Consider the following 52,990-nt stretch of genomic DNA (forward strand, 5'->3'; position numbering starts at 1 on the left):
AGGCCGGTTATCCGACCATGCTTCGCCCACCCCTTGCTTGGGCTCAGATTTGGCCTTCTCCAAACCCGATCCATGGCCTTCTCTCGAGTCGGGAACGCTGTTGGGAACAGGTGGACGTGTCACGTCTGGATCGTTGCTTTCGATTGCCATGATCATTCTCCCGTTGGTGGCACAGGAAGCCTGTGCCTAAAACTGAGAATGATCGGTGCGCATAGAGTGCCCCGCGTTAGACGAGTGGCTTCAACCACGTTCGGTCCCACGGATGACTGTGCAGGCACCTAATATTGTCGTGGGGCCAACGTGTCGCATCTGGCGGTACACCGTATTGGGTTGCCCGGCGACCGCCCGACGACCGCGTTACCCTCGGATCGCCTGCAGCCGCTCCCGGCCAGCCTCTGTAATCGCATGCTCCCCTTCATCGCTGATGCGATAACGACCGGACACCATCTTGGTAATGGAGAACCGGACCAGCCCGCTCTTGGAAAGCGCTTGCCCCGCTTCGAAGCTCATCGCCTGCTCTAGATCGAAGATCTTTATTTCTCCAATCTTGTATCGGGCAAACGCTACCAGGGCAGCATCCAATTCTGTTTGATTGATCTTTCGAGCGACTTCCATTCGACCCTCCAGGTCATGAGCGCCCCGGTCCATGGGCGTGAACGCAACGAACCGGGTGGTTTGTTGAAGGCGGACCGTACTACGGCCCGGCGGAGGTCGCTACTGGCTTTCCATCCATGCTGGATGGGCGGGCAGGTTGTCAGAGCGCCCTGCCGCATGAGCTCAGCAAAAGCGGTGCATGGTCGCGCTGAGGTGATTGAAGAATGCTGTTGCCAAGCAGCACGGTTTCGAAATCAGAGATCGCTAGGAAAGCGCAACGGTCGACGGCGTGACCGGCTCCGCCCATCAGGGCCACGTCCACTGGTCAGCCTCGGGGCAAACGTCATGCAATTAGGCGTTTACTGGTGATCAAGCCCTCTGGCTCACCAATAAAACGCCTATAGAGGGAGGCCCATCATGAGACCTCTGAACAAACTGGCGCAGCAGCGGCGCCACCAACTGCATGTCCACATGCCGCCCAGTGGATTGAAGGAGGATGCTCATGGCAATGGATCGGACGCCCCATTACCGCCCATAACGCGAGAACTCGACCAAGCTGGTGGAAGAAAACCCACGTGGCTGGCAAGACCAAGGCAGTGATGCTTGAGAGAGGAATCGCCTTGTCTGATGAACGACGGCGCTTTGCTGCGAACTCGCCAGCGGTTATGCGAAGCGCCTTAGGTCACCAGGCATCAGTCGGGCCGATTTGTACAACAACCGACTGAAGTACAACAAAAAAAGCCATGACCGGCATTTTCACTGCCTGATTTGTCAAATTCACCCCCATTAAATGTGAAAATATCTATACACTTGACTTCCTTTTGTATAGGTATTGGCGCAATACTGCCGACACTGAGAAGCGCTTTTGAGCTCTCCAAGATGCCGGCATGGAGCCCTACCACCCCGTTCCCCTACCTGTGAGGCTCCAAAGATGTCTATACAACTCATATCTATCGAACCTCAAAGGCCCCATGGTTGCCGCAGCTGCCGGGATAAATCACCCATCGGTTTCGACTTCACGATGGCGTTCCAACCCATTGTCGATACGAGTAACAACAGCGTTTTTGCTTATGAATCATTGGTGCGGGGCGAGAATGGGGCGGGTGCAAACGCCGTCATGCAGCAGATAAATGACTCAAACAGATACAAATTTGATCAGGCGTGTCGGGTTAAAGCTGTCGAGCTCGCGGCCAAAACACGCATATCCGAACACTTGAGCATAAATTTTCTGCCCAATGCAGTTTATCAGGCAGAGGCCTGCATACGCACAACACTGATAGCCGCGGAAAAGTACAACTTTCCCATCGAAAAAATAATATTTGAAGTCACAGAGAACGAAAACATAACCGATAAAGCCCACATTAAAAAAATCATGGAATCTTACAAAAAACAAGGCTTCAAAACTGCAATTGATGATTTCGGCGCTGGATATTCGGGCTTGAACCTACTCGCCGACTTCCAACCAGACATCATCAAAATCGACATGGAATTGATTAGAAACATTCACAGAAACCGAGCCAAGCAAGCGATAACCAGGAGCATAGTAACGCTGTGCAAGGACCTAAACATACAGGTGATAGCCGAAGGGATCGAGCACATTGAAGAACTGCAAACTCTACAGGAAGCCGGAATACACCTATTTCAAGGCTACCTGTTTGCGAAGCCGGAGCTCGAAACGCTCCCTCCGATAGCATGGCCTTAGGTCGAATATGGACGGCACTATAGGCTTCAATGCAGCACTCGAACTGACATCAGGCTAATTGAACTGCCACTCCTTATTCGTAATGAAAAGAAACGCCATAAGCGCAACTCTACGATTGAGCGCATTTGAGAACACCGCTTTACGTTCGACCACCCAACGGCCTGATTTAGCCATCCACATAACGGTGCGCCATGTTCAACAAACGTTTAAAACGCGAACTCGAAGAAGCCTTGTCAACGCTCTACGCACAAGACGCGAGAATGTCAGCAGTGAACCGATCCACTGCAATCATTGAATTTACGCCAGCGGGACTCGTAACCACCGCCAATCAAAATTTTTTAGACGCGCTGGGCTATCACCTCGAAGAGGTCATCGGAAAACATCACAGTATATTCTGTCTAGAACGTCACACCACAAGCTCTGAATACAGAGACTTCTGGAGAAGGCTTGCCGAAGGAGCGTCGATCCGCGACCGCGTCGTCAGAAAAAACAAGCTAGGGGAAGCGGTATGGCTGGAGGCAAGCTACAACCCAATCAGAGACAGCAACGGACGCATTATAAGCATTTTAAAATGTGCCACCCTCGTCACAGATCAAGTGAAAAACGAACAGGAACAGCGAAGCACAATCGAAGCCATAAGCCGATCGATGGCAATGGTTTCGTTCACCCCGGAAGGATATGTATTGGACGCCAATGAGAACTTTCTACGCACACTAGGCTATAGCCTGCATGAGGTTCTAGGCCAGCATCATCGACTGTTTTGCCCTCAGCAAGAGGTCGCGTCGCCCGAGTACAAAGAATTCTGGAGAAACCTGAACAAAGGCGAGTTTTTCTCGGGTCGCTTCCAACGCGTCAACCGATCCGGTAATACGGTATGGCTGAGCGCCACTTACAACCCTGTATTTGATGCCAGCAACAAACTTTACAAGATCGTGAAATTTGCTCGCGACATTACCGCACAGGTTGAACAACAAACCATCGAATCCGACGCAGCCAAACTTGCCTACGAAATATCTTTAAAAACCGACCACAGTGCACAGCATGGTGCATTGGTCATCAATGAAACCGTTGCCGTGGTACGCGGTATCGCTGATGAAATCACGAAAGCAGCAGACAATATAGCAGCGGTGAGCAAGCAGTCCGACATGATTACTGGCATTATCCAGACCATACGTGAAATCGCTGATCAAACAAATCTTCTGGCATTAAATGCAGCCATCGAAGCAGCGAGAGCCGGAGAGCAAGGTAGAGGGTTTGCTGTCGTAGCGGACGAGGTTCGTCATCTAGCAGTGCGCACCGCCCAGGCCACCGTAGAAATCAGGGACGTAGTAAAGCGCAATCATGAGTTATCGCAAGAAGCCGTGAAAGGTATGCAAACCAGTCAGCACAAGGTTGATGTCGGCGTAGGTTTGGTCGGTGAAGCGGGAGAAATAATTGAGAGAATCCAAAGCGGTGCACGTCAAGTCGTGGAAACAGTTAAGCAGTTTAGCGAAACCATGAATAAAACCTGAAAATGTATTGCGATCTATGGCGCGGACCTCGGCGTCTAATATCTGCATCAATTAAAGCAATTGCCAATGATCGTCACTCACCCGCCCGCCAAGCGTGTCATGAAGTGCTTGCTGAGCGGAGTATGTGCGCCCGACTGGCGTGGATTCATGGGCTGTTCATCCGCGGCTTGGCCACATCGCGCGATCACGGGGAGAGCAGCGGCGGCGAGGACCGAGGAGGCGGATGTTTGGTAGACAGGCTGTCGTTCAGACGCAGTAAAGGGGACGGCCCCGTATAACTGCCGTCACACCTATGCGACAATAGGCGCAATGTCTGGTCTGAACCCCACATTTATCGCCCAACAGCTCGGGCAAAGCGTGCAGATGCGCTCATCGACATGCACGCTGGATTAATTCGGCCAACGCCTGGCAGGAGCTCGAAAAGCTCTCGATTGGTCCGAAACGCGTCCGCAGCTGCGAAGAAGCCACGTAAGTTATTGATAGGTAAGCTCCTTGATCTCCACCGCTAATATCACCATGCAATTCGGCGCCAAGCCGCTCTTCGAAAACGTCTCGGTCAAATTCAACAACGGCAACCGCTACGGCCTGATCGGCGCCAACGGCTGCGGCAAATCGACCTTCATGAAGATCCTTGGCGGTGACCTGGAGCCGTCCGCTGGCCAGGTGATGCTCGAGCAGAACACCCGCCTGGGTAAACTGCGCCAGGACCAGTTCGCCTACGAGGCCTTCAGCGTGATCGACACCGTGATCATGGGCCACGAGCAGCTCTGGAAGGTCAAGGCCGAGCGTGACCGCATCTATTCCCTGCCAGAAATGACCGAAGAAGACGGCATGGCCGTCGCTGAACTGGAAACCGAATTCGCCGAGATGGACGGCTACACCGCCGAGTCGCGCGCCGGCGAACTGCTGCTGGGCCTGGGCATTCCGTTGGAGCAGCACTTCGGGCCGATGAGTGAAGTGGCACCCGGCTGGAAGCTGCGCGTGCTGTTGGCCCAGGCGCTGTTCTCCGATCCGGACGTGCTGTTGCTGGACGAACCGACCAACCACCTGGACATCAACACCATCCGCTGGCTGGAAAACATTCTGACCGCGCGTAACAGCACCATGGTCATCATTTCCCACGACCGCCACTTCCTCAACAGCGTCTGCACCCACATGGCTGACCTGGACTACGGTGAGCTGCGCCTGTTCCCAGGCAACTACGACGAGTACATGACCGCCGCCACCCAGGCGCGCGAGCAGTTGCTGGCCGACAACGCCAAGAAGAAAGCGCAGATCGCCGAACTGCAGACCTTCGTCAGCCGCTTCTCGGCCAACGCCTCCAAGGCCAAGCAAGCGACCTCCCGTGCCAAGCAGATCGACAAGATCCAGCTGGCCGAGGTCAAGCCGTCGAGCCGGGTCAGCCCGTTCATCCGCTTCGAACAGACCAAGAAGCTGCACCGCCAGGCGGTGACCGTGGAGAAGGTATCCAAGGGCTTCGAGGGCAAGACCCTGTTCAAGGACTTCAGTTTCGTGGTCGAGGCTGGCGAGCGCGTAGCGATCATCGGCCCCAACGGTATCGGCAAGACCACCCTGCTGCGTACCTTGGTCGGCGAGATGGCACCGGATACCGGCTCCGTGAAATGGACCGACAGCGCCGAGGTGGGCTATTACGCCCAGGACCACGCCCACGACTTCGAGGACGACCTGAGCCTGTTCGACTGGATGGGCCAGTGGACTCAAGGCGAGCAGCTGATCCGCGGTACCCTGGGCCGCATGCTGTTCTCCAACGACGAGATCCTCAAGTCGGTGAAGGTGATTTCCGGTGGTGAGCAAGGCCGCATGCTGTTCGGCAAGTTGATCCTGCAAAAGCCCAACGTGCTGGTGATGGACGAACCGACCAACCACTTGGACATGGAGTCGATCGAGGCGCTGAACCTGGCGCTGGAGAACTACCCGGGAACGCTGGTGTTCGTCAGCCATGACCGCGAGTTCGTGTCGTCGCTGGCCACGCGCATCATCGAGCTGACCCCGGATGGCGTGGTGGACTTCAGCGGCACTTACGACGACTACCTGCGTAGCCAGGGTGTTGTGGTCTGACAGCCTCGGCCTGAGCGCTTGATCCGATTCGCGGCTAAAGCAGCTCCTTCAGGTACCGCGCCGTTCTAAAGGACGGCACGGTACCTGCGGCTAACGAACAACTCGTTAGCCTGCTTTCTTTTATCCCGCGCAGACGCCATGATGGGCGACGCCCCACCGCCTGCCCGCGAACGTGCCCATGACCGCGCAACAACCTGCCTCCAGCGTCACCCTGCAGATCCTCTCGATCGTCTTCTATACCTTCATCGCCTTTCTGTGCATCGGTCTGCCGATCGCGGTGCTGCCCAGCTATGTCCATGATCAGTTAGGCTTTGGCGCAGTAATCGCCGGCCTGACCATTGGCCTTCAGTACCTGTCCACGCTCCTGAGTCGGCCATTCGCCGGACGGGTGGCCGATGGCCTGGGTGGCAAGCGAGCGATTCGCTATGGGCTTTACGGCATCGCCGGCTGCGGCGTGCTGACCTTGTTTTCGGCCTGGACCCTCGCCCTGCCTTGGCTGAGCCTGCTCCTGCTACTCGCCGGCCGAGTGCTGCTGGGCATCGCCCAAGGGTTAATCGGGGTCGCCACCTTGAGCTGGGGTATCGGTCAAGTCGGTAGCGAGCACACCGCAAAGGTGATTTCCTGGAACGGCATCGCCTCCTACGGCGCCATCGCCATTGGCGCGCCGGCCGGCGTGCTGCTGGTGGACGGGATCGATTTCAGCGTACTAGGCCCTGCATTGCTGGTGCTGGCACTGCTTGCCCTAATGGCGTTGCGCACACGCCCGGATGCCGTGGTGGTGCGGGGTGAACGCCTGCCGTTCTGGTCCGCCTTCGGGCGGGTAGCGCCTTTTGGCCTGGGGCTGACCCTGGCCTCGATCGGCTACGGCACCCTCACCACCTTCATCACCCTCTTTTACCTGGAGCGCGGCTGGATCGGCGCGGCCTGGTGCCTGAGCGCCTTCGGTCTGTGCTTCATCGTGTCCCGGCTGTTGTTCGTCAATGCGGTCAACCGCTTTGGCGGCTACAACGTGGCGATCGCATGCATGGCCACCGAAGTGCTGGGGCTGACCCTGCTCTGGCTGGCGCCCTCGCCTGCCTGGGCCCTGGTCGGCGCGGGCCTGACGGGGTTCGGGTTGTCTCTGGTGTACCCGGCGCTCGGGGTTGAGGCGATCCAGCAGGTACCGAGCAGCAGTCGTGGCGCGGGCCTGGGTGCCTATGCGGTGTTCTTCGACTTGGCCTTGGCCATCGCTGGGCCAGTGATGGGTACGGTGGCTGCGCACCAGGGCTATGCGTCGATCTTCTGCGTGGCCGCCTTGCTGGCACTGTCAGGGGTGGGTCTTGTGCTACTGCTCGCCCGCCGCGCCCATCGCGGCTGAGCGCTCGGCCGGCTGCGGCACCCCTAGGGCTTGGCTGAAAAACAGCGCGGCCTCACGCTGCAACGAATGGTGAATATGGCGACGGTCGACGCCATCAGCGTCCTTGCACAGCGCAGGCATACGGGCATGTTGCTCCTCGTCGCAGGGCGCCATGAACACGAAATGGCCGGCACCGGCCAGCAGGCGATAGTCAGGCGTTACCGGCAGTTTGCGCGCCAAGGCTTCGGCGTTGCGGTCCAGGGCCAGCAACTGGTCGCGGTCGCCGCTGTAGATCAATGCGGGGACCCTCACTCCGGCCAAGGCATGACGGCCGAACATCAGGCTCAGGGGCGCCATCAACATCACGGCCCCCACACGGGCGTCGGCCTGTGGCGTGAGCTCGGCGCGGTCGGCGATCAGCACCCCATGGGTCTTGCAGGCATCGGCATCGCTGGGGCGCTCCAGGCAATACCGGTGCAGACGGTCCAGGTCCGGTTGTGCTCCAGAAAGGATCAACGCGGTTTCCCCTCCTGCCGAGTAACCGATCACCCCAACCTTGCCCTCGTTCAGGTAAGGGCCAAGCAGGGCGTCGCCACGGGCTGCGCTGATCGCCGCGCTCAGTTGCAAGGGGCGTCCGTAGAGGTTGCTCAGGGTACCCAGGCGGCTGTGGTCACGGTTGTTGTCGCCGGGATGGATCACGGCCACGACGATAAAACCCCGGCGCGCCAGGGCGGTGGCCAGGTCGTGCAGTGCCAGGGGGCTGCCGGTATTGCCGTGGGACAACACCAGCAAAGGGAACTGCCCCATGGCGACTGGAGCCTCCTCTGCCACGGTCAGTGGGTAGCCTTCCAGGCGCAAGGCGCGTGTCGGGCCATTGGCCGGGTAGAACGCCAGCGCCTGCATGGGTCGAGCATCCAGCGGATCGGCCAGTTGCATCCGGTGCAGGCCACTGACCCAAGATGCTGCCTCGGCGCGGGCCATCAAGCTGCCGAGCAACACCAAGGCCAACAGGGCATAGGTTCGCTTCATGGGCGGGGAGCTCCGCACAAGGCCGAAGGACAGCGCCAGCATAAAGCCAGCCAAACGGCAGGCAGATGAAACCTGAATGAAAAAAAACCGGCTGGCGCCCAGGGCGTCAGCCGGTTTTTTTCAGGCACCGATCAGGCAGCTGCGAACAGCTCGTTGGCGATCTGGGCCTGAGCGGCGTCGATGGCCTTGCTGCGGTGTTCCGGGCCGTAGGCCAGGCCGTGGGCGCGGACGATCTCGAGGTCGGTGATCCCGATGAAGCCAAGGAACACCTTGAGGAAGTCCTCATGCCCGACGCCAGTCGGCTGGCCGTGGTGCAGACCACCGGCGGTGGACACCAGAATCACTTTCTTGTCGCCGCACAGACCTTCAGGGCCGGCTTCGGTGTAGCGGAAAGTCTTGCCGGCGACGGCGACGCGGTCGATCCAGGCCTTGAGCTGAGTCGGCACGGAGAAGTTGTACATCGGCGCGCCGATCACCACTGCATCGGCAGCCAGGAACTCTTCCAGGGTCTCGGCGCTGAGCTTGGCTTCGTGGGCTTGAGCGGCGTCGCGCATTTCATCCGGGGTGCCAGCAGCAACCAGGGTCGCGGCGGAGAAGTGGCTGATCGCATCGGCGGCCAGGTCGCGGTACACCACCTCGATGCTCGGATCTGCAGCTTTCCAGACTTGGACGACTTCACGGCTCAGTTGGCGGGAGGCGGAATTGTCGCCCAGGATGCTCGAATCGATATGCAACAGTTTCATGGGACTCTCCTGTGAGTGAAGACCGCATCAAGGGGCGATCGCGATGGAGAGAATCCTATAGAACCATCGAATGACCGATAAGCGGGCAAAAATGCGTTAGTTTGTCCTACAGATGGAACAATGAGACGTTAACCATGCAAGACCTCAATGACCTCTTCTATTTCGCCCGCGTGGTCGAAGCAGGCGGTTTCGCCGCGGCGGGCCGCCAGTTGGGCATTCCCAAGTCGCGTCTGTCGCGGCGCATCGCCGAGCTGGAAGAACGCTTGGGCACGCGCCTTCTGCAGCGCACCACCCGACAACTGAAGCTCACCGCCGTGGGCGAGCGCTACCTGCAGCATTGCCAGGCCATGCTGCTGGAGGCCGAGGCCGCGGACGAAGCGGTGGCGAGCATGAGCAGCGAACCGCGCGGGCGTCTGCGGGTGTCGTGCCCGGTGGCGCTGGCCCATGCGTTCCTGCCGGATGTGGTCAGCCGGTTTCTTGAGCAGTATCCGTTGGTGCAATTGGATTTGGTCCTGCTCAATCGGCGGGTCGATCTGATTTCCGAAGGGGTCGACGTGGCCCTGCGCGTGCGTGACCTAGGTGATGAGGACCCGGCCTTGGTCACTCGCCGCCTGCGCCCGGCGCAAACTCACCTGGTGGCCGCGCCGGGCTTTGCCGACCACTTGCGCGAGCCGTCGGAACTGGCCGGTTTGCCTGTGCTTGGTGCGGCGGAGGCAGATCGGTTGGTGCATCTGCGCCTGATCGGCCCTGGCGGACAGCAACAGGAGCTCGCCCTGGAACCGCGCCTGGCGGTGGACGATTTCTTGGTGCGCAAGGCGGCCGTGCGTGCAGGCCTGGGGTTTACCGCCCTGCCGAGCATGTTCTGCGAAGAGGAACTCGAACGCGGCGAACTGGTACGCCTGTTGCCGGATTGGTCGCTGCCTGGCGGTTGGCTGCAGGCGGTCTACCCTCATCGCCGGGGCCTGCTCCCGGCGGTGCGAGTATGGATCGATCATCTGGCGGCTTCGTTCGAAGCCTGTGGAGAGCGGTATGTCTGAGCGGCGGATGACGCCAGAACAGGTGGCAGCGTTCTGCCTGAACCTGCCCGGTGCCCGGGAGGACTATAAATGGGGCGGCGTACGGGTGTTTTCGGTCGCGGGCAACAAGATGTTCGCGGTACTCGACCTCGCGGGCGCGGGGTTGTCTTTCAAAGTGGCCGATGAGCTGTTCCTGGGCTATTGCGACCGCCCCGGCATCCGTCCGGCGCCTTATCTTGCAAGGGCGCGCTGGATCAGCATGGCCCCACCCTACCCCATGGGGCGCGCGGAATTGTGCGACCTGCTGCAACGCTCACACCAGTTGGTAGTGAAGCGGCTGCCCAAACGGCTGCAGGTTGGGCTGTTGCAAGGATGAAAAGACACGTCGGGGCAGTCATTGCCGCCTCGACATCAATGACCGGTCAGGACGCCGAGCGCACCACCCAGCCAGCGGCCGCCCAGCAGCAAATGGTCGGCCCAGAACGCCTGGTGCAACATCACGATGACCCAGAACGTCGCCTGGTAGGACACCTTGCGCGTCTTGTGTCGAAACAACTGCTGCGCCACCAGCGCGCCGGGCCAACCACCGCACAGCTCGCTGGCGTGCAGGACCTTCTCGGGCGTCCGCCAGGCCTGGGTGCGGGCTTGCTGTTTGTCCTGCCAGTAGAGCAACAGGCTGACCAGACTCGCCAGCGGATACACCACCAATGGCGCCCAGGACTGACCGCTGAAGGCCATTTGCGCGGCACCCACTGCCGGCAGCAGGCACAGCCCGGCCAGGGCCAGCAACTTCAGGTGCACGTTGCGTACGCCCTCCTGGGCGCGGCTGCCGCCACGCCGAGGTACAGTGTGCGAACGGGCCATCTCAGCCGTGCGCCGTGGCCCAGTTGACCCAGCCAAATTGCCAGGTCGCCAGGATCAGCAAGCCGAAAACGATGCGATACCAGGCAAATGCCGCATAGCTGTGGTTAGCGATGAACTTCAGCAGACCCCTTACGGCGATCATGGCGAAGATGAACGAGACCACGAAACCGATGGCGAACACCGGTAGATCGCCAGGCTGGAACAGGTCACGGTACTTGTAGCCCGAATAGACTGCGGCGCCGACCATGGTCGGCATGGCCAGGAAAAACGAGAACTCGGTCGCGGCTTTGCGCGACAGGCCGAACAGCAGGCCGCCGATGATGGTCGAGCCTGAGCGCGACGTCCCCGGAATCATCGCCAGGCACTGGACAAGGCCGATCTTCAACGCGTGACTCCAGCGCATGTCATCGACATGGTCGACCTCGATGCGGTGGTCGCGTCGCTCCGCCCAGAGCATGATCACCCCGCCAACCACCAGGGCTGCAGCCACGGTGACCGGGTTGAACAGGTATTCATGGATCAGATCGGCGAACAGCACGCCCAGCACCACCGCCGGGAAGAAGGCGATCAGCAGGTTGGCAGTGAAACGACGCGCCTGGGGTTGGCTCTGCAAGCCGAGGACCACATCGAAGATCTTGCGCCGAAACTCCCAGACCACGGCCAGGATCGCGCCAAGCTGGATGATGATGTTGAACGCCATGGCGCGCTCGCCGCCGAAGTCGATCAGATCGGCGACGATAATCTGGTGCCCCGTGCTGGAGATCGGCAGGAATTCTGTCAAACCCTCGACCACGCCTAAGATGATTGCCTGCAAGGCACTCCAAAAATCCATCATTCCCCCGATGGAGCGCAGCTCCTGGCTGGCCCCTTGTACTTGATTTGCTTAGTGATTGCCGCGAAAGGCCCGGCCGTTTTACAGCGACTGCCGGCCGCATTGCCAGTGGAAATACGCCGATGCCTAAAGGTTTCATCTTGCGCGGCCGAAATCCTATCAGAGGTGCTTGTCAATCGCTCGCACGGCATGCGACACGAAATGCCTCTTCCGGCACTTAGCCCTTGGTCGAGTGTGTCGCGATGCGTAAAGCATGCTTGGATGCGCCTGATAACAAGAACAATGCGGGAGTACCTTTCATGAAGACCTTGAGGTCGATGTCGATCAGCCGTCGCCTGTCGCTGATCCTGCTGGTGGCGGTGGCCATGCTGGTGATCCTGGGCCTGTTGATGCTGCGCCAGCTCCACGGCGACCTGTATCAGGCCAAGGCCCAGAAAACCCAGCACGTGGTACAGACCGCTGCCGGAGTGCTGGCCTACTACCAAGGCTTGGAGGCCGCCGGCACACTCAGCCGTGAGGCAGCCCAACAACAGGCGTTGCAGGTGGTACGTGGCCTGCGCTACGACAAAGATGACTATTTCTGGATCAACGACCTGGGGCCGAAGATGATCATGCATCCGACCAACCCCAAGCTCGACGGCCAGGACCTGTCCGCCATCCGCGACCCTGACGGCTTTGCCGTTTTCAACGAAATGGTCGCCCTCGCCCGCAGCCAGGACGCAGGCTCGGTCAACTACCGCTGGCCCAAACCCGGCGCCAGCGAACCGGTGGCCAAGACTTCCTACATCCAGCTGTTCAAACCCTGGGGCTGGATTATCGGCTCGGGTGTCTATATCGACGACGTTCAGGCCGAATTCGCCCGCCAAGTGCGCGATGCCTCCCTGCTCGGCCTGGGTATCGCCGTGCTGATGGCCCTGCTGGTGCTGTTGATCGCCCGCAGCATCGCTCGCCCGTTGCAGGATGCCGTGCAGGCCATGGGCAACATCGCCAGCGGCGAAAGCGACTTGACCCGGCGCCTGGATACCCATGGTAGAGACGAGCTCACGCATTTGGGCGAGCACTTCAACCGCTTCAACGGCAAGCTGCAGGGTGTGGTCGGCCAACTGCAAGGCGCGGCCCATGCCCTGGCCCAGTCCGCCAGCCACGTCGGCGACAACGCGGGCCAAGCCCAGGCGCGCAGCGTTCAGCAATCGCTGCAGATGGACCAGGTGGCCACTGCCGTCAACGAAGTCACCTATGCGGTTCAAGACGTCGCCAAGACCGCCGAACAGGCAGCCAACGAGATGCACACGGCCCAAGTGCAGGTCGATCATGGCCAGCAGGCCATCCAAAGTAGCCTGCAGCAGATCGACCGGCTGTCGAGCACCATCGACCAGGCGGTGCAGGTGATCCGCGAACTGGCCGGGCACAGCACTCGGATCGGTGGCGTGCTGGAAGTGATCCGCTCTATCGCCGAACAGACCAACCTGCTGGCCCTCAATGCCGCGATCGAGGCGGCCCGGGCGGGTGAACAGGGCCGAGGTTTTGCCGTGGTCGCCGATGAAGTGCGGTTGCTGGCTCAGCGCACCGCCCAGTCGACCGCCGAGATCCAGACCATGATCGAGCACCTGCAAAGCCAGTCGGAAGCAGCCGTCAAGGCCATCGACACCAGCAGCGAAGCCTCGCGCCAGACCGTCCATCAAGCCCGCGAGGCCGGCACCAGCCTGGATGCTATCAGCCAGGCATTGAACAACCTCACCGCGCTCAACGCGTCAATCGCCAGTGCCACCTTGCAGCAAGCCCATGTGGTCGAAGAGATCAATCGCAATGTCCTCGACACCGCCGGACTGTCTCAGCAGACCGCCGAGGCGGCCCGCCAGTCCAGCGATGCGGGTGCCTCCCTGGCGCGCCTGAGCGAAGACTTGGAACAGTTGCTGCGCCAGTTCAAGGTCTGACAGCTTATCGATTTGTTCACGGGTGAACCCGCTCCTACCTTAGGAGCGGGGTTGCCCGCGAACAGGCCGCCATCAGCCACTACAGCTTCCCCGCCCCACAGGCTACAATCGCGACCTTCCCCACTCCCAAGGATCGCCGATGTCCGGCCTCGAACTCTTCGCCGCCGTGCTCGGCGTCATCGCCGTGTGGCTCACGGTCAAGCAGAACCCGTGGTGCTGGCCGATCGGCTTGGTGATGGTGCTGCTCTACAGCTGGATCTTCTATGAGGTGAAGCTGTACTCCGACATGCTCCTGCAACTGGTCTATGCCGTACTGCAGTTGTACGGCTGGTGGCAATGGACACGCCCGGAGCGTGTCGAGTACGCCCGTCAGGTGTCCAGCCTGGCCACAGGGCCGATGCTTACAGGGCTTGGGGTCGGCCTGCTGGCAAGTCTTGCTCTCGGCGCGGCGATGGCACACTGGACTGACGCCGCCCAGCCCTGGCTGGACGCCGCACTGACGGGGTTCAGCCTGGTGGCGCAGTGGTGGATGGCGCAAAAGCGCCTGCAGTGCTGGGCACTGTGGATGGTTCTGGACGTGATCTTCGTTGGCCTGTTCCTCTACAAAGGCCTGTACCTGACCGCCGCACTCTACGCATTGTTCACCCTGATCGCCGTACGTGGCTGGCTGCAATGGCGGCGCGACCCGGCGCTGGTGGCGGCATGAAAGTCGTGGTGCTGTGCGGCCCGGAGTCCAGCGGCAAGAGCTGGCTCAGTGGGGAGATCCAGGCACATTTCGGTGGCGTGGTCGTCAGCGAATACGTACGCCATTTCATCGACCAGGAACAGCGTGACACCTGTTACGCCGACATCCCGACCATCGCCCAGGGTCAACTGGCCTGGGAGGACCAGGCCCGTCAGCTGACGCCAGAGCTCTTGATCCTCGACACCCATCTGCTCAGCAACATGCTGTGGAGCCATGCCCTGTTCGATGACTGCCCGCCCTGGCTGGAACAGGCCTTGCTTGCACGTCACTATGACCTGCACCTGCTGCTCAGCCCCCAAGGCGTCGGCTGGGTGGACGATGGCCAGCGCAGCCAGCCCGACCTCAATGACCGCCAACGGTTCTTCGACGACAGTCTGGCGTGGCTGGCACGGCATCGCCAATCGGTGCAGATCATCGGCGGAGAATGGCCGCAAAGAAGCGCGGCAGCCCTGAACGCGGTGCAACGCCTGCTAGAAGGCAAATCTCCCACCTGCCCAACCGAGTGTTAAGGACCTGACACACACTCAAGGGCGCCAGTCCCCGAATTCATGGGCTTTTCACCAGTTTTGGGGGTGGTGTAAGGCGCATGAAACACTTGTGAAAAAAGCCTCGTCAAGCAACACCGATGCAGGATCAGGCCACGCGCGAATGGATATCCGTCTCACGGCTGATACAACAAAATCCAAACATCCGTAGCTAGATTCTCCAACGCCTTGATTTAACGGGTAAATCCAAAAACGGCACACCTTCTGCTCTCATCAGGGCAACGCTGACCCAGGCCAGCGCTCAAGAGAAGGAATTGCCGTCGTGAGGACATTCGATAAAGGCCTGATTCACCACCTGCTGGTCGGTTGCGTATTCGGCTCATGCCTCAGCCTGCCCGCCCAAGCCGACAACGGCATCATCGTGATCACCCGCGATGTCCAGCCCCGCATGGCCATCCGTGCTCCTGTGGCCCCAGACCCCAATCCCACCACCGCCAATGCCAACCCGTCTGCGCACATTCTCAGGCAGACCAACGAACTCAGTGACGGTGACTTCGCCAGCATCACCAGCGGTACGGGCATTTCTTCGATGGTGACCCAGCAGACCACCAACCTGGGCGGCGCCATCGGCAACCAGAACCAACTCCCCAACATGGCCGCTGGCCGCGGCACCGGCTCGGGCAACGGCATTTCCAACATGGTCAACTCAAGCGTCCAACGCGGCCTGGCACCGCTGCAGATTCTGACCGGAGGCAAATGAGATGAGGCAGACGCTGTTAATCCTTACCGCGTTTTGCAGTGCATCGGCCTTGGCCCAACCTCCTGTGATCAACGACGCCACCATCGACAATTCCGGCGCGCAGTACCAGGGCAACTTCAGCCTCAACCAGGCAGCGGGCGACCTGCAGCAGCAGGCCAACGCACGGGCCTTCGCCTATGGCCACGAGGCCAGCGCAACCACGCAGATCCGTCAGGGCCTGCAGTCAGTGGTCGATCCCAACATGGGGGCCCGAGCCAGCATCCAGGGTAGCGCCTTCAGCCATGGCAGCGGCGCACTGGGCGTGAACCAGAGCGCAGGCGCCAGTACCCAACAAGCCAACGCACTGCGGATCAGCATCAGTGCGCATCCACAAGCCATCGACGACAGCGTCCTGCTGCAGCAGAACGTTGCGTTGATCAACAGCTCCGATCCAACCGATGCCTCTCCCGGCTATCGCCAGGTCACCACCGGTGACCAGGCCTTCACCGGTAGCCGTGGGGTCATTCAGTTGAATCAGAGCGCCGGGGTGGGAAACCAGACGGCAAACACCCTGAGCGTCCGGGTCGCTAACTGACCCAAACAGGTGGAACAACACTTAACCTAAAAAAGATGGAGAAACACCATGAAACCCTCGATGGCACTCAAGCCTCTGGTTTTCGCAATTGCTGCGGTCATGGCTGTTGCTGCACAAGCGGATCAGAACGATCGGCGTGGACATGGCCACAATGGCCACCACAATCCTCCACCAAAACCTATCTACACCAGCGCCACTGCCAATGCTGAGGACACTCAACGAAGTACCAACAACTTCATCCTCAATGAAGGCACCATCAACGAAGCCGAAATGAGCAGCTCCGCCGGCGGCGCGAGCGGCAACGTCGGGATCAACGTGGCGGCCGGTAACGGCAACCAACAAGATAACGCGGCGGCCATCGCCAACACCGCGTCCGACAACTCCGCGCTCGACAACAGCTTCGTCTTCGGCGAGTCCGTGGCAACCGCCAGCGTCGATCAGCGCAGCAACAACAACACCGTCAAGAACTGGTCCACTCAAAGCTCCGCAGTCATGAGCGGCTCGGCAGACGGCAGCAGCGGCAACGTGGGTATCAACATCGCTGGTGGCGATCTGAATCAGCAAAAAAACACCATGGCCATTGCCAACAACAGTGCGCCTATGGGTAACTCCACCGCCACCGCTACCGCCAACCAGAACGGCCCAGGCCTGACTGTCATCAACAAGGCAGACCGCACCTATCGGGTGGATACGCTGACCTACACCACCTCCAAGAGCGGTTCGTCCTCCAGTAGCGGCACGTTCGATTCCTCCATCGACAAGAGCTCCAGCTCGAGCTTCAGCGAGTCTGGGTCCAACAGCAGCAGTGCCAGCGGCTCCCACAGCAGCAGCGCCAGTGGCTCGAGCAGCATGACTGCCAGTGGCTCCCACAGCAGCAGTGCCAGCGGCTCCAACAACATGGCAGCCAACGGCTCCAACAGCTGGAATGCCAGTGGTTCGCACAACTCGAGCTCCAGCTCCTCGTCGAGTGCTTCGTTGAACGCGTCGCTGGATGCTTCGGCCAGTGCTGACGCCACCAGCACCAGCACGTTCGGTCCATTCGTACGGACTCGTAGCGAAAGCTTCGACGGTTCGCTTAACGCCAACCTCGACGTGAACGTCGACACCTCGCACGACCAGTCGCATGAGTCGGCGTTCGACAAGTCGTTCGATTCGTCGTTCGACAAGTCGTTCAGCTCCTCGTATGACCGCACCCGCGACTCTTCCTACGAGAAAGCTCGCGACTCTTCGTACGACAAGTCGCGCGAATCGGCGTGGGAAAAAGCGAACGCTTCGGCCTACGAGAAAGCCGGCGAAAAAGCCTCGCAATCTTCGGACACCATCTCGAAGAGCTACAGCGAGTCTAGCGAGTACGCGCTGAGCAACACCGTGTCGTTCCAAGTGCTGACCCCGACCGGCTGGGCCAACCCTGTGACCAACACCGCAACCCTCAGTGGTTCGGTCAATGGCGGCAGCGGCAACCTGGGCGTCAACGTGGCAGCCGGTGTGGGCAACCAGCAAAGCAACTCGCTGGCCATCTCCAACACCTCGATGTAACTGCGACCTGGAGGCCCCCTACGGGGGGCCTCTTCCTAACCAGAAATGCAAAGGGGGCGTGGGACATGCGTATTTTCGCCTTGGCGTTGTTGCTGTGCGTGACCAGCGTGGGTGAGGCTGCCCAGATGCCGCTGTCGGTCCTGCCAGGCGGCGCAGTGATCTACAAACCCATCCAAAGCATTCGCGAACGCAAGTTCGCCGACCTGGTGCAACAGAAAACCGACTTCAGTTGCGGCGCCGCGGCGCTGGCGACCATCCTGCGTCAGGCCTACTGGCTGGACGTCGATGAACAACAGATCATCGAGGGCATGCTCGCCCACGCCGACCAGGACCTGGTCCGGGTGCAGGGCTTCTCGATGCTCGACATGAAGCGCTACGTGGAAAGCCTCGGCATGCGCGCCCGCGGCTACCGAGTGGCCCCCGACACCCTGAACAGCATCCGCATTCCGGTGGTCGTGTTGATGGACATCCGGGGCTACAAGCACTTCGTGGTCATGCAGAAGGTCGACAGGGGTTGGGTCTACATCGGCGACCCGGTACTGGGCCACAAACGCTTCACGGTCGAAGATTTCCTTAAGGGCTGGAACGGCATCATCTTCGCCGTCATCGGCCAGGGGTATGACAAGAACAACATCCTGCTCGACCCGCCGCTGCCGCTGAGCGCCAAGAATCGCGTCAGCAATTTCACCCCTGTGCAGGACGCGGAGTTGATGGACTTTGGCTTTATCCAAAGCGACTTCTTCTAAATCAGAATGGGCATGACGCTCCGGGAGCTCCCATGAAGACTTCAACCTGGCTGGTCGCCGCTTGCCTGGCGGCCGCCCTGCCGACCCAAGCCGAGACGTTCAAACCTATCGAGCTCAAGGACCAGGAACTGGCCAACCTGCGAGGTCGGTACGTGATGCCGGGGCGGATCGTCAGCTTCGGCATCGTCATGACCAGCACCTGGCAGAACGCCAACGGCGAGGTGATCGGCGCGACCTCCGCGATGCAGATCCAGCAATCGACCATCAAGCCGCAGTTCTACGTGTCACTGATCAACGAAAAAGGCACCGGTACCTCCCAGCCCAAGAGCAATGGCACAGGCACAGTCACCGGTGGCAGCGGGCTCAACACCACCGAAGGCGTGACCCAGGTGGTGCGGGCCGCCGGTGACTTCAACACCGCCCACAACAATGTCGCCATCAACGTGACCAGGGGCGACAAGGCCCCCAGCGGCACACCCCAGGGGCAGGCCCTTGCCAATGGCTCCACGCTGCTCGGCAGCAACGGCGCGGGAACGCTGAATGTCTCCTCCTCCGGCAGCGGCGTGCAGATGAACATCGTCGCCAACAACAACCAGGGCAACACCTTCCAACGCATTGGCCAGGGCGGCCTGATGCAGAACACCACGTTGCTCGGCTCAAGCAACCGCGTCAGCAACCTGACCTCGTTCAATGTCGTGCTGCGAGAGGCCCCTGCGGCCGGCTCGATGAACGTCAATCTGGACCAACTTAAAGGCCTCCGTGGTCTTGGATACTGATCTACGCTCAGTCTCATCGAATGCAGTCAGAAGGGACGGCTAACCCATGCACCGTTTGTTGACGCTAAGAGCTATCGTTTGTTTGAGTACCCTGACCCCGGCCACCCTGCTGCAGGCAGCAACCGATCCTCAGGTCGAAGCACTGAAACAGGAGCTGATGGCGCTCAAGGAGCGCTACGAAGCACAACAGCACGCATTGATGGTGCTGGAGCAACGGCTGCGTCAGGTCGAAGAGGCACCACCGGCCCCGGCCCCGCGGCGCCTGACCAAGTCGCCCGCCGAGGGCGTCAAGGGCAGCCAGACCGTCGCCTCCGGCGCGCCTGGCACCACCGGCAGCTCCTACGGGCAATCGCTACAGGACAACTCCGAGCCTGCGCAGAGTGTTTCCAACCTGTATGACGAGGCCAGCGGCTTCTTCGGCGGAGGCAAGTTCAGCTTCGAGACGGGCATCACCTATACCCACTACGACACGCGGGCCCTGACCCTCAACGGGTTCCTGGCGCTGGACTCGATCTTCCTGGGCAACATCAACATCGACCGCATCAAGGCGGACAACTGGACCTTGGACCTGACCGGCCGCTACAACCTGGATCAACGCTGGCAGTTCGACATAAACGTGCCCATTGTCTATCGCGAGTCCACTTACTCCTCCGGTGGCGCTGGCGGCGCCGCCGGGGTCACCTCGGACGATTCGGTAACCCGCGACCCGACCATCGGCGACGTCAACTTCGGCATCGCCTACAAGTTCCTCGACGAGTCGGAAACCTGGCCCGACGCCGTCGCAACCCTGCGGGTGAAGGCCCCGACCGGCAAGGACCCATACGGCATCAAGCTGATCCAGAGCCCGGGCAACGACAACCTGGCGGTGCCCGAGGATCTGCCGACCGGCAATGGTGTCTGGTCGATCTCGCCTGGCATATCGTTGGTCAAGACCTTCGACCCGGCGGTGCTGTTCGCCAGCTTGCAATACACCTACAACATGCAGGACTCGTTCAGCGACATCAGCCCGCAGGTGGGCACAAAGGTCAAAGGCGATGTGAAACTCGGTGATTCGTGGCAGATCGGCGGTGGTATCGCGTTTGCCCTGAACGAAAAGATGAGCATGTCGTTCTCGTTCACCGATCAGTTCTCCAGTAAAAGCAAGATCAAGCCCGATGGCGGCGATTGGCAGTCGATCTCAAACAGCGACTACAACGCCGCGAACTTCAACATCGGCATGACCTTCGCGGCCACCAACAACCTGACCATTGTCCCGAACCTTGCCATCGGCCTGACCGACGATGCACCGGACTTCTCGTTCAGCCTCAAGTTTCCCTATTACTTCTGATGACAGCCGGGGTGCCCAGCACCCCAATGCCATCCTTTATGCAATCTTTTGTAATGAGTCTGCAGGCCGCGCCACGCCTTGCCCTCTGTCCGCAAGCCCTGTCCAGCGCCGAACGCCTGTTATCATGGAGCACACTTGAGTGACTGTTTCATGACAAGAAGGAAGTCTTTGTGAAGAACATACTCGGTCATCCCCGTGCCCGACTGCTCGCCTTGGCAGTCCTGGTGCTGGTGATCCCACTGGGTACAAGGGCCTTGCTCGGCTGGTCCAACCCCTTCGGCTACCTGTCCGATATCGCGGTCGCAAGCCTGTTGGTGCTATTCCTGCATCGTCGCGCCTGGTGGCTGGCGCTGCCCGTACTGCTGATCTGGGGCGCCTTGTTGGTGGCTTCGGCAGAGCTGGTGAGCGCAGTCGGTCGACTACCCAACAGCGCAGACCTCACCTACCTGTTCGATCCGCAGTTCATGGAAAATTCAACCGGCGGCGCCCTGGCCCACGCCTGGCTGCCCTGGCTGTTGCTCGCCGGGTTGCTGGTCTGGTTGATCAGCGCCTGGCGCAGCCGTGGCCTGCGGGGCACGCCCCTGCCGCGCAAGGCCTGGGCCATTCCCGTCGTGCTGCTGGGCCTGCATTGGGCCGGCCAGCATCTGATCCCCTCCGACGCCGACCAATGGCGCCAGTACAACCTACCCCACCAGCTATTGACCGCCGCAGTGGGCAACGTGCAGCGCGCCACCTCCAGCGCCTTGGGCAACGAGCAACCCGTGCCCGTGCTGCCCATCGCCGGCCTGACCCAGTCGGACCTCAACGGGCGCAAGCTGCTGGACGCGCCGGGCAAGGCCCGCAACGTGCTGGTGATTGCCCTGGAAGGCATCCCTGGCGCCTATGTACGGGCCAACCGTCAAGCCCTGCACAGCCATTTTGACGAAGAGCTCATGCCCAACCTCAGCCGCTGGGCGGAGCGAGGCATGAACACGCCCGATTATGTCCTGCATACCCACCAGACGATCCGCGGCCTGTACGCCCTGCTCTGCGGCGATTACGACAAGCTCGCCAACGGCACGCCCAAAGGCATGGAGCTGCTGACCCAGGACCTGCGCAACCAGGCATGCCTGCCGGCGCAGCTGCGCCAGGCCGGCTTCAGCACCCATTACCTGCAAGGTGCTGGCCTGCGCTTCATGGCCAAGGACCGGATCATGCCGCACATCGGCTTCGGGTCAGTGCATGGCCAGGAGTGGTTCACCAACAAGAACTACCTGCATTTCCCTTGGGGCAAGGACGATCGCGCCTTCTTCGAAGGTGCCCAGAAGTACGTCGCCAAGCTGCGCAAGCAAAAGCAGCCCTGGATGCTCACCCTGCTGACCGTCGGCACCCATCAGCCCTATTCAGCGCCGGAGCGCTACCTGCAGCGCTACGACACCGCCAAGCAGGCGGCAGTGGCCTACCTGGATGATGCCCTGGGCGCTTTCCTCGACAACCTCGAGCGCCAGGGCGTGCTCAAGGACACCCTGGTGGTCATCACCTCCGATGAGTCCCACGGTATCGATGGCGTACGCCTGGCCTCTTCATGGGGGTTCAATCTGACGTTGGCACCGGAACAGGCCCAACTGCCGCGCCTCAAGCAAGGCACCTACGGCCATGTGGACCTCGCCACGTCCCTGCTCGACTACTTCGCCTTGCCCATCCCGGCCGCCTTGAGCGGACGCTCGCTGTTCCGCGATTACGACACGGGGCGCGAAATGATCTCCTACACCAACGGCATGCTCCGCTATCACGACGGTCACGGCACCCTGACCGAGTGCGACTTCCAGGAGCGTTGCCGCCGTTACGCAAGCCAAGGTTTCATTGCCGACCATGCCCAGTACCTGGGCCGGGGCAACGAGATCGCAGGCCAGCAGCTCACTGCCCTGGCCAACACGCTGGACCAATCGCTGCTGCAAACCCCGCTCAATCTGCGCTACCAGTTTGGTGGCCCGGCAGCCATCACCTTGCACAAGCGCATCCGCGATGACTGGGCCGACAACCTCATCGGTGCTCAGTACCTGGAAATGCCCCAGGGCACCCATACCCGTGTACGCGTGAAGGTGCGCTCGCTCGACCCGAAACACGACGCCTACATCCAACTCAAGGCCAAGGAATTCGAGCAGGATGTGCCGTTGGGATTGCCCGAGGAAATCATCGTTACAGCCGATCAGCCGCTGGAGCTGGAATTCGGTTTCGACAACCCGTCGGTGCGAAAGGCGTTTTCGTTCCACCTGTTGGGTTATGGCGGGGGCAAGGTCGAGGTCAGTGACTTCAGTGTGGTCACCGGCTTTGCCGGTGGCGGTTGAATCACCTCCAAGAAGCCCCCACCCCGTCGGTGGGAGCAGTCTCAGATCGTGATGGGGCTGCTGGACAGCCCCGCTGTCCATCAGGCGATTGCCGAATCCACCAACACCTGCGCTTCCTGCACCAGGCGCTGAAGGTGCGCTTCATCGATGAAGCTCTCAGCGTAGATCTTGTAGATGTCTTCGGTACCGGACGGCCGCGCTGCAAACCAACCGTTGGCCGTCATCACCTTCAGACCGCCAATGGCCTGGCCATTGCCTGGCGCATGGCTGAGGATCTGTTCGATCGGCTCGCCGGCGAGCTCGGTGGAGGTCACCTGCTCGGGCGCCAGCTTGCTCAACAGTGCCTTCTGCCGGGCATCGGCCTTGGCTTCCACACGCGTCGCGTACGGCTTGCCCAAGGCCTCGGTCAAGTCGGCATAGGCCTGGCTTGGATTACGGCCGGTACGGGCGGTCATTTCCGCAGCCAGCAACGCCGGAATCAGACCATCCTTGTCGGTGGCCCAGACCGTGCCGTCCTTGCGCAGGAACGAAGCACCGGCACTCTCCTCACCACCAAAGCCGAGCGAACCGTCGAACAGGCCCTGGGCAAAGAACTTGAAGCCCACCGGCACTTCGTACAGCTCACGGCCCAAACGAGCGGTCACGCGGTCGATCAGGCCGCTGCTGACGACAGTCTTGCCCACCGCCGCATCGCTGCGCCACAGCGGGCGATGACGGAACAGGTAATCGATGGCCACGGCCAGGTAATTGTTCGGTTGCAGCAAGCCATCGGGAGTGACGATGCCATGGCGGTCATGGTCCGGGTCGCAGGCGAAGGCCACGTCGAAGCGCTCGCGCAGACCGATCAGGCCTTGCATGGCATGGGGCGAAGAGGGGTCCATGCGGATCTGGCCATCCCAGTCGACGGTCATGAAACGGAACGTTGGGTCGACCTCGGTGTTGACCACGTCCAGATCCAGACGGTAGTGCTCGGCGATCGCCTGCCAGTAGCGCACCCCTGCCCCGCCTAGCGGGTCGACAGCCAGGCGCAGCTTGGCAGCGCGGATGACGTCGAAGTCGATGACGTTCTCAAGATCCGCCACATAGCGGCCTACATAGTCGTAACGCTGAGTGGTGGCGGCCTGCAGGGCCTGGGCATGGTCCATGCGCTTGACGCCGGCAAGACCTGCGGCCAACAGTTCGTTGGCCTTGGCTTCGATCCACTTGGTCACGTCGCTGTCGGCCGGGCCGCCATTGGGCGGGTTGTACTTGAAACCACCGCTTTGCGGCGGGTTGTGCGACGGCGTGATGACCACGCCATCGGCAAGACCCTGCTGGCGGCCACGGTTATGGCAGAGAATGGCATGGGACACGGCCGGAGTCGGTGTGTACTCATCGTCCTTGGACAGCATCACCTGCACGCCGTTGGCGGCGAGTACTTCCAAGGCGCTGGCTGCGGCCGGAGCCGACAGCGCATGGGTATCGGCGCCGACGAACAACGGGCCATCGATGCCTTTTTCCTGGCGATACAGGCAGATGGCCTGTGTGATGGCCAGTACGTGATCTTCATTGAAGCTCAGTTCCAGCGACGTGCCCCGGTGCCCTGAGGTGCCGAAGGCCACACGCTGAGCCGCCACCGCGGCATCGGGACGTCCGGTGTAGTAGGCGGTGAGCAGGCGGGGGATATCGACCAGCACGCTGGCCGGAGCCGGCTTGCCTGCCAAAGGACTGAGCGTCATGCAAGAACCTCGAGTTCAACAGGATGTTGGTGTTGGAACACGCAGTGTACTGGGAGTTGCAACGCCGTGCGATGGGGCCTGCGCGGTTTATTCGCCACCGGTCTGCCACCAGGCAGGGAACATCTGCTGCACCCGTGGTTCGGCGAAGCGTTCGTCGATCAACAGCAGCACCCCACGGTCCTGATCGCCTCGAATGACCCTGCCTGCAGCCTGGATCACCTTGCGCACGCCAGGGTAGAGATAGGCGTAGTCGAAGCCCGCGCCGAACTGGCGCCCCAGGCGCTGCTTGAACTGCTCGTTGACCGGGTTGACCTGGGGTAGCCCCAGGGTGGCGACGAACGCACCGATCAAACGACTGCCAGGCAGGTCGACTCCCTCGCCGAAGGCACCGCCCAGCACGGCAAAACCGACACCTTTGCCGTCGGGCACGAAACGCTTCAGAAACGCCTCCCGCGCGCCTTCGTCCATGCCTGGCGCCTGCTCCCACCGAGGGATTGCCGGATAACGTTCGGCCAGCAAGGTGGCCACCTGCCCTAGATATTCGAAGCTGCTGAAGAACGCCAGGTAATTGCCCGGCCGGGCGCGGTACTGCTCGGCGATCAGTTCGACGATCGGTTCCAGCGACGCCTGGCGCTCCCGGTAGCGGGTGGACACCTCGCTGACGATGCGCACCGCCAGTTGTTCGGCGCGAAACGGTGCCGCCACCTCCAGCCAGGCCGTGTCGGTCGGCATACCCAGCAGGTCGGCGTAGTAATGCCGTGGGCTTAAGGTGGCAGAGAACAGCGTGACGCTACGCGCCGCCTGCATGCGCGGCCCCAGCAGCCGCGCCGGCACCACGTTGCGCAGACATAAGGTCGACAAGCGACGCTTGCGCGGGCCCGTGCGCAATGTCACGTCGAATATGAAGTGATCGTCGAACAGCTCAGCGACCCGGGTGAACTGCAGGGCCTGGAAGAAGAACTGCAACAGCGCCGGGTCGACCTCGCCAGGCGCCTGCTCCAGACGTTCCTGGATCAGGCCGATGCACTGCGCAAGCGTGCGCAGAAAGTCTTCAGGCAGCCGATCGAGCGTCTGATAAGGGGCTTGTTGCGCCTTGTACAAGGCGTTCCACTGCCGGTTCAAACGCTCGAGGGCACTGCCCACGCCAGGGGGTTTGCTCTGGCGCAGGCTGGCCAACTGGCCTTGGTCCAAGCTTGCGCTGTACATCCCCCGCCCCCGCTCGACCAGGTTGTGCGCCTCGTCCACCAGCACCGCCACACGCCACTGGTTGGCTTGGGTAAGGGCATGCAGCAAGGCGTGGGCGTCGAAATAATAGTTGTAGTCGGCCACCAGCACATCGGCCCAACGCGCCATTTCCTGCCCCAGGTAATAAGGACAAACTTGGTGCGTCAACGCCACCTCGCGGAGCACCGCCTTGTCGAGCAGCGGCCGGCGCGCCGCCTCCTCGCGCGCTGCATGCAGCCGGTCGTAGAAGCCTCGGGCCAACGGACAGGACTCGCCGTGACAGGCGTTTGCGGGGTATTCGCAGGCTTTGTCCCGCGCGATCAGTTCCAGAGTGCGCAAAGCCGGCTGCGGGGTGGCAGCGGTGATCTGGCGCAAGGCATCCAGCGCCAGGGCCCGGCCTGGAGTCTTGGCGGTCAGGAAGAACACTTTGTCCAGTTGCTGGGGTGCCATGGCCTTGAGCAATGGGAACAAAGTCCCTAGGGTCTTGCCGATGCCCGTGCTGGCCTGGGCCATCAGACAGCGGCCAGTGCTCACCGCCTTGTACAGCGTCTCGGCCAACTGGCGCTGGCCTTGGCGAAATTGCGGGTAGGGAAACCCCAAAGCCTTGAGATCCCTGTCACGTTCTACCAGGCGCTGCTGCTGGACTTCGGCCCAGACCAGAAATCGCTGGCACTGGGCCTCGAAAAAGCGTTGCAGGTCCGAAGCGCTGTGCTCTTCGCTGATCAGTGTCTGGCGGTCGCTGTCCACGTCCAGGTAGACCAACGCGACGTCGATCGTCTCCAGCCCCCGGGCCTGGCACAGCAGCCAGGCATAGACCTTGGCCTGCGCCCAGTGCAACTGACGATGGTTGTGCGGCTGACGGGCAAGGTCGCCGCGGTGGGTCTTGATCTCTTCCAGACGATTGCGCACCGGGTCATATCCATCGGCTCGGCCACGCACGCACAAGCTCTGGTATTGGCCTTGCAGCGCTACCTCCGCCTCGTAGTCTGCGCCGCGCCGCGCCACAACCCGACGATGACCGGCGATCCCTTCCTGGGCCGTGGGCGATGGCGTGAAGCGCAGGTCCAAGTCGCCTACCTTAGCGCTGAACTCGCACAACGCACGGACTGCCACGGTGTAGGTCATGTCGGCGTCTCGGTCCAGCGTACATGGCACACCGCCACCGGCAAGTCGTGCTCACGGCAGAAAGCGAGCCAACGCAACTGGTTGTCCTGCAGTCGGTCTCCAGGCCCCTTGACCTCGATCATGCGGTAACGGCCTTCGGCAGGCCAGAACTGGATCAGGTCAGGCATGCCCGCGCGATTGCTGCGGATGTCCTGCAAAAGACGGATGAAACACTGTTTGAGGTGAGCCGCCGGTATGCACGCCAGGGCTTGCTCGAGCAGCTCGGGAGTGAGCATCGGCCAGAATACGAACGGGGATTGCAGCCCATGCTTGGCGGTGAAACAGTCGCGCATGGCCTGACGGTAGCTGCCATCGTCGAGCCGACTCAGGCAGGCCTGGAACAACGCCGCGCGTCGTTGCTGGAAGTCACTGTCGTGCAGATCCTGCGGGCCGGCCTGGAAAGGGTGGAAGAACGCGCCTGGTACCGGGGCGAAGATTGCCTCCCAGCACAAAAGACCGAACAGGCTGTTGAACAGGGTGTTCTCGACGTAGTGACAGGTGCTTGCGCCCTCAGCCAGGTGCAGGCGTACCGCCTCTTCGACACCAAGGGCGGAACGTTCGATCGGTAGCTGCAACTCGATCAACGCCAGGTCCGCCGGGCGGCGGCGCGCTTGCGGCGGACCACCGAGCTTGCGCGCCAGGCGTGGCAACATGCGCGCCAACGCTTGTTGTTCCTGCGCATTGGCAGGCGAGGCGGCCAACTCCAGCGCCAGTGCCTGCGCCCGGTCCCACTGCTCACTGCGCTCCAGCACCCGCACCTGGCGTACACGCGCTTCGGGATGATCACTGCGGGCATATACCACCAAGGCCTGGTCCCAGTCCCCCCGGCGCTCGCACTGCTGACCGATGCTGTACATCAATCGCCCGCGTCGCCGTACCAACCACGGGTTGTCGCTGTGCAGTCCCTCCAGGGTGGCCAGCAGCGAGTCGGCGTCCTCCCCTTGCTCCAGCCGGTCGGCGCACTGGTGCAACGCCATGGCCAGGTCGATCTCCGTGCGCTGGCGCAAGACGCGTGAATCGACACTCAGCGGCACTTGCTCATAACGCAGCAAACCCAGATCGGCGAGCACGAACTCCGACCAGTCCTGATAAAGATTGCCGAAAAACAACAGGCGCAAGCGATCACATAATGGCTGCAGGCGCCAATGGAAGATACGTATCGGAGATTGCGCAAACCACTCAGTCAACGTGCGGGGCGCCAGCGCCAACGGCTGCAACTGCGCAAGCAGTTCGCCTTTGGCGGCCCGTGGCTTGCTCAGATGTGCGGCAAAGCATTGGGCCAGCTCCTGTTTGCGCAGCACATCGAACAATTGCTCCAGGGTCAGGACGGCGTCGTCGCTGACCCACCCCAACGCCAGCAGTGGTTGCAATGCCGATGAGCAATCACCGATTTCGGCGTAGTCGAGCCTGTCACTGCGAAACAGTTCGCCCTTGCGCATGACCATTCGAACCATCAAGGCCTGGGCAGGCTCGGGCAACCGCTCGAACGCCTGTAGAAAGCAGTGCTCGACCTCATCGAGCAGATCGGCGTAGCGCTGCTCGACCCAGGCCAGGACCTGCCGGAAGTTATGCAGGTAATAAAGAGGGTCGTCGACGGAATGGGCAATCACGGTGCGCGTTCAGGTATGGGAACAGGCACTGGTTATACATACAGACCCCAAGCACTGGCAAGTGCTACAGGTCGCCTCGCTGGTGAGCTCAGGGTCTTAAAAAATGGATCCGCACCCGCCCCTACTGCGTTGAAACGGGGCCTGCAATGCCCGTTCAAGTGCCGTCAAGGCCTGTGCATTAGATAGGCTTCCCCGCTCACTCGAACCATCGGGTGGGGCACGATCGTGCAGGTTTTGACGATCTTGAAACCGTGCCGTTCGTAAAAGCGCCGGGCACCGGTGTTCGCAGCATAGTCGATCAAGCTCAGGCCCTTGAGCCCCAGTTGATCAGCGCGTTGCTGAGCCTGCTCAAGGAACTGTACACCCAAGCCCTGATTACGCCAGCCATCGTGAAGAGCCAAGCTCGAAATATAGAGCGTGTCGGGAACTTCCATATCGGCATAAGGTGCCAATACAGGGTCAGTCATCGGGGCTGGGTCTGGATCGTGATGCATCGCGTAGCTATGCATCATGCCGATGACCTGCCCGTCGGCTTCTGCAATTAGGCAATTTTGATAGGAGAAATCCACGTTATCACGGGCATAACGGGCAGTGCCGACATCCAGCAAATCCTGGCCCGGTTCTGCCAACTGGCTCCAAATATAATCGGCTACCCCTTCGGAAGTTATTTGAAACAACCGAGCAATGTCACGCGCATCCGAGCTGCGACCCGGACGAAATACGACGGCCATGTAGACGACTCCAGACAAAGTGTCGCCCCTTATAGCGTGTAGGAAAACGTGTTTCAACACCGCCTATAAAAAGACACACCAATGTTATTAACCAACTTGAAAGTGCGTCGTACAAGGCTATTTAAATGTCGTACTCAGGCAACAATGAAGACTTAACTCACTTTGGCCACTTTAATATTGAAAACACAATGATCCCTGGCGGAACCGATCAGCGGACGCACTCGCTCAACGACCGACAAGTACCCTTCCCAGCCGGCGCAACACTTGGTCCAGCCCCTCCCATGACTCGGCGCACCAGACCAACAGCACGTGCTGCGGGAAACTGCCTTTGAGCCCGAACAACTCCCCAGGAATGACAGACAACGGGCTACCCGCCACTGCCGCCAGAATGGCGTCCATATCGATCGGTTGGTTCAGGTGTGCCCAGATCCCCCGCCCGCCATCAGGCTTGGCAAACGCCAGGTGCGTGCCCAGACGCAGTTCGATTCGACTGCAGAGGTAGTCCATTCGAGTCTGCAGATCGAAGCGCAAGGCAGGCAAGCTATCGTCGACCTCCCCTTTTGTGAACGTATGCGCTACCGCTTGCTGACGCAGTGGGGGTAACAGAAAGCCTCGTCTGGCGATGGCTTCGTCGACGCAGGGTTGGCGACACAGCAGGTAGGTGTAAGGCGCTTCAGCGCCCAACGTGGCCTCCAGCGAACCGAGTATCAGCAGGCGACTCGCGTCGATGTCATCGCGTAGCCGCGACGCCGGAGGGCCTGCGAAACAGTGGTCGCTGTCCATGTCATTCTCCAGCAGCAAAGCGGGATGCTCGGCGAGCACACGGGCCAGTTGCTGCTGATCCTGCGCAGGCGTCAGGCGGCCCAGTGGCATGGACAGGCAGGAAGGCATCACCACAAGCTGTACCGGCTCATGTTCGAGCAAGCGTGTGAACGCGCCCATGTCCATCCCCCCATGAGCAGCCAACGGTGCTTCCAGTACTCGCATGCCAGCCTGCTGCAAGCCATGCAACAGGCGCCAGCAGCAAGGGGTTGCCACCACAGCCGTTGCCCCTTGAAGACGCAGGGCAAGCAACAGCGTTTCAAGCAAGGCCTGTACATCCGTGGCCAAGTGCACGTGCCGAGCATTCCAGCAATGGCCAGAAGCGCGGGTGTAGCGTGCGGCCAAAACGCTACGCAACAACGCGCCGCTGCCCAAGCGCCACGTCGCCTGCCCGCCCTGGCGCGAGAGGCGTCGTTCATGGGCGAGCAACGTGCGTTCCAGTGTATGAGGCGATGGCATGGCCAGGACGGATACCGGAGGGACCAAGGGCGCATGCGCCCCTGTCGAAGCGATCTGCGGTTCGGCGAAATTCACGAAGTACCCTGATTTGGGCACCGAACGAACCCGGCCTTGACGCTCCAACAGGCTGTACGCGCACTGTACGGTCGCCAGCGAAACCCGAAGGCGCCGGGCCAGGTCGCGCAAGGAGGGTAGACGCCCCCGTTCTGCATAATCGGCTTGGGCAATCAGGGCATCCAGATAGCGATATACGCCCTGGTAGGCGAATTCCCCACGCGCCGAACGCCCCATCAGAATGCCGCCTGGCGGACGATCACAGGCGTAGAGTCCAGGGGTGGCAACCACCGCAGCGCTGCATCCCGCCGCGTCAAACTCACCAGCAGACGCCAAGCGGATGGCTCGAGGCGAGCCGCGTAGATCGCCTGCAACTGCACCAGGCTCAACCCACTGACGTCCACCAGCCAGTGCTTGATGGTTTCAGGGCAAGGTTTGCCTTGCAGTGCCTTGTGCAGATAAGGCAAGGCCACTCCCATGCGTGGATGGCAAGCGTGCACGAAGTCCGCCAGTTTTTTACCTCGCCCGCTGAAAGGGGTGAACAGCAGGCACGTGAGTTGCTCCTCATTGAGCCCCAGCCCCTGCAGGAACGACACCCTTCCCTGCTGCTGTACCCGCAGCCACCAGCTGGCGCGTGCATCCTTAATAGAGAGCTGCCCCTCCCGCTCCCGGGGCTGTCGCGCCCGCAGATGTGCATGCGCCCCCGTCAGGTTTTCCACGATGCCGGACGCTGTCCAGGCGCCCAGTGGCGTATTGGCTAAGCCATGCTCTTTTGGCGGGCCCAGCATCGCGTCCAGGTGATGCGCTTCGCTCGAGGGGCAAAGCAAGTCGTCCACCGTCAACATCTTGAGCGGCAACTCAGGGCGCATTGCCGTGGGCATGTCCAGACACCGTCCCAATGGTGCCCCGACCCGCATATGCAGGCGACTCAACCCCTCAGCCAAGGCCGCAGCACACCGAGCCACGTCGCCAAGCCCCTCGAGCTCCCCAGTCAGTCGCAAGATCCGCCGCCCCCAGGCCATGACACGTCTGCGCTCACGATCAGGCAAGGCCGTGATCAAGGCGGTGGCAGCGCCGCTGTGATCGAGCGTCCCTTGCAAGGCGCCAGCCAGTTGCAGATGCAAGCGGCAGCCCAGCAGGGCCTTGGGCGTCGCCTCGGTGAGGTGCCCGAACATCAGCAAGGCCTGCCGCGAAGCCACCCAAGGCCGCACGGCTTGTGCCACGCAGGTGCTGAACGGCACCACCTTGTCATCTTCCAGCATGAGCAGCTGTACCCTGGGGTCATCCTGCATGAACAGCGCGTTGAACAGGCGCTCATGACTCAGTTGCATATGTGGGTCGGGCGCGGGCAGACAGCTCACGATCACCCTCAAACGGAAGGTCCGGCCGCCACGCAAGGCCAGACTTAACTGTGCAGCGCGTAAATTCGCCAGCAGATGCGCACTGCGACGGTCCCCCCCCAGCACCACCACCAGCTGGAACTCACCGATGTACGGCTCCCCGCCTGCGGCGACCGTCAACCGCTGGATCAACAATTGCAGCGAGGCGTGTTGCCCGCGGGGCATCTGATTACATACACGGTCCAATACTTGTTGATAGATGGACTGCATGGCCTGGTCATGAAGACTGCTCATCGGAACACTCCCTGTTCTTCATCACGGTGTTTAAACGTAAAGTGCGAAATAAACAGTTGGGCCAGCCCAACTTTGCTGACCTTTCCTACAAAGTCTTGGGAAATACCGAAGCACACCACCCAAGCCAATTCACCCCGCACACTGGCGCACGCGCGCCAAAGCCTTCCCAAGCCCATCCATCGCTCCTATGAATCATCCGTACAGGGTCATTATCGAAGGTTGCATTACGAATAAAAGATACAGATCTGGGTAAAAAAACCATTCACCCACGTCCGCTTTAATCGTTAAAAGTTAAGACGTAATTGCATGATTGCGGCCCCACACCTCATTTATTAATTGTCAACTTCTACCTGTAAGACAATATTCAATGATGCGTAGGAATTATCTTTAGCTCGACCCAAAGAAAAAGCCCGGACCAAAGGCCCGGGCTTTTTTTGCACGATGACAAGCTTGGCATTAACCCATCGTCAAGACGATCCGCCCCCCACAGGGGCATTCATCCATCTCGCGATGTGCCTCGACCACATCGGTGAATGGATAGACCTTGCTGATCTGGGGTGTCAGCAACTGATCGGCGGTGAACTGATTGATGTCACGCAGGGCACGTTGCAAGGCAACTTGGTCCTGCGCAATGCCCAGCTCCGGCTTACCGGTGAAATTGCCGATGCAGTGCACGTAGAACTGAATGTTCTTCTGAAACGCCGCACAGGCCGGGAATGGCGTCTGGTTTCCGCCCTGCAGGCCGTACAGCACCAGGCTGCCACGCGGTGCCAGGACATCTCCAAGCAGCGACATCTGCGGCCCGCCCATGCCGTCCAGGACCATGTCGACGCCACGGCCATCGGTGTATTTGGCCACCTGCATGAGCAGGTCCTGCTCTTCGGTGACGATCACTTTCTCGGCGCCAAGGCTCAGCAGGTAGTCGCGCTGCTCGGGGTCCTTGGTGGCGGCAAACACCTTCAGACCCAATGCCTTGCCCAGTTGCACGAAGGCAGGCCCCGCGCAATGGCTGGCGTCAGTGACCAATGCAGTCTGGCCGGCTTTCGCACGGGCCAGGTCGACGTAGGCGAAGTAGGCAATCAGCAGCGGTGTGTAATGCACGCTGGCTTCGATCGGCGTCAGGATGTCGGGATAACGGGTGATGGCGGTACGCGGCAGGACGATGACATCGCCATAGACCGGGTGTTCGTTGGCGCTGGTGGCCGGAAAGCTGGCTACCCGATCGCCCACGGCGATATCCTCGACGCCCTCGCCGACCGCCGTCACTACCCCGGCCATTTCATGACCGATGCCCGCCGGCAGGCGTGCCTGGGAGGGTGCCAGGTTCTGCCGCCAGAGCACGTCGTACCAGCTGACGCCAATCGCCTGGACGCGGATCTGCACCTCGCCCGTCGCGGGGGACGGCTCGGTCTGCTCTTCGCAGCGCAGAACGTCGGCGGCGCCGAACTTGTGGAAACGAATCATGCGGGACATCACATACCTCGCCTTCGTGAATCTCGTATTACCACGGACTTTATCCGGGCTTTTACCGTAAGACCATCAGTGGCTATTAATAGTTGACATGCCTGTCATCGATTGGGCTCCTGGCAAATCCGTGCATTGGTCCCCGGAAATCGGTGCAGGGTACCAGCCTTTGGCCTTAAGATTCATCCCTGACCTACTCTAGGCCGAGCACTCTTCGATGAACCGTAACGACCTGCGCCGCGTAGACCTGAACCTGCTGATCGTGTTCGAGACACTCATGCACGAACGCAGTGTGACCCGTGCCGCCGAGAAGCTGTTCCTCGGCCAGCCGGCGATCAGTGCCGCCCTGTCGCGCCTGCGTACCCTCTTCGATGACCCGCTGTTCGTGCGTACCGGCCGCAGCATGGAGCCCTCGGCCAGGGCTCATGAGATCTTCGCCCTGCTCTCGCCGGCGCTGGACTCGATCTCCACGGCCGTCAGCCGCGCCGCCGACTTCGACCCAGCCACCAGCACCTCGGTGTTTCGCATCGGCCTCTCCGACGATGCCGAATTCGCCTTGCTGCCGCTGTTGCTCAAACGGATTCGCGCCGAAGCGCCGGGCATCGTGCTGGTGGTGCGTCGGGTCAACTACCTGCTGATGCCCACATTGCTCGCCTCTGGCGAGATCTCGGTAGGCGTGAGCTACACCAATGAACTGCCAGCCAACGCAAAGCGCAAGATCCTGCGCCGCAGCCAGCCCAAGTTGCTGCGCGCCGATAGCATGCCCGGCAGCCTGAGCCTCGATGACTTCTGTGCACGGCCCCATGCCCTGGTGTCGTTCGCAGGCGATCTGTCCGGCTTCATCGACGAAGCCCTCGAACAGATCGGCCGCAAGCGCCATGTGGTCCTGGCCGTGCCGCAGTTCAACGGCCTGGGTAGCCTGTTGGCGGGCACCGACATCGTCGCCACGGTGCCCGACTACACCGCCGACGCACTGACCGCCGCCGGCGGCCTGCGCGCCGAAGACCTCCCCCTGGACGTGCGCACCTTCGAGCTGCACATGGCCTGGCGCGGCGCACAGGACAACGACCCGGCCGAGCGGTGGTTGAGGTCGCGGATTCAGATGTTCTTCGGCGATCCTGACAGCCTTTGATCGCCAAGCGCGGTCTGCCTAAGCCGTGGCGGTTACGCTCAGAGACTTGAGCAATCCCAGACGCGTGGCACGGCAGACAGCGCTCACGACAGCCATGAGTGATGCCTGGAGCACGCTGCCGTCCCTGCCCACTCCAAACAGCAGCTGGTTGTTGACACGTATCTCGATGTAAGCGATGGCTTCGGACTGGGCGCCATCACGCACAGCGTGCTCGTGGTAATCGGCAATATCGAAGGCCAGACCTTGTTGGGCAAGCGCATCTACCAGCGCGGCCAATGGGCCGTTGCCTTCGCCAGCAAGCGCCAGGTGCTCACCGTCAATTGCCAGTTGTGCGTCAAGGTACGTACGGGTTTCGTCCGTGGCGAGCACCGGTTGCAGCAAGGTGTATGGATTGCCCTGCTCCAGATAGTGTTCGGTGAAGCACGACCAAATCATCTCACGGGTGATCTCCCTGCCTTCGCTATCGGCAACCTGCTGCACCAGCCCGCTGAATTCCATCTGCAACCGGCGCGGCAGGACGATACCCTGCTGCTCCAGCAGATAGGCCACACCACCCTTGCCTGACTGGCTGTTGACCCGGATGACGGCTTCATAACTACGTCCCATGTCGGCCGGATCGATCGGCAGGTACGGAACCTCCCAGAAACCGTCGGGATCGCTTTGGCGGCGGGCGAAGCCTTTCTTGATAGCGTCCTGGTGAGAACCGGAAAATGCCGTGAATACCAATTCTCCCGCGTAGGGGTGACGTGGGTGGGTCGGCAACTGGTTACACAACTCGACCTCGCGCTGGACGTGGATGATGTCGGAGAAATCCAGCCCTGGACTGATGCCACTGGTATAGAGGTTCATCGCCAAGGTCAGAAGATCGACATTACCGGTACGCTCACCATTGCCGAACAACGTCCCCTCGACCCGCTCGGCTCCCGCCAGGCAGGCCTGCTCGGCAGTAGACACGCCGGTACCACGATCATTGTGTGGGTGGACGCTGATGATCACACTGTCACGCTTGCGTACATGGCGGCAAAACCATTCGATCTGGTCAGCAAACACGTTAGCGGTGGAGACTTCCACGGTAGTGGGCAGATTCAGGATCATCTTGTTGGTTGGTGTCGGATCGAATACATCGATCACCGCTTCACAGATTTCCAGGCCAAAGTCGAGCTCGGTGAAGCAAAAGGTTTCAGGCGAATATTGGTAAGTCCACTGCGTCTGCGGGTTGGCCTGCATCAGCGCCTTGATCTCACGGGTGGCCTGAGTGGCAATCTCGATGCAGCCAGCCCGATCCACGCCGAACACCACATCACGAAACACGGGAGCAGTGGCGTTATAAACATGCACGATGGCCCGTGGCACGCCCTTGAGCGCTTCGAAAGTACGTTCGATCAGGTGAGTGCGCGCCTGGGTCATGACCTGAATAGTGACATCCTCGGGAATGGCGCCGCTCTCGATCAATTCACGCACATAGTCGAAGTCGGTTTGTGAGGCGGCCGGGAAACCTACCTCAATCTGTTTGAAACCGACTTTCACCAGCAAGTCGAAAAAACGCCGCTTGCGTTCAGCGTTCATCGGCTCGATCAGTGCCTGGTTACCGTCACGCATGTCGACACTGCACCACAGGGGAGCGGCCTTTTGAACGCGATTGGGCCATTGGCGGTCTGGCAAATTGACTGTGGCGAAATGGCGATACTTACGGGAAGGATCCTTCAACATCATGGCGGCTTCTCCTCTGCCTGGGTTTGCTGTGTAGCCGCCCGAACAGAACCGGAGCGACATTGGATCCAATCTAAACCCTGGCCGCTTCAGGAGGATTGCGTTTTATCGCTCACAAATGCCAAATTTCCAACATACATTGCTATGTACTTCGAATAATTGGGTTTTTATAGCCGTATAGTTCAAAGACAAGAACTTTTCTACCGAAACACCGTTCTACAGTGATCGACCTTACAAATCGGTACCGTCGCCCGGCACTGCGCAAGACATTCGACAAGTTACCAATGGTAGGTTACTTTTCGTAGCTAACAGCCAGCGGACACCTATGATCTCGACAGCCGCTCGCCAAACTGCCGGAGTATCGCCATGCACAGCCTGATCGTCGTCGCCCACCCCAATCCCGATTCCTTGACTCATGCCATTGCCCGGCACGTCGCCCTGGGCATAGCCGCTTCTGACGCGCAGCACACTAGTGAATTTGCAGATCTCGCGGCCGAAGGTTTCGATCCGCGTTTCAACCAAGAGGATCAAGCGCTCTTCATGAAACAAGCCGCAGCGCCTGCTGACGTGGCCAGTGAGCAAGAGCGACTGGATCGTGCCGATGCCTTGGTCATTGTTTACCCGATCTATTGGTGGTCATTCCCTGCCTTGCTCAAAGGCTGGATTGATCGGGTGTTTTCGATGGGCTGGGCCTACGAGGACAGTGGCAATGGCAAAGTCGTGAAAAAGCTGCAGCGTCTGCAGGTTCACCTGGTTGCCGTTGGCGGCGCCGATGAAGGGACCTTCACTCGACACGGCTACGGGCCTGCGATGAAGACCCAGATCGACCACGGGATTTTCGATTACTGCGGAGCCCGTGTGCACAGCTCCACCTTGCTTCTGGCATCGGATGAGGGTTATCCGCAGGTTCATCTGGAGACTGCGTACAAGATAGGCGCCGGTATGGCAGCTTCCCAGCACTGAACAAGAGTGGGACAATCGGCAGCATGACTTCACCAACTTCCGTACCTTCGCGCCGACGCCTGCCCCGAGAAGCCCGCACCCGCCAGTTGCTGGAGGCCTCCTGGGCATTGATCGGCGATGAGGGTACGGATGCCCTCACGCTGGGTCGCCTGGCCGATGTAGCAGGCATCACCAAACCTGTGGTTTACGATCACTTCGGAACCCGCAATGGCCTGCTCGCCGCCCTCTACGAAGACTACGACATCCGCCAGACAGCCCTTTTCGATGCCGCCGTCGCAACCGCCGAGCCCACGTTGACGGACAAAGCACGTATCTTCGCCGCTGCCTATGTCGATTGCGTGCTGACACAAGGGCGTGAGATCCAAGGGGTCCTGGCGGCACTCAGCGGGTCTCCGGAGCTTGCGGCCGTCAAACGCCGATATCAGAAAGCATTCATCCAAAAATGTGCGGACGTGTTTGCGCCCTTCGCCGGCTCCGCTGGCCTATCGAGCGCTAGCCTGTGGGCCATGCTTGGCGCCGCCGACGCCCTGTCCGATGCTGCGGTAGTGGGAGACATCACTGCAGAGCAGGCAAAGCAAGAGCTGCGCCAGACCATACTGGGCATGGTCAAACGCAGCGGCTGAACTGCGACACACTGCAACAACGCTTACCGCGATCGAAGTGCAAGAAATGGTCTTGCTCAATTTAGTTGTCGCAATCCAATGGACATGGGCGAAGCCTGTGCCCGTAAGGTTTCGCGAATGCCGCTCAGCTACAAGCAGCCACCGCCTCAATTTCCACAAGCATCCCATCCAGCGCCAGTCGTGACACCGGAATCAACGTACAGACGGGCGCCCTGTCCTTCCAGACCCGATCGACCTCCCTGACCCACTCGCGCAGGCGATGCTCATCATGATCGACGATCAGCAAGGTCAGCTTGAACACTTGATGCAAGCTTGCGCCCTGCGATTGGAGTGCGGTGCTCAGGTTGGCCAATGCCTGTCTGGCCTGCTCAGAGAACGCCGATGGCAGTCGCCCATGGACATCCTCACCGCCTTGCCCGGCGATGAACAACAGCCTGGTCCCAGGTGCCACTGCCGCGACGTGGGAATATCCATTATCGCGCGGGTCATACAACCCAGCTGGATTGGACAGCTCGAACACAGGACGAGAATCGTTGAACATAGGGCTACTCCAGTGGTGAGAGCGGGCATTCTGAAACCTCGAGTTAACCTAAGGTCAAGCGTGCAGCCCGAAGGCGCTTTCAAGGCCCAGTGCACGCATCGGCCGGCGCCTTGCCCTGCGCCGACAGAGGCACATCGAACACACGATCGAAGCTCCACTGAAATACCAATGCATAGAAGAAGAAAAACACGAACAACCCCAGATCGGTCACCAATGCGGCCCACCACGAGATCTGCAGCCACCAGGCGACCAAGGGCACCAACAGCACCACCAGCCCGCCTTCGAACCCCACCGAATGAAGCAGACGCCTTCCGACAGTACGCGCCCGGTTCGCCTGACGGCTCTCCCAGAACTCGAACAGGTAGTTGTACACCACGTTCCAAAGCAAGGCGCTGGCAGACAGCATCAACGACAGGGCACCGGCATGCGCCAAGCCATTCTTGTAGACCAGGGCGATTGCAGGTGACAGAACGGCGACGGCGATGGCTTCATAAAGCACAGCCTGTACGACTTTTCGAAGAGGGCCTTGCATGACGATGCACCTATGATTGAGCGAGTGCCGCTCACCTTAGCGCCCGATGAAAGCCAGGAAAAATGAGATAAATTGAGCCGGTCCCAATCCAATTCATCCAGGGAGGTGGTGGGTGTTCTCCACGCTTGCGCTCAACGCGCTGCGCAGCTTCGAGGCTGCGGCACGCCTAGGCAGTTTCAAGACCGCCGCCGAGGAACTGTCTGTCACACCGGCGGCCATTTCCCACCAGGTCAAGGCGCTGGAGGCCCGGCTTGGCACGTTGCTGTTCGAGCGCTCCGGGCAAGGCGTGGCACTGACCGAGCAAGGCGAACAGCTCTATCGCCAGGTCCACCAAGCGTTCCTCGATATCAGCCGGAGCCTGGAACACTTCCTGCCGAAAACCACTTCGCTGACCCTCACCCTCACCACGACGCCCGGTTTGGCCGCGAGCTGGCTGATCCCAAGGCTCGGCGCTTTCTATCGTGCTTTCCCGCAGCTGGACATACGGGTCGACACCCGTAACGAGCTGGTGGACCTGTTACGTGACTCCAGCGTCGACATCGCCATTCGAGCCGTCAGCCGCCCAGATCCGAAGCTGTTCAGCCAGCCACTGATGAACGAACGCTTCTCGGTCTATGCCGCACCAGCCGTGCTGGCCCGCCTGGATGAGAACCAATTGCAGCTGATAGACCTCCGCTGGCAGATTCCGCAAGGCGACACGATCAATTGGCAAAGCTGGTGTGCAGCCGCCGGCTGTGCGCACTGGCTGGGACGGGCACGCATGCGTGAGTTCGATGATGAGCATTATGCGTTGGCGGCCGCCATCGCGGGCCATGGATTGGTGCTGGCAAGCAACGTGCTGGTGGCCGACAGCCTCAAGCGAGGTGAACTGATGACCTTCAGGCCTGAAATCAGCCTGCCAGGGCCACGTTACATGGCGGTGTGCGTGCCGGGCCGAGAGCGACAGGAAGAAATGAAAGCGTTGCTGACGTGGTTGGAAGAAGCGGCGGCGGCCACCATGGCGTGAATCCGGTGCGCCAGGGCGGTTTATCCACCCCAGCGCGGTTCAAAGGCAATCAGCGGTCTTTGTCCCACTTTTCAGTGTCGCCTTGCGGCTGTTGCCCACCCATGCGGTCTTGCTGCGAGGGGTTCTTTTGGTCGGTCATGTTCTGGCCAGACTGCCCACCTTGGCTTCCCGAATCCCGGGAGCGATCCCAATCCTTGTTCATTTTGTCCTCAGGCTTACGGCCGGATTCGGAGCCACCTTTTTGCTGATTGGACCCTTGGCCACCTTGTTGACCTGCGCCGGTGCTGCCGCCTTGGTCGCCACGGTTGTCTTGATTGTTAGCCATGATCGCTTACCTCAAGTCAAACACAGGAAGATCTGTGTTCCTGTATGAGTGGCAGAAGTCGTCGCGCTATGCATTTTCTTCAGCAATTTCAGACCAAATGCCTTAACAACCACAGGCCCGGCATTTACGGCTCAAAACGCCACGACTCCTAGCCTGCAGCCTGACGTCAAGCGCTTGATTGGTCACGCGGTGCCGATGACGACGCCTTGGGCTTTGAGGTTATGGAGCAACGCACTGCCTTGGGATTCGATAGCCGCTCGTTCGACACCCCCCCAATCAGCTACCACGGCGAGGTGTTCCCGACCGGTGAGCGGTTGCTGTTGCATTGACACCAGCAGCGCATGGGCCAACGGCGCAAGCCGCGCGAAGTGGATTTTCTGGTCTGCACCGCGTCGCGCCAGCAACAACGTGGGTTCGGCTGGTGCTGCCAGCGGAATGTGGTCGGGGCCGATATGGCTGACCGGCCAGGCATAGGCCAAGGGCATGGCAAGGCTCGATAGCAGCGGCACACCGTCGAGCAGGTCGCCCTCTGGATCATGGGACGCGTCGGTGGCGTCGCTAAGCAACAACAGGGTCTCGACCCATTCATAGTGGGCCAGTTCGGCGACCCAGCCCGGCAGGTCGGCGCGGGTCTCCAGGTAGTTGACCCACTCGCCTGCCACTTCAGTGAACAACGGCGTCTTGCAGCGGTGGCTGGCATAGAAATCCGCAGTCAGCGATTGCCATTGCGCCTGGGGCAACGTGGCGCTCAGCACAGGGAAGCTGCCAGCCAGCAGCGACCGCATATTGCCCAGAAACAGTTGTCGGTACACCGCCAGGCGCCGCGCTTCGATGCCGGGCGGTGCAGGGTTGGCGTGCGGATCGCGAATGAAACGGCTCATGCACAGTTGCTGTTCGCGCAAAGTCTCAGCCATGACGCACCTCCGGCGCTTGCGCGGCGACCTGCAGCATCCGGATGGCCTCCACCTCGCCGAGCAGTTCGGCAAGTGGCGGGAAATTGAAATCGCGCTCCAGCAAAGTCGGCACCACCCCCAGGTACTGGTAGGCGCTGTGCAACAATTGCCAGACGTCATGCTGCACCGCAGCACCGTGGGTATCGATCTTAAGATCAGGCGCTTCATCGTAATGACCGGCCACATGCAGGCAAGCCACCCGCCCGGCTGGCACACGGGCAAGGAAAGCGTCAGCGTCGTAACCGTGGTTGCAGGCGTTGACGACCAGGTTGTTGATGTCCAGCAACAGATCGCAGTCGGCCTCATTCAGCACCGCGCACAAGAAATCGATCTCGGACATCGCCTGGTAAGGCGCCGCATAGTAGGAAATGTTCTCCACAGCGATGCGTCGACCGAGGGCATCCTGAACCTCACGAATGCGCCTGGCAGTATGGCGCACCGCTTCATCGGTGAAAGGCATGGGGATCAGGTCGTACAAATGGCCGTCATCGCTGCAATAGCTCAGGTGTTCGCTGAACAGCGGGACATCATGCTGGTCGAGAAAGGCACGGATGCGCCGCAAGAACTCATGATCCAGCGGTTCGGGGCCACCAAGGGACAACGAAAGGCCGTGGCAGGACAGCGGAAAGCGCTCGGCCAGGCGGGCCAGGCTCTCACCGTAGGCGCCGCCGACGCCGATCCAGTTGTCTGGCGCACACTCGAGAAAATCCACCGCCCCAACATCCATGTTCAGCAGCTCAGGCAAAAGCGACCGACGCAGGCCGAGCCCGGCACCGTGCAAGGCAAACGAAGTACTCATGGGTGATCTCCTGGGGGCTGTCGCCTCCCCGGCCGACGTGCTCGGGGAGGCGATCAGCGAAGGTCAGTTCCTGGCCTGGCTCAACTTGCTGTACAGATCGGAAGGGAATGGCTTGCCGTTGGCGTCGAACTGGTTCTTGCGGAACTGGTACACCTCACCCTCGGAGAGGAAGCCGTCGTGATTGGCGTCGATGGCATCGAACTCGGCATTGGCCTTGGGCGCGACCGCCAGCAGCTCGGCACGCGAGACCCGGCCATCATGGTTGGTGTCGGTACGGGCAAAGGAGGCATCGCCACACTTGCCCTCCCCGCACTTGCCTTCAGCCTGGGTCGCCTTGGCCTGGGCGCCATCGGCACCGCATTTGCCCTCGCCGCACTTGCCTTCAGTCTGGGTCGCCTTGGCACCACTGGCACCGCACTTGCCCTCACCACACTTGCCCTCCCCGGCTTTTTGCGCGGAAGCAAGCTGATAGCCCTGGGGCATTGCGTCCACGGCAAAGGCGGCGGATGTCATGTTGATGCCTCCGACCAGGGCGATGGTGAGCAGGCCGAGGCGGGTCTTGCTTGGGAACTGGGAACGGGACATGGTGATTCTCCGAAATATCTATGCGATTGGCCGCTAGGGCGAACGTGCCGGGGAACGTGGCCTAGGGCCGTTTCGTTCAGGCAGGTTCATTTGGCCTCACGCGTGTATCGCGCACGTATCCGCAGGTAGCGGCATTTGTAAGCGAAGCCTTGCAAGCAGGCGCTTAGATACACAGAGATACATTCAGCCCAGGCGTCGGATTACAGCGCTGCCCATTGCTCGCGGTACTGCAGCAGAAAGTCCACGAAGACCCTGACCCGCTGAGGAATGGAGCGCCCATGGGGATACAGCAAGGTATAGGGCCGGGAACGCCCGCCATAAGCGGCGAGAACCTCGATCAAACGGCCATCGGCCAGCTGTTGCTCGACAATGAACTTGTAGGTCTGGAAAAGCCCCGCACCGTGTTCAGCGAGCGTGACACCGCCCAGGACATCGTCGGAGCAGGCATAGCCACCGTCGGTGAAGATCTCTCGCTCTCGGCCTTGCTCCTGGAACAGCCACGAAATCCGCCGCCCACTGCTGGGCAGCTCGAACTGAATGCACTCGTGAGCCTCCAGATCCTCAAGCACCTGCGGTGTGCCGGCCTTGGCCAGATACGCAGGCGAGGCCACCACGACCAGCTTGGCGTCTTCGAGCAAGCGCGCGACCAGCGTCGAATCCGGCTGAGCCCTGACCCGGATCGCCAGATCGTACCCCTCCGCCACGAAGTCGATGTTCCGGTTGCCCAGGTGAATCTCCACGGTGACCTGCGGATAGCGCTCGCGAAACAGCGGCAGCAACGGAAGGATGCGGTGATGCCCGTAGGTGGTCGGCAGGCTGATACGCAAACGCCCAGACGGTGTCGCCTGCGCACCCATGACGGTTTGCTGGGCTTCCACCAGTTGACTGAGCGCCTGGCTGCACTGCTCGAAGAAGGTTCGCCCGGCCTCGGTCAGGCGGATGCTGCGGGTGGTTCTGGCAAAGAGTCGCGACCCCAGTCGCTTCTCCAGACGAAGAATCGAGCGGCTGACCGCCGCGGGGGTAACACCGGCAAGCTGGGCCGCGGCAGTGAAACTACCGGCCTCTGCAGCCAGGCAGAACAATTCGATGCTGCCCAACTGCAAATCGTCGAAATGGCGCTTCATCACAGGTACCGGGTAGGAAGATCCTAAGGCAGATCTTTACCACACCCGGCAACAGAAAAGCATCGTGACCCCAACGGCTTTACCGCCCGTGCGAGCCGGTAAAGCCACCTTCGGATCAATGGCCTGCGCTCTGGCCACCGTCTACATGCAGGATCTCGCCGGTGACGAAACCTGCGCCCTCCAGGTACAGGATCGCCTGCACGATATCGTCAATCCCGCCCATATGACCGACCGGGTGCAGCTTGCCCAGCGCCTCGTGGGTTTCAGCAGCATGCATCGGCGTTCTGATGATGCCTGGAGAGACCGCGTTGACCCGAATGCCGCGCTTGGCATATTCGATCGCCAGGGATCGGGTCGCCGCATTGATCCCGCCCTTGGTCAGGGACGCCAATACCGAAGGCACGCCGTCGATCGCATGATCGACCAGACTGGTGGTGATGCTGACGACATGGCCGCGCCCTTGCTTTTCCATTTCCACCATCGCCTGCTGGGTAATGTAGAAAAAGCCGCTCATGTTGGTCGCCACGACCTGCGCGTAATCGGCATGGGTGTAGTGGGTGAACGGCTTGGCGACAAAGATGCCGGCGTTGTTGACCAGGGTGTCTATCCGCCCGAAGCGGGCGATCGCCTCGCCAACGACGCGCTCGGCAGTCTGCGGGTCGGCGATGTCGCCAGCGATGGTCAGGATGTCCGGGTCGCTCGACGGCTGGATGGAGCGGGAGGTGGCGACCACCTGCCAGCCGCGTTCGCGAAAGCCCTTGACGACGCCTGCGCCAATGCCTTGGGAGGCGCCGGTAACAATGACGACCTTGCTTGAAGTGTTCATGGTGATTCCTCGGTCAAAGCGATGAGTTCAGGAAAAGCGTTGCGCTAGCGTTTTGCGCGAACAGCTCACTGCGCCTGCTGCTTGCGATAGGCCGTCGTGGTCATGCCCGCGTACCCCCAGTTATCCGTGTCGATCTCTTCGATCACGATATGGGTGAGCGCTGGGTCCTTGTTCAGGACACGCTCCATGGTTTGGGTGATCTCCTGGATCACCTGGGCCTTTTGCTGCGCGGTGACGCCGTCGCGAGTGATACGTACGCTGATGAAAGGCATGGTGTGCTCTCCGTTCGCTGCGGTGTCGGAATGACGGGGCAGCAGGTGGAGAAGACTGTAGAAAGTTGCCATGGAAGGATAAATACAGGCCGGAGCACTTCATTTGTGATGCGGTGTATCAAATAGCGCGGGCAAGCGACCGCGTCTTCACGAGACTCGCCCAGGGTGGGCTGATCGGACCGATACAGCCCAGTTACACGTTAAAGCTGCCCCACCCAATACGACACATTCACCTCGTCGATCTGCTCGGGACGCAAGAACCGCTGCGCATATTCCTGGTACACCCCGCTAGTGAGGAACAACCGCAACAGTTGCCCATCGATGTGGTTGTCGCGGGCCATCGTGACCAGGATCTTCACCGACTCGGACAGGGTCTTGGCCGGTTTGTAAGGCCGATCGGCAGCGGTCAGAGCCTCGAAGATATCGGCAATGGCCATGATCCGCTCAGGAATCCCCAAGTCATCCCTGCCCTGCCGGCGCGGATAGCCCGCGCCATCCATTCGCTCATGGTGGCTGCCGGCGATGGCCGAGACACGCTTGAGATGACGTGGGAACGGCAGTGAGTCGAGCATGATGATGGTCTGCACGATGTGCTCGTTGATCTTGAAGCGCTCCTCCTCGTTGAGCGTGCCGCGGCGGATCGAGAGGTTGTACAGCTCACCGGCGTTACTGGCATGAGCCGGCAGGCGCATGTCGAAGCCCCAGATGTTGCGCGGGTCATCCTTGGCCACAGGTGGCTTGCGCGCCCCCCAGGGCATCCGGTGATCATCGCGGTCAGCCAGCAGCAGCTCATCGGCCGGCAACGGCACGGGAGGAACACCTGCCAATCGCTCTTCCTCGTCCCGCGAGAGCCCCAGCCGATTGTCGAAGTGCCGTTGCCAACGCCGCTGGCCGATACGCTGCAGTCGCTCGATGTCCTGCTCCTGCATGAACTCTCCACCGATATTGGCCTTGGCAACGAAGGCAAACGCTTCCTGCAGTTCGGCCTGGGCGCGCTCGAGCGTACGCTGCAGTGGCGGTTGATCCGCGCCGCTGGCCAGCCCACGCCAGTAATCGAGCTCGGCATCGCGCCAGAGCACTTCGAAGCGCATGCGTATTTCATGGATGCGGTTGTAGAGGGTTTCCAGCTTGGTCGCCTTGTCCACCACGTATTCGGGGCTGGTGACCTTGCCGCAGTCGTGCAGCCAGGCAGCGACATGGAACTCATAGCGCTCGGCATCACTCAGGGTGAAGTCGGCATAAGGGCCGCTGTCGGCTTGCACGGCTTTGTCCAACAGCATCTGGGCCAGTTGCGGCACCCGCTCGCAATGACCTCCCGTGTAGGGGCTCTTGGCGTCGATGGCATCGGCCAACAACTTGATCATGGCATCGAGCAGGCGTTGCTGAGCCTCGACCAACTGACGTGTTTCGATGGCCACGGCCGCGGCGCCGGACAACTCCTCGACAAAGCGTCGAAATGGCTGCCCCACCCCTTCGCCTGTCCGATCAGCTTCCAATTGCAGCACCAGAATGCCGAGCAGCGCCTGACTTCGGTCGTTGAGCACGACCGCCAGGCTGCGCCCACACAGTTCAAGGGCATGGCTGACGACTGCCGCCAAGTCCCGGTGATCGTCCGCTTGAATCTGGAGCTGCGCTGGATAGGCCTCGCTACCGCAGCAAGTGGCCAGGCGCAACTGCGCAGGCTCCGCATCGAACAGGTAGACCGCTCCGGCGTGCACGCCGGCGGCATCGACCAAGTGCGCCAACACGCCTTCGAGCATGCGTTCGAGTTGGCTCTCACGGCTGAGCGTGAGAGTGATCGCCTGAAAGCTGCGGATCGTCCCGGACATGCGGCTGAGCACCTGGCTCAGCTCGCGCACCTCCGACACCCGTGACCTGACCCCCACCTCGCGGCTGAAGTCGAAACCTGCCAGGCCGCGCACCTGCTCGGCCAGCAGACGTAACGGACGACCGATACGCTGGCCGAGCAAGCCGCCCAGCACCAGCAAAACGGCCATCAGCGCCGCGGTCCAGAGCAACTGCTCAAACAACACCTTGCGCGCACCCGCCAACAGTTCATGACCAGGCACGGCGATCAGCACCTGCAAGTCCTGCCCGGCCAAGCTGGTGAGCGGTACACGCATGCCGTACCAGGCTTCCCCGTCTACCTGGAAACGCTTGGGGCTGGCGCCTTGGGACTGGTCGGCATACAGCTGCGCAAGGCTGGGAATCCCCAGCTCACTGATGCGCGACAGGCGCACCGTCTCGCCCTCGTGCACGATGACCCGCTTGAGATCCGGATAGGCCACCACGCTGCCTTGATCGTCGATCACCGCAAGCTCGGTCCCTGCGGTCATGCGCAGGTCCCGGCTTTCGCTGGCCAGGTCATCGACCGAGACATCCATGCCGATCACCGCCTCGCCCTTGACGCTGCGCTGGGCCAGGGTCATGCCGACCTCGCGGGTGGTGAAGAACACATAAGGGCGGGTCAGCACGGTGGTGCTTTGCCCTGAAGCCTCGACGAACCACGGGCGCGCGCGTGGATCGAACTGGTAGTCCGGCTTGTCCTGGGCCTGGAGCAGGTTGAGTTGGCGGTCATAGAATCGCCATTGGCCCGACATCGACCCGCCCGCCTGCCGGCTAACGCTCTGCACCAGGAAGGCCGTGCCAGGTGGCGCCGCGAAACGCTCGAGCAGCTGAGGCTCCCGAAGCCTGCGCACGAGCAGGAACTCGCCATTGGCGTAACCCACATAGGCGGCGCTGAGCATCTTGTTGGCATTCAGGCTCTCGACCAGTTGCGGGAGCCGCTCCAGGCGTTGGGCCAGGTCGCCGGCGAGCGGATCGGCGGCCAGCAACCGCAGACTGCTCTGTACCGGATCGACCAGCCGGCGGGCACGCTCGTCGATCGTCTTGCCCACCTGCTGGGCAGTATCCCCAGCGGCGGCCAGCAGGGTCTCTCGAACTCCGCTGTAGCCCTGCCAGGCCAGGCCTGCGCCCAGCAGCAACATGCCCAGCATGATTGCCAGCGCCACCAGAAGCTGCAAAGAAAGGCCACGCCCGGGGGTGTTCATCGCCGCAGTCCCCCAGGGCACCTGGCCGCACATACCCCGGACACAAAGCCCGCCGACTGGCGAGCGACAACGATCAGCACACAGCCCATCCCAGGTACTCCATGTATGGCGCTTCCAACAGTGTAATCAGCCAGCGCGATCGTGCTGGCCCGATGTGTAGCCCTTGCTCAGTGCCGCGCAGTCGCGGGCTCGGAGAGGCGATAAGGACACATCGAGCACGTTCCGGATACGACAGCGCCCACGTCGTCACGTGGGCGCTGTCGTATCAACCGGTCACTGTTCGCATACGGCCAGGAACGTCGCCGACGGCACGAAGAACAGCCCACCGGTGACGGCACGGCTGAAGTCCAGCAGCCGGTCGTAGTTGCCGGGCGGCTTGCCGACGAACATGTTCTCCAGCATTTGCTCGATCGGCGCCGGCGAGCGCGCATACCCGATGAAATAGGTGCCGAACTCCCCTGCCCCAGGGCGCCCGAACGGCATGTTGTCGCGCAGGATCTTCACCTCCTGGCCGTTTTCTTCCAGGGTGGTCAGCGAGCTGTGCGAGTTGCTGGGTTTTACCGACTCGTCCAGCTCGATGTCCGAAAGCTTGGTGCGCCCGATGATGTGTTCCTGCTCCGCCGTGGACAGCCCGTTCCAAGCGGTCATGTCGTGCAGGTACTTCTGCACCAGCACGTAGCTTCCGCCCGCGAACGAAGGGTCTTCGTCGCCGACGAGGGTGAACTTGCCGACCTCGCGGCCCGTGGGGTTCTCGGTGCCGTCGACGAAACCGATGATGCTGCGCATGTCGAAGTACCGAAAGCCCTGAACCTCGTCGACCACCGTTACGGCGCCCTCCAGACGCTTCATGATCTGCGCAGCCAACTCGAAGCACAGGTCCATCTGTTCGGCGCGGATGTGCAGCAGAATGTCCCCGGCAGTGGCTACCGCCACGCGATCGCCACTGCCGATTTCACGAAACGGATGCAACGACGCCGGGCGCGGTACCTGGAACAGCACATCCCACACGCTCGCACCAAAACCCACGACGCAGGACAAGTTGCCCGAAGGTACCCGTTTGCCCACCGAGCGAACCAGCCCGGCAAGGTCGCCGCACAAGCCGCGGACGCAATCCCGGCTGGCGTCGCCGGGGTTCAAGGTAGCCACGAGGAAAATGGCACTGTGGGTGATCGGGGTTTCGACAGCCTGGGGTTCGATCTCGGAAATGTTCATCACAGCTTTCGCCTTGTTGACAGTCAGCTAGCAGGAACCTTCGCCTGCGCACGGCTGTGCGACGCAGGCTTGGTCTATCGGTATAGCACAGGCCAGCCAGAGGCCCCGCCCAAACACCAGGCGCGGTCAGTGGTAAGCATCCCCCGCTTTGACCTTGCCGCGGAACACGTGGTAGCTCCAGAACGTGTAGGCCAGGATGATGGGAATGATGAACAGCGCGCCCATCAAGGCAAACAGCTGGCTTGTGAGCGGCGCGGCGGCCTGCCAGAGGTTGATCGAGGGCGGCACGATGTTAGGCCAGATGCTGATCGCAAGTCCCAGGTAGCCGAGAAACACCAAGGCCACCACTCCCATGAACGGCAAATGCGAATGGCGCTTGCGCAGGGTCTTCTGGATCACCACCACCGCCAGCACGGCCAAACCGGCAATCAGCGCAGAGCGGATCCAGTGGCTGCCGGCGAACCAGCGCTGGGCAATGTCGGCGTGCAGCCAGGCCGTCCAAGCACAGATCACCACGATCACCATTGCCAGCAAATACAGCAGCGGACGGCTGTAATGGCGCATGCGCGACTCCAGCATGCCGTCGGTCTTGATCAGCAACCAGGTGCTGCCGAGCAACGCGTAGGCCAGGATCAAGCCCACGCCGCAGAACAGCGGGAACGGCGCCAGCCAGTCCAGCGCGCTGCCGGCGAACTGGCGGTTCTGCACGGGGATGCCCGAGATATAGGTGCCGATGGCAACGCCCTGGAAGAACGTGGCCAGCACCGAGCCGCCGATGAACGCCTTGTCCCAGAGGTGGCGCTTGCGCGGATGCGCCTTGAAGCGGAACTCGAACGCGACGCCGCGGAAGATCAGCCCGGCCAAAACCAGCACCAGCGGCAGGTACAGCGCCTCGAGAATCACCGAGTACGCCAGCGGAAATGCGCCATACAGCGCCGCAGCCCCCAACACCGCCCAGGTTTCATTGCCATCCCAGACCGGCGCGACGGTGTTCATCATCACATCGCGCTCGCTGGAGTCGCTGATCAGGGGAAACAGGATCCCCAGGCCCAGGTCGAAGCCATCCATGATCACGTACATCATCAGGCCGAAGGCGATGATCACGCCCCAGATGACCGACAAATCGATACCTTGAATTGCCATGCTTGCGCTCCCCTATCAATCCGCTACCGACAGCGGACGACGCGCTGTCGCAAGTTGGCCCGGTTGCTCAGGCAATACGTGCGCCTCATGGGTCTTCGGCCCTTTGCGTACCAGACGCATCATGTAGCCGATACCCACCGTGAACACCGAGAAGTAGATCAGGACGAACAGCGCCAGGGTGATGCTCATCTGGGTGGCGCTGTGATTGGACGCCGCCTGCGTGGTGCGCAACATGCCGTAGACCACCCACGGCTGACGGCCGACCTCGGTGGTGAACCACCCGGCGAGCAAGGCGATCAAGCCCGAAGGCCCCATGAGCAAGGCGAACCACAGGAAGAGTCGGTTGCGGTACAGGGCGCCGCCTCGGCGCAATACCAAGGCCAGCAGTGCACAAGCCAGCATCAACATGCCCAGTCCAGCCATGACCCGGAAGCTCCAGAAGATGATCGTAGAGTTGGGTCGGTCCTCTTTGGCAAAGCTCTTGAGCGCCGGAATCTGCTTGTCCAGGCTGTGGGTCAGGATCAGGCTGCCCAGGTAAGGCACCTCCAGGCTGTAGCGGGTCCTTTCGGCGTCCATGTCCGGCAGGCCGAACAACACCAGTGGCGAGGCCTCACCCGGGATATTTTCCCAGTGCCCTTCGATGGCTGCGATCTTGGCCGGCTGATGCTCCAGGGTATTGAGCCCGTGGGCATCGCCCACCACGACCTGCACAGGCGTGGCCACCAGGATCATCCACATGGCCATCGACAGCATCTTGCGCACCTGTGGCGTATCACGGCCACGCAGTAAGTGCCAGGCGGCCGAGGCGCCCACGAACAACGCAGTCGACAGGAATGCGGCCAACGCCATGTGCGCCAGGCGGTACGGGAACGACGGATTGAAGACAATCCTGAACCAGTCCATCGGCACGACACGGCCATCGACGATCTCGATACCTTGCGGTGTCTGCATCCAGCTGTTGGACGAGAGAATCCAGAACATCGAGATGAGCGTGCCGATGGCCACCATGATGGTGGCGAAGAAGTGCAGCTTGCGCCCTACCCGGTCCCAGCCGAACAACATCACGCCCAGGAAGCCCGCCTCCAGGAAGAACGCCGTCAGCACCTCATAGGTGAGCAACGGCCCGGTCACGCTGCCCGCGAAGTCTGAAAAACGCGCCCAGTTGGTGCCGAACTCGTAAGCCATGACCAGGCCCGAGACCACGCCCATGCCAAAGTTGACGGCGAAGATCTTCGACCAGAAGTGGTAAAGGTCCTTGTAGACCGCGTTGCCGGTCTTCAGCCAGCAACCTTCGAGCACTGCCAGAAAGCTTGCCAGACCAATAGTGATGGCCGGAAAGATGATGTGAAACGAGACCGTGAAGGCGAACTGAATCCGCGCCAGGTCCAACGCATCTAGATTCGACATGACAATATCCTTGCAGGCCGCCGGCCGTTACCGGCCAGGGCCTGTGCACAGGGGAACGTGAGGGTTATTCGGCGACGGTGTGGATCAGATTGTCGGGCCGCGCCTTTTCCAACCTGATGGCGACGAATTTGGACGTGGGCGTGTAGGTCCGGTCGCCGTAGCTTTCCAGGGGCACCAGCGGGTTGGTTTCCGGGTAGTACGCCGCGGCCTGGCCTTCAGGCAGGTCGTAGGGCACCAACTGAAAGCCCGATACGCGCCGCTCACGGCCGTCTTCCCAGAGCGAGACCATGTCCACCTGCTCGCCGGGCTCAAAGCCCAGGCGGCGGATGTCAGCTTCGTTGACGAACACCACCTCGCGTAGGCCGAACACGCCCCGGTAGCGGTCGTCCAGGCCGTACAGGGTGGTGTTGTACTGATCGTGCGAGCGCAGGGTCTGCAGAATCAGATCGGGCCGCTCGCCACGCTCGAGCACGGCCTCGTTGACCAGTTGCTCAGGCAGTTCGCTGGGCGTGAACTGAGCCTTGCCGGTGGCGGTGTTCCATTCGCGCTCGGCCGCCGCGTTGCCCAGGTGGAAACCGCCCGGTTGCTGCAGTCGGGCATTGAAATCCTCGAAGCCCACGATGGTGTCGGCGATCAGGTCACGGATGCGGGCATAGTCGCCGATCACCCATTCCCAATCGATCGGATGATTGCCCAGGGTCGCCTTGGCCATGCCGGCAATGATCGCCGGCTCCGAGCGCAGGTGCGGCGAGCGGGGTTTGAGCTGGCCGTGGGAGATGTGCACCATGCTGAACGTGTCTTCGACCGTGACGCCTTGCGGGCCTTCGGCCTGCAGGTCGATTTCGGTGCGGCCCAGGCACGGCAGGATCAACGCATCACGGCCGGTCACCAGGTGCGAGCGGTTGAGCTTGGTGGCGATGTGCACCGTCAGTTCGCAGTTGCGCATCGCCGCATGGGTGCGCGGTGTATCGGGCGTGGCCTGGGCGAAGTT

47 protein-coding genes and 3 pseudogenes (1 of these 50 running past the window's edge) are annotated in these 52,990 nt (G+C 61.1%); 22 read left to right on the forward strand and 28 right to left on the reverse strand.

The features are described 5' to 3' along the window. On the reverse strand, nucleotides 1-150 hold the 5' portion of the coding sequence (locus BLS27_RS02690) for a hypothetical protein (RefSeq protein WP_090342957.1). The gene continues 222 nt to the left of window position 1, outside the view; only the first 150 of its 372 coding nucleotides appear in the window; it begins with the start codon at nucleotides 148-150; its stop codon lies beyond the left edge, outside the window. Between the two features lie 207 nt (nucleotides 151-357). After that, entirely contained in the window at nucleotides 358-615 is a 258-nt protein-coding gene (locus BLS27_RS02695) for a hypothetical protein (RefSeq protein ID WP_043211878.1), read from the reverse strand. A gap of 910 nt (nucleotides 616-1,525) precedes the next feature. On the opposite strand from BLS27_RS02695, the gene BLS27_RS02700 reads away from it, so the two are divergent. The 6 genes and pseudogenes from BLS27_RS02700 to BLS27_RS02720 all read left to right on the forward strand — a co-directional run bounded on the left by BLS27_RS02700 (nucleotide 1,526) and on the right by BLS27_RS02720 (nucleotide 7,243). Continuing rightward, nucleotides 1,526-2,296, forward strand: coding sequence for an EAL domain-containing protein (locus BLS27_RS02700; RefSeq protein WP_090342959.1), 771 nt, complete (start codon nucleotides 1,526-1,528; stop codon nucleotides 2,294-2,296). A gap of 260 nt (nucleotides 2,297-2,556) precedes the next feature. Further along, nucleotides 2,557-3,258 (forward strand): annotated as a pseudogene (locus tag BLS27_RS24125) (PAS domain-containing protein); the annotation flags it as partial. A gap of 117 nt (nucleotides 3,259-3,375) precedes the next feature. Then, nucleotides 3,376-3,807, forward strand: a pseudogene (locus tag BLS27_RS24130) (methyl-accepting chemotaxis protein); the annotation flags it as partial. A 267-nt stretch (nucleotides 3,808-4,074) separates the two neighbouring features. After that, nucleotides 4,075-4,279, forward strand: a pseudogene (locus BLS27_RS23945) (site-specific integrase); the annotation flags it as partial. A gap of 20 nt (nucleotides 4,280-4,299) precedes the next feature. Then, the gene (locus tag BLS27_RS02715) at nucleotides 4,300-5,886 is read left to right on the forward strand and encodes an ABC-F family ATPase (RefSeq protein WP_043211874.1); all 1,587 of its coding nucleotides are present in this window, start codon (nucleotides 4,300-4,302) and stop codon (nucleotides 5,884-5,886) included. A gap of 178 nt (nucleotides 5,887-6,064) precedes the next feature. Continuing rightward, a complete protein-coding gene (locus BLS27_RS02720; RefSeq protein ID WP_043211872.1) occupies nucleotides 6,065-7,243 on the forward strand; it encodes an MFS transporter in 1,179 nt (392 codons plus the stop codon). On the opposite strand, the gene BLS27_RS02725 is transcribed toward BLS27_RS02720, so the two are convergent. Continuing rightward, on the reverse strand, nucleotides 7,211-8,251 hold the full coding sequence (locus BLS27_RS02725) for an alpha/beta hydrolase family protein (protein ID WP_090343067.1): 1,041 nt from the start codon (nucleotides 8,249-8,251) through the stop codon (nucleotides 7,211-7,213). The genes BLS27_RS02720 and BLS27_RS02725 overlap by 33 nt on opposite strands. Nucleotides 8,252-8,382: 131 nt before the next feature. Then, nucleotides 8,383-8,994: an FMN-dependent NADH-azoreductase gene (locus tag BLS27_RS02730; protein WP_090342965.1), complete on the reverse strand. Its 612-nt coding sequence runs from the start codon at nucleotides 8,992-8,994 to the stop codon at nucleotides 8,383-8,385. A 134-nt stretch (nucleotides 8,995-9,128) separates the two neighbouring features. Here BLS27_RS02730 and BLS27_RS02735 point away from each other — a divergent pair, with 134 nt between their 5' ends. Both BLS27_RS02735 and BLS27_RS02740 read left to right on the forward strand, forming a co-directional pair. Continuing rightward, nucleotides 9,129-10,031 (forward strand): LysR substrate-binding domain-containing protein, encoded by a 903-nt coding sequence (locus BLS27_RS02735; RefSeq protein WP_043211867.1) that lies wholly within the window; start codon nucleotides 9,129-9,131, stop codon nucleotides 10,029-10,031. Next, the gene (locus BLS27_RS02740; protein WP_090342968.1) at nucleotides 10,024-10,386 is read left to right on the forward strand and encodes an MmcQ/YjbR family DNA-binding protein; all 363 of its coding nucleotides are present in this window, start codon (nucleotides 10,024-10,026) and stop codon (nucleotides 10,384-10,386) included. The genes BLS27_RS02735 and BLS27_RS02740 overlap by 8 nt, the downstream gene beginning before the upstream one ends. Nucleotides 10,387-10,421: 35 nt before the next feature. Here BLS27_RS02740 and BLS27_RS02745 read toward each other — a convergent pair whose 3' ends face one another. Both BLS27_RS02745 and BLS27_RS02750 read right to left on the reverse strand, forming a co-directional pair. Next, the gene (locus BLS27_RS02745; RefSeq protein ID WP_090342971.1) at nucleotides 10,422-10,874 is read right to left on the reverse strand and encodes a DUF1294 domain-containing protein; all 453 of its coding nucleotides are present in this window, start codon (nucleotides 10,872-10,874) and stop codon (nucleotides 10,422-10,424) included. A 1-nt stretch (nucleotide 10,875) separates the two neighbouring features. Further along, complete coding sequence (locus BLS27_RS02750) at nucleotides 10,876-11,706, reverse strand: undecaprenyl-diphosphate phosphatase (RefSeq protein WP_043211912.1); 831 nt, start codon at nucleotides 11,704-11,706, stop codon at nucleotides 10,876-10,878. Nucleotides 11,707-12,005: 299 nt separating this feature from the next. On the opposite strand from BLS27_RS02750, the gene BLS27_RS02755 reads away from it, so the two are divergent. From BLS27_RS02755 to BLS27_RS02800, 10 genes are all read left to right on the forward strand, one after another. After that, nucleotides 12,006-13,640 (forward strand): methyl-accepting chemotaxis protein, encoded by a 1,635-nt coding sequence (locus tag BLS27_RS02755; RefSeq protein WP_090342974.1) that lies wholly within the window; start codon nucleotides 12,006-12,008, stop codon nucleotides 13,638-13,640. Between the two features lie 139 nt (nucleotides 13,641-13,779). After that, nucleotides 13,780-14,346 carry a nicotinamide riboside transporter PnuC gene (gene pnuC, locus BLS27_RS02760; RefSeq protein WP_043211861.1) on the forward strand — a complete coding sequence of 189 codons (567 nt, stop codon included), beginning with the start codon at nucleotides 13,780-13,782 and terminating at the stop codon, nucleotides 14,344-14,346. Next, entirely contained in the window at nucleotides 14,343-14,894 is a 552-nt protein-coding gene (locus BLS27_RS02765) for an AAA family ATPase (RefSeq protein ID WP_090342976.1), read from the forward strand. Before pnuC ends, BLS27_RS02765 begins: the two co-directional genes overlap by 4 nt. A 298-nt stretch (nucleotides 14,895-15,192) precedes the next feature. Further along, nucleotides 15,193-15,630: a hypothetical protein gene (locus tag BLS27_RS02770; protein ID WP_043211856.1), complete on the forward strand. Its 438-nt coding sequence runs from the start codon at nucleotides 15,193-15,195 to the stop codon at nucleotides 15,628-15,630. Nucleotide 15,631: 1 nt separating this feature from the next. Next, a complete protein-coding gene (locus tag BLS27_RS02775) occupies nucleotides 15,632-16,204 on the forward strand; it encodes a hypothetical protein (protein ID WP_043211853.1) in 573 nt (190 codons plus the stop codon). Nucleotides 16,205-16,252: 48 nt separating this feature from the next. After that, nucleotides 16,253-17,740, forward strand: coding sequence for a heme utilization protein (locus tag BLS27_RS02780; protein WP_090342979.1), 1,488 nt, complete (start codon nucleotides 16,253-16,255; stop codon nucleotides 17,738-17,740). Nucleotides 17,741-17,805: 65 nt separating this feature from the next. Further along, the gene (locus tag BLS27_RS02785; RefSeq protein ID WP_043211848.1) at nucleotides 17,806-18,486 is read left to right on the forward strand and encodes a C39 family peptidase; all 681 of its coding nucleotides are present in this window, start codon (nucleotides 17,806-17,808) and stop codon (nucleotides 18,484-18,486) included. 32 nt (nucleotides 18,487-18,518) lie between these two features. Further along, nucleotides 18,519-19,262 (forward strand): hypothetical protein, encoded by a 744-nt coding sequence (locus BLS27_RS02790; RefSeq protein WP_090342981.1) that lies wholly within the window; start codon nucleotides 18,519-18,521, stop codon nucleotides 19,260-19,262. Between the two features lie 46 nt (nucleotides 19,263-19,308). After that, nucleotides 19,309-20,589, forward strand: a complete 1,281-nt coding sequence (locus tag BLS27_RS02795; RefSeq protein ID WP_090342984.1) for a coiled-coil domain-containing protein — start codon at nucleotides 19,309-19,311, stop codon at nucleotides 20,587-20,589. Between the two features lie 170 nt (nucleotides 20,590-20,759). After that, nucleotides 20,760-22,916 (forward strand): LTA synthase family protein, encoded by a 2,157-nt coding sequence (locus BLS27_RS02800; protein ID WP_090342987.1) that lies wholly within the window; start codon nucleotides 20,760-20,762, stop codon nucleotides 22,914-22,916. Between the two features lie 80 nt (nucleotides 22,917-22,996). Here BLS27_RS02800 and pgm read toward each other — a convergent pair whose 3' ends face one another. The 7 genes from pgm to BLS27_RS02835 form a co-directional block, all read right to left on the reverse strand. Next, the gene (gene pgm / locus BLS27_RS02805; RefSeq protein ID WP_090342990.1) at nucleotides 22,997-24,634 is read right to left on the reverse strand and encodes a phosphoglucomutase (alpha-D-glucose-1,6-bisphosphate-dependent); all 1,638 of its coding nucleotides are present in this window, start codon (nucleotides 24,632-24,634) and stop codon (nucleotides 22,997-22,999) included. Nucleotides 24,635-24,721: 87 nt separating this feature from the next. Further along, a complete protein-coding gene (locus BLS27_RS02810; protein WP_090342993.1) occupies nucleotides 24,722-26,983 on the reverse strand; it encodes an ATP-dependent DNA helicase in 2,262 nt (753 codons plus the stop codon). Then, entirely contained in the window at nucleotides 26,980-28,632 is a 1,653-nt protein-coding gene (locus BLS27_RS02815; protein WP_090342996.1) for a VRR-NUC domain-containing protein, read from the reverse strand. The genes BLS27_RS02810 and BLS27_RS02815 overlap by 4 nt, the downstream gene beginning before the upstream one ends. Nucleotides 28,633-28,796: 164 nt before the next feature. Continuing rightward, on the reverse strand, nucleotides 28,797-29,363 hold the full coding sequence (locus BLS27_RS02820; protein WP_090342999.1) for a GNAT family N-acetyltransferase: 567 nt from the start codon (nucleotides 29,361-29,363) through the stop codon (nucleotides 28,797-28,799). Nucleotides 29,364-29,588: 225 nt separating this feature from the next. After that, a complete protein-coding gene (locus BLS27_RS02825; RefSeq protein ID WP_090343001.1) occupies nucleotides 29,589-30,935 on the reverse strand; it encodes an aminotransferase class I/II-fold pyridoxal phosphate-dependent enzyme in 1,347 nt (448 codons plus the stop codon). Beyond that, nucleotides 30,935-32,332, reverse strand: coding sequence for a hypothetical protein (locus BLS27_RS02830; RefSeq protein WP_070574525.1), 1,398 nt, complete (start codon nucleotides 32,330-32,332; stop codon nucleotides 30,935-30,937). The genes BLS27_RS02825 and BLS27_RS02830 overlap by 1 nt, the downstream gene beginning before the upstream one ends. 456 nt (nucleotides 32,333-32,788) lie before the next feature. Further along, the gene (locus BLS27_RS02835) at nucleotides 32,789-33,805 is read right to left on the reverse strand and encodes a zinc-dependent alcohol dehydrogenase family protein (protein ID WP_070574527.1); all 1,017 of its coding nucleotides are present in this window, start codon (nucleotides 33,803-33,805) and stop codon (nucleotides 32,789-32,791) included. A 208-nt stretch (nucleotides 33,806-34,013) separates the two neighbouring features. Between BLS27_RS02835 and BLS27_RS02840 the strand changes: the two genes are divergently transcribed. After that, nucleotides 34,014-34,928, forward strand: coding sequence for a LysR family transcriptional regulator (locus BLS27_RS02840; protein ID WP_043211831.1), 915 nt, complete (start codon nucleotides 34,014-34,016; stop codon nucleotides 34,926-34,928). Between the two features lie 18 nt (nucleotides 34,929-34,946). Here BLS27_RS02840 and leuA read toward each other — a convergent pair whose 3' ends face one another. Then, nucleotides 34,947-36,641 (reverse strand): 2-isopropylmalate synthase, encoded by a 1,695-nt coding sequence (leuA, locus tag BLS27_RS02845; RefSeq protein WP_090343004.1) that lies wholly within the window; start codon nucleotides 36,639-36,641, stop codon nucleotides 34,947-34,949. A gap of 363 nt (nucleotides 36,642-37,004) precedes the next feature. Here leuA and BLS27_RS02850 point away from each other — a divergent pair, with 363 nt between their 5' ends. Further along, nucleotides 37,005-37,601: an NAD(P)H-dependent oxidoreductase gene (locus tag BLS27_RS02850; RefSeq protein WP_090343007.1), complete on the forward strand. Its 597-nt coding sequence runs from the start codon at nucleotides 37,005-37,007 to the stop codon at nucleotides 37,599-37,601. Nucleotides 37,602-37,624: 23 nt separating this feature from the next. After that, on the forward strand, nucleotides 37,625-38,224 hold the full coding sequence (locus tag BLS27_RS02855; RefSeq protein WP_090343009.1) for a TetR/AcrR family transcriptional regulator: 600 nt from the start codon (nucleotides 37,625-37,627) through the stop codon (nucleotides 38,222-38,224). Nucleotides 38,225-38,348: 124 nt separating this feature from the next. Here the strand turns inward: BLS27_RS02855 and BLS27_RS02860 are convergent, their stop codons facing one another. Both BLS27_RS02860 and BLS27_RS02865 read right to left on the reverse strand, forming a co-directional pair. Continuing rightward, entirely contained in the window at nucleotides 38,349-38,765 is a 417-nt protein-coding gene (locus BLS27_RS02860) for a RidA family protein (protein WP_043211826.1), read from the reverse strand. A 79-nt stretch (nucleotides 38,766-38,844) separates the two neighbouring features. Beyond that, nucleotides 38,845-39,297, reverse strand: coding sequence for a PACE efflux transporter (locus tag BLS27_RS02865; RefSeq protein WP_090343013.1), 453 nt, complete (start codon nucleotides 39,295-39,297; stop codon nucleotides 38,845-38,847). 112 nt (nucleotides 39,298-39,409) lie between these two features. Between BLS27_RS02865 and BLS27_RS02870 the strand changes: the two genes are divergently transcribed. Next, nucleotides 39,410-40,303: a LysR substrate-binding domain-containing protein gene (locus tag BLS27_RS02870; RefSeq protein ID WP_090343015.1), complete on the forward strand. Its 894-nt coding sequence runs from the start codon at nucleotides 39,410-39,412 to the stop codon at nucleotides 40,301-40,303. Between the two features lie 49 nt (nucleotides 40,304-40,352). Here the strand turns inward: BLS27_RS02870 and BLS27_RS02875 are convergent, their stop codons facing one another. From BLS27_RS02875 to BLS27_RS02930, 12 genes are all read right to left on the reverse strand, one after another. Next, nucleotides 40,353-40,628 (reverse strand): hypothetical protein, encoded by a 276-nt coding sequence (locus tag BLS27_RS02875; RefSeq protein ID WP_043211816.1) that lies wholly within the window; start codon nucleotides 40,626-40,628, stop codon nucleotides 40,353-40,355. Nucleotides 40,629-40,810: 182 nt separating this feature from the next. Then, nucleotides 40,811-41,542, reverse strand: coding sequence for an HvfC family RiPP maturation protein (locus BLS27_RS02880; RefSeq protein ID WP_090343019.1), 732 nt, complete (start codon nucleotides 41,540-41,542; stop codon nucleotides 40,811-40,813). Next, nucleotides 41,535-42,380, reverse strand: a complete 846-nt coding sequence (locus tag BLS27_RS02885) for an HvfB family MNIO-type RiPP peptide maturase (protein WP_090343021.1) — start codon at nucleotides 42,378-42,380, stop codon at nucleotides 41,535-41,537. The genes BLS27_RS02880 and BLS27_RS02885 overlap by 8 nt, the downstream gene beginning before the upstream one ends. 63 nt (nucleotides 42,381-42,443) lie before the next feature. After that, nucleotides 42,444-42,965, reverse strand: a complete 522-nt coding sequence (locus BLS27_RS02890; RefSeq protein ID WP_043211809.1) for an HvfA family oxazolone/thioamide-modified RiPP metallophore — start codon at nucleotides 42,963-42,965, stop codon at nucleotides 42,444-42,446. 200 nt (nucleotides 42,966-43,165) lie between these two features. Further along, nucleotides 43,166-44,089, reverse strand: coding sequence for a LysR family transcriptional regulator (locus BLS27_RS02895; protein ID WP_090343024.1), 924 nt, complete (start codon nucleotides 44,087-44,089; stop codon nucleotides 43,166-43,168). Nucleotides 44,090-44,204: 115 nt separating this feature from the next. Next, complete coding sequence (locus BLS27_RS02900) at nucleotides 44,205-44,915, reverse strand: SDR family NAD(P)-dependent oxidoreductase (RefSeq protein ID WP_043215743.1); 711 nt, start codon at nucleotides 44,913-44,915, stop codon at nucleotides 44,205-44,207. Nucleotides 44,916-44,980: 65 nt separating this feature from the next. Continuing rightward, a complete protein-coding gene (locus BLS27_RS02905; RefSeq protein WP_043215742.1) occupies nucleotides 44,981-45,187 on the reverse strand; it encodes a tautomerase family protein in 207 nt (68 codons plus the stop codon). A 200-nt stretch (nucleotides 45,188-45,387) separates the two neighbouring features. Further along, a complete protein-coding gene (locus tag BLS27_RS02910; RefSeq protein WP_090343026.1) occupies nucleotides 45,388-48,237 on the reverse strand; it encodes an HD domain-containing phosphohydrolase in 2,850 nt (949 codons plus the stop codon). A gap of 273 nt (nucleotides 48,238-48,510) precedes the next feature. Beyond that, entirely contained in the window at nucleotides 48,511-49,449 is a 939-nt protein-coding gene (locus BLS27_RS02915; protein WP_090343029.1) for a Dyp-type peroxidase, read from the reverse strand. Between the two features lie 126 nt (nucleotides 49,450-49,575). Continuing rightward, on the reverse strand, nucleotides 49,576-50,592 hold the full coding sequence (gene cydB, locus BLS27_RS02920) for a cytochrome d ubiquinol oxidase subunit II (RefSeq protein ID WP_043215738.1): 1,017 nt from the start codon (nucleotides 50,590-50,592) through the stop codon (nucleotides 49,576-49,578). A gap of 15 nt (nucleotides 50,593-50,607) precedes the next feature. Beyond that, nucleotides 50,608-51,999, reverse strand: coding sequence for a cytochrome ubiquinol oxidase subunit I (locus tag BLS27_RS02925; RefSeq protein ID WP_043215736.1), 1,392 nt, complete (start codon nucleotides 51,997-51,999; stop codon nucleotides 50,608-50,610). Between the two features lie 64 nt (nucleotides 52,000-52,063). Continuing rightward, on the reverse strand, nucleotides 52,064-52,990 hold a 927-nt coding region (locus tag BLS27_RS02930; RefSeq protein ID WP_279614950.1), incomplete at its 5' end, for an FdhF/YdeP family oxidoreductase.

It is taken from the genome of Pseudomonas guariconensis (assembly GCF_900102675.1).
Classification (GTDB): domain Bacteria; phylum Pseudomonadota; class Gammaproteobacteria; order Pseudomonadales; family Pseudomonadaceae; genus Aquipseudomonas; species Aquipseudomonas guariconensis.

Excerpts from the sequence above, each read along its gene's own strand:
- BLS27_RS02695 (WP_043211878.1), bottom strand. The coding sequence starts at position 615 with ATGGAAGTCGCTCGAAAGATCAATCAAACAGAATTGGATGCTGCCCTG.
- BLS27_RS02700 (WP_090342959.1), top strand. The coding sequence starts at position 1,526 with ATGTCTATACAACTCATATCTATCGAACCTCAAAGGCCCCATGGTTGC.
- BLS27_RS02720 (WP_043211872.1), top strand. The coding sequence starts at position 6,065 with ATGACCGCGCAACAACCTGCCTCCAGCGTCACCCTGCAGATCCTCTCG.
- BLS27_RS02725 (WP_090343067.1), bottom strand. The coding sequence starts at position 8,251 with ATGAAGCGAACCTATGCCCTGTTGGCCTTGGTGTTGCTCGGCAGCTTG.
- BLS27_RS02730 (WP_090342965.1), bottom strand. The coding sequence starts at position 8,994 with ATGAAACTGTTGCATATCGATTCGAGCATCCTGGGCGACAATTCCGCC.
- BLS27_RS02735 (WP_043211867.1), top strand. The coding sequence starts at position 9,129 with ATGCAAGACCTCAATGACCTCTTCTATTTCGCCCGCGTGGTCGAAGCA.
- BLS27_RS02740 (WP_090342968.1), top strand. The coding sequence starts at position 10,024 with ATGTCTGAGCGGCGGATGACGCCAGAACAGGTGGCAGCGTTCTGCCTG.
- BLS27_RS02745 (WP_090342971.1), bottom strand. The coding sequence starts at position 10,874 with ATGGCCCGTTCGCACACTGTACCTCGGCGTGGCGGCAGCCGCGCCCAG.
- BLS27_RS02750 (WP_043211912.1), bottom strand. The coding sequence starts at position 11,706 with ATGGATTTTTGGAGTGCCTTGCAGGCAATCATCTTAGGCGTGGTCGAG.
- BLS27_RS02755 (WP_090342974.1), top strand. The coding sequence starts at position 12,006 with ATGAAGACCTTGAGGTCGATGTCGATCAGCCGTCGCCTGTCGCTGATC.
- pnuC (WP_043211861.1), top strand. The coding sequence starts at position 13,780 with ATGTCCGGCCTCGAACTCTTCGCCGCCGTGCTCGGCGTCATCGCCGTG.
- BLS27_RS02765 (WP_090342976.1), top strand. The coding sequence starts at position 14,343 with ATGAAAGTCGTGGTGCTGTGCGGCCCGGAGTCCAGCGGCAAGAGCTGG.
- BLS27_RS02775 (WP_043211853.1), top strand. The coding sequence starts at position 15,632 with ATGAGGCAGACGCTGTTAATCCTTACCGCGTTTTGCAGTGCATCGGCC.
- BLS27_RS02780 (WP_090342979.1), top strand. The coding sequence starts at position 16,253 with ATGAAACCCTCGATGGCACTCAAGCCTCTGGTTTTCGCAATTGCTGCG.
- BLS27_RS02785 (WP_043211848.1), top strand. The coding sequence starts at position 17,806 with ATGCGTATTTTCGCCTTGGCGTTGTTGCTGTGCGTGACCAGCGTGGGT.
- BLS27_RS02790 (WP_090342981.1), top strand. The coding sequence starts at position 18,519 with ATGAAGACTTCAACCTGGCTGGTCGCCGCTTGCCTGGCGGCCGCCCTG.
- BLS27_RS02795 (WP_090342984.1), top strand. The coding sequence starts at position 19,309 with ATGCACCGTTTGTTGACGCTAAGAGCTATCGTTTGTTTGAGTACCCTG.
- pgm (WP_090342990.1), bottom strand. The coding sequence starts at position 24,634 with ATGACGCTCAGTCCTTTGGCAGGCAAGCCGGCTCCGGCCAGCGTGCTG.
- BLS27_RS02810 (WP_090342993.1), bottom strand. The coding sequence starts at position 26,983 with ATGACCTACACCGTGGCAGTCCGTGCGTTGTGCGAGTTCAGCGCTAAG.
- BLS27_RS02820 (WP_090342999.1), bottom strand. The coding sequence starts at position 29,363 with ATGGCCGTCGTATTTCGTCCGGGTCGCAGCTCGGATGCGCGTGACATT.
- BLS27_RS02825 (WP_090343001.1), bottom strand. The coding sequence starts at position 30,935 with ATGGGGCGTTCGGCGCGTGGGGAATTCGCCTACCAGGGCGTATATCGC.
- BLS27_RS02830 (WP_070574525.1), bottom strand. The coding sequence starts at position 32,332 with ATGAGCAGTCTTCATGACCAGGCCATGCAGTCCATCTATCAACAAGTA.
- BLS27_RS02835 (WP_070574527.1), bottom strand. The coding sequence starts at position 33,805 with ATGTCCCGCATGATTCGTTTCCACAAGTTCGGCGCCGCCGACGTTCTG.
- BLS27_RS02840 (WP_043211831.1), top strand. The coding sequence starts at position 34,014 with ATGAACCGTAACGACCTGCGCCGCGTAGACCTGAACCTGCTGATCGTG.
- leuA (WP_090343004.1), bottom strand. The coding sequence starts at position 36,641 with ATGATGTTGAAGGATCCTTCCCGTAAGTATCGCCATTTCGCCACAGTC.
- BLS27_RS02850 (WP_090343007.1), top strand. The coding sequence starts at position 37,005 with ATGCACAGCCTGATCGTCGTCGCCCACCCCAATCCCGATTCCTTGACT.
- BLS27_RS02855 (WP_090343009.1), top strand. The coding sequence starts at position 37,625 with ATGACTTCACCAACTTCCGTACCTTCGCGCCGACGCCTGCCCCGAGAA.
- BLS27_RS02860 (WP_043211826.1), bottom strand. The coding sequence starts at position 38,765 with ATGTTCAACGATTCTCGTCCTGTGTTCGAGCTGTCCAATCCAGCTGGG.
- BLS27_RS02865 (WP_090343013.1), bottom strand. The coding sequence starts at position 39,297 with ATGCAAGGCCCTCTTCGAAAAGTCGTACAGGCTGTGCTTTATGAAGCC.
- BLS27_RS02875 (WP_043211816.1), bottom strand. The coding sequence starts at position 40,628 with ATGGCTAACAATCAAGACAACCGTGGCGACCAAGGCGGCAGCACCGGC.
- BLS27_RS02880 (WP_090343019.1), bottom strand. The coding sequence starts at position 41,542 with ATGGCTGAGACTTTGCGCGAACAGCAACTGTGCATGAGCCGTTTCATT.
- BLS27_RS02885 (WP_090343021.1), bottom strand. The coding sequence starts at position 42,380 with ATGAGTACTTCGTTTGCCTTGCACGGTGCCGGGCTCGGCCTGCGTCGG.
- BLS27_RS02890 (WP_043211809.1), bottom strand. The coding sequence starts at position 42,965 with ATGTCCCGTTCCCAGTTCCCAAGCAAGACCCGCCTCGGCCTGCTCACC.
- BLS27_RS02895 (WP_090343024.1), bottom strand. The coding sequence starts at position 44,089 with ATGAAGCGCCATTTCGACGATTTGCAGTTGGGCAGCATCGAATTGTTC.
- BLS27_RS02900 (WP_043215743.1), bottom strand. The coding sequence starts at position 44,915 with ATGAACACTTCAAGCAAGGTCGTCATTGTTACCGGCGCCTCCCAAGGC.
- BLS27_RS02905 (WP_043215742.1), bottom strand. The coding sequence starts at position 45,187 with ATGCCTTTCATCAGCGTACGTATCACTCGCGACGGCGTCACCGCGCAG.
- BLS27_RS02910 (WP_090343026.1), bottom strand. The coding sequence starts at position 48,237 with ATGAACACCCCCGGGCGTGGCCTTTCTTTGCAGCTTCTGGTGGCGCTG.
- BLS27_RS02915 (WP_090343029.1), bottom strand. The coding sequence starts at position 49,449 with ATGAACATTTCCGAGATCGAACCCCAGGCTGTCGAAACCCCGATCACC.
- cydB (WP_043215738.1), bottom strand. The coding sequence starts at position 50,592 with ATGGCAATTCAAGGTATCGATTTGTCGGTCATCTGGGGCGTGATCATC.
- BLS27_RS02925 (WP_043215736.1), bottom strand. The coding sequence starts at position 51,999 with ATGTCGAATCTAGATGCGTTGGACCTGGCGCGGATTCAGTTCGCCTTC.